Consider the following 57,671-nt stretch of genomic DNA (forward strand, 5'->3'; position numbering starts at 1 on the left):
CAGCCGTCGCCCGGCGGCTGGCCCGGGCCGGGCACGACGTCGCCGTTGGCTACGAGCGGTCTGCCGAGGCGGCCGGACGGACGGTGGAGGCGGTGCGGGCCGCGGGCGCCGAGGCGATCGCCGTACGGCTGGACACCAGCGTCGAGAGCGAGGTCGACGCCCTCTTCGAGGAGACGGCCGCCCGGCTGGGGCCCGTCACGGGCGCGGTCCTCAACGCCGGGGTCACCGGTCCGCTGGGCAGGTTCACCGAGACCGCCACGGAGGTGATGCGCCGGGTGGTGGACGTCAACGTCATGGGGACGCTGCTGTGCGCGCGGCGGGCCGCGCGCGAGTTGTCCACGCGGTACGGGGGGAGCGGCGGCGCGATCGTCACGGTCTCCTCGTGCGCGGCCACCCTCGGCAGCCCCGGTGAGTACGTCCACTACGCCGCGACGAAGGCGGCACTGGACGCCATGACGGTCGGGCTGGCCAAGGAGCTGGGCCCGGACGGGGTGCGGGTCAATTCCGTGCAGCCCGGCACGATCCTCACCGACATGCACGCCACGATGGGCGACCCGCAGCGCCCGTGGCGCAAGGCCGGGGTCATCCCGATGGGCCGCCCCGGGGAGGCGGAGGAGGTGGCCGGGGCGGTCGCCTGGCTGCTGTCGCCGGAGGCCTCGTACACCACGGGCGCGGTGCTGCGGGTGAGCGGCGGACTGTGAGCGGGCGGCGGCGCCGGCGCGGTCAGGGCACCGGACGGGCCGGGCCGGCCGGCGGAGCCAGGTGGGCCAGCTTGTCCGGGTTGCTGATGAGGTAGACGGAGCGCACGAGACCGCCGGCCGTCTCCAGCGCGAGGACGGCGTACGGACGGCCGCCGACGGTGGCGAGCAGGGCGGGACCGCCGTTGGCCTCCAGCGGGACGATCTCCAGGTCCGGAACCGGGGTCCGGGCGACCGCGGCCGTGAAGCGGGCCACCTTGTCGGCACCGAGGATGGTCCGCAGCGGTGCCTTCGCCCGGCCGCCGCCGTCACCCACCAGCCGCGCGTCCGGGGCCAGAACGGCCAGCAGCCCCTCCAGGTCGCCCTCCAGGGCGGCGGCCAGGAACCGCTCGGTCAGTTCCCTCCGCTGTACGGGGTCGACGTCGAAGCGGGGGGCGCGCCCGGCGACATGCCGCCGGGCGCGCACGGCGAGCTGCCGCACGGCCGCCTCGCTCCGGTCCAGGGTCCCGGCGATCTCACCGTAGGGGAGGCCGAACGCCTCGCGCAGCACGAACACCGCCCGCTCCAGCGGGGAGAGCGACTCCAGGACGACCAGCACCGCCAGGGAGACCGACTCGGCGAGCAGCACCCGCTCGGTCCCGTCCGGGACGGTGCGGGCGTAGTCGGTGACCAGCGGTTCCGGCAGCCAGGGCCCCACGTACGCCTCGCGCCGGGCACGGATCCGGCGCAGCCGGTCGACGGCCAGGCGGGTGGCGGCACGCACCAGATAGGCGCGGGGTTCGCGCACGGCCGAGCGGTCGGCCGCCGACCAGCGCAGCCAGGTCTCCTGCACGACGTCCTCGGCGTCGGCCACCCGGCCGAGCATGCGGTAGGCCACCGAGAGCAGGACCGGACGGCACTCCTCGAAGACCTCCGCCGCGTCCTCGTCCCCGCTTTCGCCGGTGCCCGCACCGGTGCCGTCCCGGACCACGGGGTCATCGTAGGGCGGACGGCGGCGGTCCCGCGCCCGTACCGGTGAACGGCGGGCCGGATCACCCCGGGCGCCGCGCCGCGGCACCGTCCGGTACGGGCGGTGCCGGCCGGCGGCGGGCCGCCGCTCCCGCCCCCGCCGCGCCCCCCAGGCCGACCAGCAGGCTGCCGCCCGCCTAGGCCCAGCCGTACCGAGCCGGTGCCCACGACCGGGGCCGTCAGCGCGGCGCTGACGGGGACCAGCCCGGAGAAGAGCGTGGCCCGCTCCGCACCGATGCGCCCGATCCCGGCGTACCAGCACACGAAGCCGACCACCGTGACGACGACCGCCTGCCACAGCAGCGCCACCGCCTCGCCCTGCTCCGGGACCCGCAGCCAGCCCCCGCCGTCCAGCACCAGACCGAGCAGCGCGGCCTCCACCGCCGCCAGCCCGCAGGCCGCCGCGGACGGCAGCCGGGCGCCCAGCGGACGCAGCAGGGGAACGGCGATCACCGCGAACCCCACCTCCCCCGCCAGTGCCCCGGCGGACCACAGCAGACCGGCGTCGTCGGTGCGCCCCCAGCCCTGTACGGCGAGCGCCCCGGCCGCCACCAGCAGCGCCCCGTACACCACCGGCCGGGCGGGGCGGCGGCCGTTCAGCACGGGAACGATCACGGCGACGACGACCGGGGCGCAGCCGACCAGGACGCCGGGGACCGCCGGCTCGGCGGTGCGTTCGGCCGCCAGCACCGCGAGGTTGAAGCCGACCATGCCGACGGCGGCCAGCAGGGCGAGCCGGAGCCACTGGCGGGCCGTCAGAGCGCGCAGCGGGCCGAGGACGCCGTGGCGGGCGCCGCGGCCGGCCCCGTTCGGCGGTCTCCGCCAGCCGCAGGGCCGCGGCGAGCGCGGCCGCGGTGCGCGCCGCCGGGTGTCCGGCGTCCGCGGCGGGGGCGTCCTCGGCCAGCAGGGCGCCGTCGGCACCGACCACGACGGCTCCGGTGACCTGGGACACACGGGTGCGCAGCAGGCGCAGTTCACGGAGCACCCCGGGATCGGCCGCCTGCCGCCCTTCCCGGCGAACTGCTTCAGGTTCAGGGTGCGCTTCACGACGGCGCGAAGGGGACGGGGCGGGTGCGGGCGGGCGGGGACGTCACAGGCGTGCCTCCAGGGCGTCGCGGATCCGGCGCAGCAGGGCGGTGTCCGGATCTGCGGACACCTCCGGGATCCGGCCGGAGACGGGGGGCGGGGCCGGCGGGCGGCGGGCGGCGTCTCGACGTGCCCCGCGGCGGCCAGCCGCCGTACGTCGACCAGCACGTGGAAGGCCGGACGGCCGAGGTGCCGGGCGATGTCGGCGGGGGTGCGCGCGCCGCCGGCGAGTTCCAGCACGGCCCGCTGCCCCCGGGTCGGGGCCGGGGCTCCGGCGGACCAGCCGGCGGACCAGGGGCACGGTGTCGACCTCCGGGTGCGGCCACAGGTCCGCCAGCAGCTTCCTGCGGCGCATTCCTGCGGCGCAGGATCTCCCGCTGCAGGGCCCCGGCGCCCACCGGGCGGACGGGTCCCAGCCAGTGGGCGGCGCCGCCGCGGAAGCGGGCCGGTCCGCTGCCGGGGGCCAGGGCGAAGAAGGCGGCGTCGTGCAGCGCGCTCAGGTGGTAGACCTCCAGCTCGCCGTGGGACAGCCGGCCGTTGTCCACCAGGAAGCGGCCGACCTGCCGGCGGGCCCCGGCCCGGTCCAGCGCCTCCCGCCATCCCCAGGCGGGGAGCCGGCCGCCCCGGGCGAGCAGGACCTCGAGGCCGGGAGCGGCGGGGCTCTCGGCGTACACGACCTCGCCGCCGCACAGGTAGAGCGTTCCGGCTCCCCGCGGCAGCGCTCCGATGGCCCGCTCGGCCGCCAGGTGCCCCAGCATCGGGGAGAGGGCGGCGCTCACGCGAGCACCAGTCGCTCGGCGAGGTGCCGCAGCCGGATGCGGGCGAGGGCGATGTTGCCGCCGCCCCGGTCGAGCCACAGATGGACGAAGAGCCCGTCGTCGAGGACGCGGCCGACGAAACGCAGCAGGTGGTAGCCAGTGCGCGTGGTGACGATGAGGTCCTCCACGGAAGCCGTGCCGCCGGCTCCCCCGCCGTCCTCCAAGCCGCCGGTCCCGGGTGCCGCGAAGGCGGGGTGCTCGGCGGCCACCCGGGCCAGCTCCGCCGTCTCGGCGGCCGTCGTCTCGTGGTCCTCGCCCGCGGGCTCGCCGATCGTTCCGAGTGCGAGCCCGCTGGTCCGGTCGACCACGGCGGCACCACGGGCTCCGGGCAGCGTCATGGCCTCGAGCAGGCACTCGTCGATTCGGGGCACGCGTCCCCTCTCCCGCGCAACGTGCGGCCGCATCCACCTGTGGGGCGGAAGTGACGACGAGGTTACGCAACGTGTCACCCGTTCCGGGCATATCTGAACGATTCTGCTCACGGAAGCGGTGTAATGCTCAGACGGCAAATGGAGTTGTCATTTTCACGGCGCTCTTTGCCCGCTCCGCGGCTCCGGGGCGGGCGTTCACCCGGCGCAGGTCATCCCGCGGCGGCCCGGTTCCCCGGTGTTCTCCTTGCGCGGCCACCATGAGCGCTCTCCGCGACCGGCTCCCTCCGGTCTCCGGTCCGTTCTCCAGGAGGTTCTCGTCCATGACACGAGGGGACACGTCCCACCGCCCGCTGCCCGGGCGGCGGGCGGTGCTGCGCGGTTCACTGGCCGCCTCGGCGGCCCTGGCGCTGCCGGGAGCGGCGGCGAGCCCGGTGTTCGCCGCGCCCGCGCAGTCGCTGTCGGGCCGGCCGCGGGCGGACTGGGGTGTGCAGACCGGCGCGGTGACGGCCGGCTCCGCCCTGGTGTGGGTGCGCTCGGACCGCCCGGCCCGGATGGTGGTGGAGACCTCCGCCACGGAGTCCTTCCGCAACGTCCGGCGCCGGCAGGGCCCGCTGCTGGGTCCGGGCACCGACTTCACCGGGACGACGGCGCTGCACGGGCTGCCGCCGGGCCGGCAGGTGCACTACCGGGTGGTGCTGGCCGACCCGGACGACCCGCGCCGTACGGGCGAACCGGTGTACGGCACCTTCCGCACCGCCCCGGCACGGCGCCGGGACGGGGTGCGGTTCGTCTGGTCGGGGGACCTGGCCGGGCAGGGCTGGGGCATCAACCCCGACCGGGGCGGCTATCCGATCTTCGACGAGATGGCCCGGCTGGACCCGGACTTCTTCCTGTTCAGCGGGGACACCGTCTACGCCGACGGGCCGCTGGCGGAGACCGTGGCACTGCCCGGCGGCGGGACCTGGCGCAACATCGTCACCGAGGAGAAGGCGAAGGTCGCCGAGACCCTGGCCGAGTACCGGGGCAACTTCCGCTACAACCTGCTGGCCCCCTCGCTGCGCCGCTTCAACGCCCAGGTGCCCTCGATCGTGCAGTGGGACGACCACGAGGTGACCAACAACTGGTACCCGGGCGAGGTCCTGGCCGACGAGCGCTACACCGAGCGGCGCGTGGACGTGCTGGCGGCCCGGGCCCGGCGGGCCTTCGGCGAGTACTTCCCGCTGGACTCCGTGCGGCGCGACGGCGAGGGGCGGATCCACCGGGTGGTGCGCCACGGCCCGCTGCTGGACGTGTTCGTGCTGGACATGCGCACCTACCGGAACGCCAACTCCCCCGGCACGCAGACCTCCGACCCGCAGGGCGTGCTGGGCGCCGAGCAACTGGCCTGGCTGAAGCGGGAGCTGGCGCGCTCACGCGCGGTGTGGAAGGTGATCGCCTCGGACATGCCGCTGGGCCTGATCGTCTCCGACGGCGCGGACGTCGAGGCGGTGGCGCAGGGCGATCCGGGCGCCCCGCTGGGCCGGGAGCTGCAGATCGCCGAACTGCTGCGGTTCGTCAGGCACCGGCGGATCACCGGCACGGTGTGGCTGACCGCCGACGTGCACCACACCTCGGCCCAGCACTACGCCCCGGAGCGGGCGGCGTTCGGCGACTTCGCGCCGTTCTGGGAGTTCGTCACCGGACCGCTGAACGCGGGCGCCTTCCCGGCCTCGGCACTGGACGGCACCTTCGGCCCCGAGCGCGTCTTCGTCAAGGCACCCGAGCGGGGGAACGTCCCGCCGAGCGAGGGCTACCAGTTCTACGGCCAGGTGGACATCGACGGCGACAGCGGCGAACTGACGGTGCGACTGCGCGAGGAGGGCGGCGCGGTGCTGTTCACGAAAGTGCTGCGGCCGGGCCTGGTCGGCCAGTAGCGTCCCGGGCGCCTACGCTGGCGCCATGAGCGAGCACGACGACGGCGGCGGGACCGGCGGCCGGGACGGCAGCGGTCCCGCCCTGACGTACACCGGCGCGGGGGCGACCCGGGAGGGGCGCTTCCCGCCCGGCTTCGGGCGGCTGCGGGTGCGCACCCGGATCGGCTCCGGCCCGGCGGTCTTCGAGGCCGCCGCCGAGGCGATGCTGTCCTGGCGGATGCACCGGGCCATGGGGGTGGAGATCACCGCGGACGGCACGCGTGCCGAACCCGGGGTACGCGTGGTGGTGGGCCTGGGCGTGGGGCGGCTGCGGCTGCGCGCCCCGTGCCGGGTGGTGTGGTCGGAGCACGGCGGACGACGGGCCGGCTTCGGGTACGGGACGCTGGCGGGACACCCGCAGAGCGGCGAGGAGGCGTTCGTCGTGGAGCGGGCGGACGACGGGACGGTGTGGCTGGAGGTACGGGCGTTCAGCCGTCCCGGGGTGTGGTGGACGCGCGCCGCCGGTCCGCTGGTCCCGCCGCTCCAGCGGCTGTACGCCCGGTGGTGCGGGGTGACACTGCGGCGGCTCACCCAAAAGAGGCGGTAGTTCCCCTTTCTTTGCGGAATGCCCTTAACCCGCAGGTAACAGACCGTTCGTGACCGCGCAACACCGGTCGGCGAGAGTGACGGCATGACTGCATCGTCCACGCATCTGCCGGACCGCTCCCCCGAGCGCCGCGCCCTCCGTCGCGCCCTCGCCCTCGGCGCCCGCTCCCACCACTGGCGGCGGGACCTGGTGGAGCTGGCGGCCCTGTTCACGGCCGTGGCCGTGGCGGACAGCGCCGCGAAGACGGTGGCGCACGGACCGGACGGTCCCGTCCTGCTGGTCCTGTCGGCCGCCGCGCTGCTGGGCGCCGCGGGCCTGCACCTGTGGTGGGCGCGGCGCCATCCGCACCATCCGCCGCCCGAACCCGGTGAACGCGCGGACGGCGCGGAACGTGGAAGGGGTGTGAAGAAGATCGGCCCCCTCGAACCCGGGCCGGCCGCCGCCGGTCCCGGAGCACCCGCGTCCACCGTGGCGGAGGCCCCGGTGCTGTGGCGGCTGCGCACCACCGTGCGGGAGAAGCCCGGCTCGCTCGCCGCGCTGTGCGCCTCGCTGGCCGGGCACCGGGTGGACGTCATCAGCCTGCAGACCCATCCGCTGGGCGAGGTGACGGTGGACGAGTTCCTGCTGCGCGCGCCCCGGGAGCTGGGCCCGGAGGAACTGCGCCGGGCGGCCGCCGCGGCGGGCGGCCGGGACACCTGGCTGGAGCGGGCCGACGCCCACGAACTGGTGGACATCGCCACCCATGTGCTGGGCCTGGCCGCCCGTACCGCGCTGGACACCGCGGAGCTCCCACTCGCCCTGCGGCAGCTGCTCGGCCGCTGCACGATCCGCTCGGTGCCCGCGCGGTCCGGCGCCGGGCGGCCGTCCGGGGAGCCGGCCCCGGCCGGGGGCGTACTGGAGGAGACGGTGATGAAGCTGCCCGACCCGCACGGCGGGACGATCGTCGTGGAGCGCCCCTGCCTGCCCTTCACCCCCACCGAGTTCGCCCGGGCACGCGCCCTGGTCGAGCTGGACGCCCGGCTGGACACGGTCCCCGCCACCGAGGGCGCGGGGACGAGGACACCGCGCCGCCGTGAGCGGCTCACCCTCCCGGAGGGGAACGAGATCACCGTGCGGCGGGCGGACAGCCGCGATCTGGAGGCCGCCCGCGCGCTGCACCGGCGGTGCTCCGAGCGGACGCTGTCCTCCCGCTACCACGGTCCGGTGCGGGACGCCGACCGCTATCTGGACCATCTGCTCAGCCCGCGCTTCGGCCGCACCCTGGCCGCCGAGACGGCCTCGGGCAAGCTGGTGGCGCTCGGCCATCTGCTGTGGGACGGCGACGAGACCGAGGTGGCCCTCCTCGTCGAGGACGTCTGGCAGCGCCGCGGCATCGGCACCGAACTGCTGCACCGCCTGGTGGCGATGGCCGCCGAGACGCGCGGCGAGAGCGTCTACGCCGTGACGAAGGCGGCCAACACCGGGATGGTCTCGGCGATGCGCGGGCTGGGGCTGCCGCTGGACTACCAGGTCGAGGAGGGCACCTTGGTGATCACCGCCCGGCTCGCTCCGGTTCCCGCCGCGGAGCCGACGGGCGGGCACTGAGTTCCCCGCCTCCGGCCCCTTCGCCGGCCCCCTCACCGGCGCCCGCCGAGGCGCGTTCCGCCGTGCCGCGGCGGGCGCCGAGGGCCGTGTCGAGGTCGTGCCACAGGTCCTCGACGTCCTCCAGGCCGACCGACATGCGCAGCAGCTTCTCGCCGATGCCGCCGGCCCGGCGGTCGGCCGGGCCGACGACCCGGTGGCTGATGGATGCGGGGTGCTGGATGAGGGTGTCCACACTGCCGAGGCTGACCGCCGGGGTGATCAGCCGCACCCCGGCGATCACCTCGTGCGGATCCCCGTGCACCTCGAAGGAGACCATCGCACCGCCGATCCGGGGGTAGTGGACGCGGGCGACCCGCGGGTCGTCCGCCAGCCGCCGGGCCAGTTCGGCGGCCGTGGCGGACTGCGCCCGCATCCGCACCGGCAGGGTGGCCAGGCCGCGCAGGAGCAGGTAACCCGCCAGCGGATGCAGTACACCGCCGGTGGCGAAGCGCACCTTCCGCAGTTCCCGGGCCGTCTCCTCGTCACAGGCGACGACACCGCCGAGGACGTCGCCGTGGCCGCCGAGGTACTTGGTGGCGCTGTGCAGCACGAACCGCGCGCCGTGTCCGGCGGGGCGCTGCAGCACCGGGGTGGCGAAGGTGTTGTCGGCCAGCAGCGGCACCGGGCCGCAGGATTCCGCCACGGCCGTCAGATCGATTTCGGCCAGGGTGGGGTTGGCCGGGGTCTCCACCACCACCAGGCCGGTGTCGGGACGGCGGGCGGCGGCGATCCCGGCCGGGTCCGTCCAGGTCACCTCGGTGCCCAGCAGCCCGCCGCCGAGCAGGTGGTCGCTGCATCCGTACAGCGGGCGCACCGCCACGACATGCCGCAGCCCCCGGGCGGCCCGGGCCAGCACCACGGCGGTCAGGGCCGCCATGCCGCTGGCGAAGGCGACGGCCGCCCCGGTGCCCTCCAGCCGGGCCAGGGCCCGCTCGAAGCGCGCCACGGTGGGGTTGTCCAGCCGGGCGTACACCGGCGGGCCCGGCGGCAGGGCGCCGGTGGCGGCGAACTCGTCCAGCCGGGCGGCCTCCGCGCGGCTGTCGTGGGACGGATAGGTGGTGGACAGGTCCAGGGGCGCGGCGTGCAGGCCCAGGGCGGCGAGGTCCTCGCGCCCGGCGTGCACGGCCTCGGTGTCCGGCGAACGGTGCGGGCTCGCGGACGAGACGTCCATGCCTTCCAGCTGAGTCATACGGGAATCCTGGGCATCGCCCGGGAGTCGATGACGGAATGCCGTGTTATGTTCGGCGAATGCCGGAATCCGTCGTACTCGATCCGGTGGACCTGGAGATCCTGCGGCTGCTGCAGAACGACGCCCGGACCACGTACCGCGATCTCGCCGCCGCCGTCGGCGTGGCCCCGTCGACCTGCCTGGACCGGGTGGCGCGGCTGCGCCGCGGCGGAGTGATCCTCGGCCACGCGCTGCGACTGGATCCGGCCAAACTCGGAAGGCCCCTGGAGGCCCTGCTGTCGGTCCAGGTACGGCCCCATCGCAGGGAACTGGTCGGTCCGTTCGTGGAGCGGATCAGGGCCCTGCCGGAGGCCCGGGCGCTGTTCCATCTGACCGGCCCCGACGACTACCTGGTCCATGTGGCGGTGGCCGGGACCGCCGATCTCCAGCGGCTGGTGCTGGACGAGTTCACCTCGCGCCGGGAGGTGGCCCGGGTCGAGACGCGTCTGATCTTCCAGCAGTGGACGTGCGGTCCGCTGCTGCCCCCGGCCCCGCCGCGGTGAGCCGCCGCACCCCCGGTGCCGGGCCGCGGCGGTCCGCGGTGACCGGTGCGCGTCGCCGCGGACCGGTCACCGGTGACGCGGCGGGCGGTGCCGTACGAGGATGTGGCCCATGTCCGATGCCACGAAGAACGCGCCCCTGCCCCGCCAGGTCGCCGACGCGTACGTCGACGCCCTCGTCGAACTCGACCCCGTCCTCGGCACCCACCTCGGTCTTCCCGGGAGCGCGGAACGGCTGCCCGACCTCTCCCCGGCCGGTCTGCGGGCCCGGGCCGAACTGGCCCGCACCGCCCTGGAGCGGCTCGCGGAGGCCGAGCGGCGCCCCGGTGGCGACAGCACGGTCGAGCGGCGCTGCGCCCGCCTGCTGCGGGAGCGGCTGACCGCCGAACTCGACGTGCACGACGCGGGCGAGGAACTGCGCGCGGTCGGCAACCTCATCTCCCCGCTGCACTCCGTGCGCAACGTCTTCACCATGATGCCCCTCGGGAGTGACGGGGACTGGGCGGCACTCGCCCGGCGGCTGAGCGCCGTCCCGGCGGCGCTGGAGGGCTATCGCGCCTCACTGGCGGAGGGCCTGCGCAGCGGGCTCCCGGCCGGCCCCCGGCAGGTCGCCACGGTGATCGGGCAGCTGGGCGAGTGGACCGGCGCGGACGGCGGGGAGAGCTGGTTCGCCGGCCTGGTCTCCGGCGGGCCCGACGCCCTGCGCGCCGAGCTGGACAAGGGGGCCGCCGAGGCCGCCGGCGCCATGGCGGCGCTGCGCGACTGGCTGCGCGGCACGTACGCCCCCGCCACCGCCGGCGCTCCGGACACCGTGGGCCGCGAGCGGTACCGGCTCTGGTCGCGCTACTGGAACGGCACCGCCCTGGACCTGGAGGAGGCGTACGCGTACGGCTGGGAGGAGTACCACAGCGTCCACGCCGAGATGCGGGCCGAGGCCGGCAAGGTCCTGCCCGGTGCCGCGACCCCCTGGGAGGCGCTGCGGTATCTCGACGACCACGGCAGGGCGGTCGAAGGGGTGGCGGAGGTCCGGGCGTGGCTCCAGGACCTGATGGACGAGGCGGTCGGGAGACTGGACGGCACGCACTTCGAGCTGGCCGGACCGATCCGGCGCGTCGAGGCCATGATCGCCCCGCCCGGCAGCGCCGCCGCGCCCTACTACACCACCCCGTCACTGGACTTCTCCCGGCCGGGCCGCACCTGGCTGCCGACGGCGGGCCGGACCCGCTTCCCCGTCTACGACCTGGTCACCACCTGGTACCACGAGGGGGTGCCCGGCCACCATCTCCAGCTCGCCCAGTGGGTGTACGTCGCCGACCGGCTCTCGCGCTACCAGACGACGGTCGGCATGGTCAGCGCCAACGCCGAGGGCTGGGCGCTGTACGCGGAACGGCTCATGGACGAGCTGGGCTTCCTGGACAGCCCCGAGCTGCGGCTGGGCTATCTGGACGCGCAGATGATGCGCTCCCTGCGGGTCGTCGTGGACATCGGCGTGCATCTGGGACTGGAGATCCCGGGCCACTCCCCCTTCCGCCCCGGGGAGCGGTGGACCCCGGAACTGGCCCTGGAGTTCTTCGGCGCGCACTCCGGACGCCCGGCCGACTTCGTGGCGAGCGAACTGGTGCGGTATCTGGGCCTGCCCGGCCAGGCCATCGGCTACAAGCTGGGCGAACGCGCCTGGCTGGCGGGCCGCGCGGCGGCCCGTGCCGCGCACGGTGACGCCTTCGACGCCAAGCGGTGGCACATGGCGGCGCTGTCGCTGGGGTCGCTGGGCCTGGACGATCTGGTGGCGGAGCTCTCCGCGCTCTGAACGGGCCGGGACTGCCCGGCTCCGCACGTGGTCCTCGTGGGGGCGCGCAGTCTGGTTCGCGCGCCCCCACGAGACGGGCTTCCTTCCGGTCATCGCTCCCAGAACACCGGCCGCGCACTCCGCACGATCCCCATCACACGTTCGCGGAAAGCCCTCGGGACCCATCACACCGCCTCCGTGTTCACCCGGCGTTGCCGCCGTGTTTCCCGCGCGTTGCGGTCGTACAGAATGAATTTCCCACAACCAGGACACCGGCATAACCCGCAGGCACACGCCGAACCGTGCCCGCCTCATACCAGACGGTCACCGATGTGGCGGCAACCTGGCCATTTCCGCTCCCCCGCCGTTCCCGGCCCCCTACGCTGTCGTGGCACGCGAACCGTGATTCTCAAGTCGCCCTCCCTGTACCGGCTTGACCGTTTCTTCCCGCAACGACGCGTCCGCGAGGAAAGTCGATGACCGATATAACAACCGTGGCGAGTCTGCTCGGCTCGGGCCTGGGTGTGGCCCTCACACCGGTGGCGGTGCGTCAGGCCCGTCGCATCCGTGAGCTGCGGACGCAGTTGTCCGGTGCCCGCTCGGGCATCCGTGCCCGGGACGCCGAGCTGGCCCGGCTGGCCGGGGTGAGCCTGCCGGCGGCCGTCCAGTCCGTCGGCGACCGGCAGCCCGTCCCGGCCTCCCCGCCGGTGGACGCCGAACTGGCCGGGACGCCGTTCGCCCACCACCTCCACGAGCTGCGGACCCTGGTCATACGCGCCCTGACGGACGCCGAGGGGCGCACCGCCCAGATGACCCAGACGACGCTGCTGTCCGTGGCCCGCACGCTCCAGGCACTGGCCAACAAGCAGCAGGTGGCCGTCACCGACATGCTGGCCAGGCACGACTCCCCCCAGGTGCTGGGGGATCTGCAGGTGGTCGACCACGCCACCGCCCAGATCCTGCGGCGTGCCCAGGCGATCACCGTGGTCTGCGGCTCCTACCCGGGGCGGCAGCACAACGCCACTCCGCTGAGCGACGTGGTGCGGGGCGCGGTCAGCCGCATCCTGGACTTCCGGCGCGTCAAGGTCTTCCACGACGAGGGCGAGCGCGCCGTCGTCGGGCGGGCCGTGGAGGGGCTGGTGCTCGCCCTCGCCGAGCTGCTGGAGAACGCCACCCGCTACTCGCACCCGGACACCCAGGTGCTGGTGCAGTTCGAGCGCGCCCACAACGGCCTGTCCGTCATCGTGGACGACAAGGGCGTGGGCCTGCAGCCGGGTGAGCGGGAGCGGGCCACCCGGCTGCTGTCCGGTGAGGGGCCCGTCACCATCACCCGGCTGGGCGACCCGCCGAAGTTCGGCTTCGCGGTGATCGGGCTGCTGAGCGCCCGGTACGGGTTCGAGGTGTCGGTGACCAAGTCCCCCTACAGCGGGGTACGGGCCGTGACCTTCCTGCCCAGCACGCTGCTCACCGACACCGTGCCCACCCAGCCGGTGGCCCTGTTGGGCGCGGCCGGCCCGTCATCCGGCGGGTCCGGTGCCGCCGGTCCCGCCCCGGACCGCGTGTCCGGTGCCGCCGGTCCGGCGCCGGCGGCGGGGACGAGGACCGCGGGCGGGCTGCCCAAGCGGCGGCGGTACACGGCGGAGACGTCCGCCGCGGCACCGGGCTCCATACCGGCCGGTCCGTCAGACCCGTCAGACCCGTCGGATCCGTCCGACGGCGCGCCGGCCACCGGCCACTCACCGCGGCAGTCCGCGGCCACGCTGGGCGGCTTCGCCCGCGCCGCACGGGCCGTCCAGCGCACCACGCCGACGTCCGGAGAACCCGAGGGGGAGAGCAAGTCATGATCTTCGACAACGAGAAACTCGCCTGGATGCTGGCACAGCTCATGGACCAGCCCGACGTCTACGACGCCCTGCTGGTGTCGGGAGACGGCCTGGTCCGGGCGTGCACTCCGGGGCTGGACCGGGACACCGCGGAGCAGATGGCCGCGGCACTGGCCGGAGTGCAGGCCACCTCCAGCGCCAGCGCGCGGCTGTGCCGCTCCGACCCCGGCTCCTGGGAGCAGAGCCTGACGCAGTTCCGCGACGGATACGTCCTCACCATCCGGGCGGGCGACGGCAGTTTCCTCACCGCGGCCACCTCCGGCACGGCGGACGTGGAGGCGATCAGCTTCCGGATGCACCAGCTGGTGGCCCAGCTCGGCGGGCAGATGACCAGCGAGCCCCGCCACGACGCCGGCGGACCGACATGACGCCCCGCCGCGTACGCACGGACCTGGTCCGCCCCTACGTCATCACCGGCGGCCGCCACGAGCCCAGCCGCAACACCCACACCCTGGACCTGGTCACCCTGGTCACCGCCACCGGCGACCGCCCCGTGGCGGAACTGGAGCCGGAGCAGCAGCGGATGGTCCGGGTGTGCCAGGGCGGCTACCTGTCGGTCGCGGAGGTCGCCGGCCATGTACGGCTGCCCGTGGCGGTCACCACGATCCTGCTGGCGGACCTGATCGACAGCGGCCATGTGGTCGCGCGCAGGCCACCGCCGGCGGCCCAGCCCACCGATCTCGACGTCCTGGAGAAGGTCCTGGATGGCCTCAACAACATCCTCTGACAGGTCCGCCGACAGCGGAATCTATGTGCGCGACACTGTCGAGACCACCGCGAAACTGCTGATCGTCGGGCCGTTCGGGGTCGGCAAGACCACCCTGATAGGCACCGTCAGCGAGATCGAGCCACTGCGGACCGAGGAGGTCATGACGCAGGCCGGCGCGCTGGTGGACGACCTGAGGGGCGTCGAGGACAAACGGACCACCACCGTCGCGATGGACTTCGGTCGGCTCACCCTCTCCCCGGATCTGGTGCTGTACCTGTTCGGCGCCCCCGGCCAGCGGCGCTTCAACCAGGTGGCACCGGTGTGGCAGCAGCTGGCCCACGGCGCCTACGGCGCCCTGGTGCTGGCCGACACCCGGCGGCTGGACGCCTCCTTCGACGCGATGGAGATGGTCGAGCGGCACGGTCTGCCGTACGCGGTCGCCCTCAACTCCTTCCCCGACGCCCCGCACTTCCCGGACGACGAGCTCCGCGAGGCACTCGACCTGAAACCCGGGACCCCCTTGGTCAGCTGTGACGCGCGGGACCGCGCCTCGGCCGCCCGGGCGCTGATCGCCCTGGTCAGGCACGTCCACACCTACCACCAGGAGCACCTTCCGTGACAACCCCGTCCCCCGGCCCGGGCACCGCTCCCCCGCCGGGCTGCCCGGCCCACTCGCTCCCGGGCGGCGCCCCCGGTTCCGGCAGCGGTCTGCCCGCCCTGTACGGGCCCGGTTTCGCCGCCGACCCGGACGCCCTCTACGCCAGGCTCCGCCCCCAGGGCCCGGCCCACTGGGTGGAGCTCGCCCCCGGTGTCCCCGCCGTCGTGGTCACCGACTACGCCGCGGCCCTGGAGGTGCTGCGCAGCTCGCAGTTCAGCAAGGACGCCCGCCGCTGGACCGCCCTGATGGAGGGGCGGATCCCCATGGACAACGAGGTCGTCCCCATGATGGGTTTCCGGCCCAGCCTGCTGTTCGCCGACGGCGACCGGCATCTGCGGCTGCGCAAGACCGTCGACGACGCACTGGCCCGGGTCGACTCCTACCGGGTGCGCTCCTACGTGCGGCGCGGGGCGGGCCGGCTGATCGGCGAGTTCGGCCCGACGGGCGAGGCGGACCTGGTGAGCCAGTACTCGCACCGCATCCCGCCGCTGGTGTTCACCCAGCTGTTCGGTTGTTCCGACGAGCAGACGGAGCGCATGGCCCGGGCCTGCGCGCAGATGATCGGCGCCGAACCCGCCACCGCCCAGCAGGGCAGCGAGGACCTGGCCCGCTGTCTGGCCGAGCTGATCGCCGGCAAGCGCCGCTCCCCCGGCGCCGATCTGACCTCCTGGCTGCTGCACCACCCACTGGGACTGTCGGACGAGGAGATGCTCCACCAGCTGGTGGTCCTCATCGGTGCGGGCACCGTGCCGCAGTCCGCCTGGATATCCAGCGCGATCATGCTGCTGCTGACCGACGACCGGTTCGCCGGTGACCTCTCCGGCGGCAGCCTCACCGTCTCCGACGCGCTCAACGAGGTCCTGTGGAAGCGCTCGCCGATGGCGAACTTCTGCTTCCACTACGCGACGAACGAGTACGACCTGCGTGACGACTCCGGCGCGGGGCTGCTGATCCCCCCGGGGGTCCCGGTGCTCATCAGCCACGAGGCGGTCAACTCCCACGCCGTCCGGGGCGCGGCCGGCGACCGCCGCTCCAACCACGCCCATCTGGCCTTCGGCGGGGGGCCGCACGTGTGTCCCGCCCAGGGACTGTCGGAGATCATCGCCGACGTGGCGATCGAGACGCTGCTCGACGTGCTCCCCGACATGGAACTGGCCGTACCGGCAGGGGATCTGATCTGGCGGCCGGGCCCCTTTCACCGTAGCCTTGCCGCGCTGCCCGTGACCTTCCCGGCACTCTCCGCGTCCGAACCCGTATCCGCGTCCGCACACGAACCCGCGCCCGCGAGCACGTCCGTCCAGACATCCGCAGTGTCCGAACAGACCTCCGGAGGCCAGTCATGGAACCCCTCGACGTCCCCGTCCTCGACCCCACCGGCCGCGACCGTCCCGGAGAGGCGGCCAGACTCCGTTCCCGGGGGCCGGCGACGCCGGTGGAGCTCCCCGGTGGCGTGGTTGCGTGGTCGGTGACCGCTCACGAGTACATCAAGCGGCTGGCCGGGGACCGCCGGGTCTCCCGGGACGCCCGGCGCCACTGGCCGGAGCTGGAGCGAATACCCCAGGACTGGGCCCTCAACGTGTGGGTGCGGGTGGAGAGCGCCTTCACCAGCTACGGCGCCGAGCACCGCCGCCTGCGCAACCTGATCGCCCCGTCCTTCACCCCCCGCCGCACCGAGGCGCTGCGCCCCCGCGTCCAGGAGATCGTCGACGATCTGATCACCGGGCTGGAAAGCGCTGATCCGGGCGAACCGGTGGATCTGCGTGCCCGGTTCGCCTACGTCATCCCCAACGAGGTGATATGCGAGCTGTTCGGCGTCCCGGCCGACATGCGCCCCTGGACCCGCCGGGTCATGGACGCCGTGCTGAACACCGAGGCCTCCCCCGAGCAGGCCCGCGCCGACTACGCCGAGATGTGGGCCTGCATGCGGGCGCTGGCCGAGATCAAGCGCGCCCGGCCGGGCGAGGACATGACCAGTGAGCTCATCGCCGCCCGCGACGGCGACTTCCGGCTCGACGAGCACCAGCTGATCAGCACGCTCGTCCTGATGATCGGGGCCGGCAGCGAGACCGCCGTCAACCTCATCGCCGAGGCCGTACGCTCCCTGCTCGCCCTTCCCGAGCAGCTCGCCCTGGTCCGGTCCGGTCAGGCCGGCTGGGACGACGTGATCGAGGAGACCCTGCGCGCCCATGCTCCGATCATGCACATGCCATTGCGGTACGCGGTGGAGGACATCGACCTGGACGGCGTGACGATCCGCAAGGGCGACGCCATCATCCTCGGTTTCGGTGCCGCCGGCCGTGACCCGGCGCTGTACGGGGAGAGCGCCGACACCTTCGACCTCACCCGGGCCGAGCGGGAGCACCTGGCCTTCGGCCACGGCGTGCACTACTGCCTGGGCGCGCCGCTGGCCCGGCTGGAGGCCGCCACAGCGCTCCCGGCCCTGTTCGACCGCTTCCCCGAGATGCGGCTGGCCGTCGCCCCGGAGGAACTGGTCCCCCAGCCGTCGTTCATCGCCAACGGGCACCGGGAGCTGCCGGTGCACCTCAAGCCGGTCTCCTGAGCCGGCGGGCGACAGCAGGCACGACGGGAACGACGGGAACGACGAAGAACCGCGAACACGCCCGTCCGCCCGCCGGGACCGGACGCGCCCCGGCGGGCGGACGGGCCGTCAGCGGGTGAACCCGCCGTCGGAGTCGATGACCTGTCCGGTGATCCAGGCCGCCTCGTCGGTGGCGAGCCAGGCCACCAGCCGCGCGGGGTCGTCCGGCTGCCCCCACCGTCCGCCGGGGAACATGGCCGCGACGGCCGCGTACTCCTCACCGGTGAGGTAGCCGGTGTCCACCGGGCCGGGGTTGACCGTGTTCACCGTGACACCGCGGCGGGCGAGGGCGGTGGCCAGGGAGCGGGTGACGGAGGCCAGTGCCCCCTTGCTCAGGGCGTAGGCCAGTTCCCCCGGCATGCCGGCGCCCTGGTCCTGCCCCGAGGTCATCATGACCACCCGGCCACCTTCCCGCGACTCCTGCCGGCGCCGGGCGTACGCCTGGACCAGCAGCACCGTGGAGCGGGTGTTGACCGCCCAGTGGGCGTCCAGCATGTCCGCGTCGATCTCGTCCAGCGGGCCGTCCTCACCGCTGAGGGCGTGGTTGGCGACCAGGATGTCGAGCCGTCCGCCGAGGGCCTCGGCGGCCGTGTCGACCAGCCGTGCCGGGGCGCCGGGGGCGGTGAGGTCGGCGGGGCCGTGGGCGACGACCGCGCCGTCGGCCGCGAGCGGCCTCAGCCCGGCGACGAGCGCCCCGGGGCCGTCCGGGTCGGCGCCCCAGGGCTTGGCGGCGTCGTGGGGGACGTGGTGGTGGAGGTAGACACCGGCGCCGTACGCGACGAGCCGGCGGGCGATCGCCCAGCCGATTCCGGCCCGGCGGCTCGCCCCGGTCACCAGGGCGGTACGGCCGCGCAGCGGCAGTGGGTCCCGGTGCGGGGCGCCGGGGGTGTGCGGCGGGACATCGGGGGTGTGCGGGGTGTCGGGACTCATGGCATCCGATGATCGCGGCGGGCCGCCCCGGCCGTCACCCGGTTTTCCCGGGCCTCCCCGTTTCCCCCGCGTTCCTCACCCGGCCGCCGGTCCCCGGTGCCGGACGGCCGACCCGGTACGGGTCTTGACCACCTCCAGCTGGACGGGAACGCGCTGCCGCAGGTCGGGCACATGGCTGACGATGCCGACGCTGCGGTCGCGCTCACGCAGGGAGTCCAGTACGTCCAGCACCTCGTCGAGGGTCTGGTCGTCCAGGCTGCCGAACCCCTCGTCGATGAAGAGGGTGTCCAGCCGGAGCCCGCCGGCCTCCTCGGTGACGACGTCGGCCAGGCCGAGGGCGAGGGCGAGGGAGGTGAAGAAGGTCTCGCCGCCGGAGAGGGTGGCGGTGTCGCGCTCCCGGCCCGTCCAGGCGTCGATGACGTGCAGTCCCAGACCGGAGCGGCCCCGCCCCGGTCCGCGCGCGTCGGAGTGGACCAGGGTGTAGCGGCCGCCGGACATGTGCGCCAGCCGGGCACCGGCCGCGGCGGCCACCTGCTCCAGCCGGGCGGCCAGGACATAGGACTCCAGACGCATCCGGTGCTCGTTCTCCGTGGACGTCCCGGCCGCCAGGCCCGCCAGGCGGGCCACCCGGTCGTACTCCTCGCGCAGCGGGGCCAGCCGGCGGGCGTCGGCCAGGGCGTCGGCGGACAGGCCGTCGAGCTCGGCGCACCGCCGGCGTGCCTCGGCGTGGGCGGCGGAGGCGTCGTTCAGCCGGGCCACGGCCTCCTCCAGCACGGCCTCGGCCTCGGTGAGGCGGGCGGGCGGCAGCTCGGCGGCGCCGGCCAGTTCGGGATCGGCCAGCTCGGCCGCCACGGCCGCCTCCTCGGCCCGCCACGCGTCGAGGCGGCGCTGCAGCGCGCGCTGCTCCGGCTCGGCGAGCCGGGCGCCGGCGGCGGCCCGCGGGGTGTCGAACCCGGCGCGCCAGACCGCGTCCGCCAGCCGCGCGTCGGCCTCCTTGAGCCGCCGCGCGGCGGCCTCGGCGGCGCCGGCGGCCTCGGCGGCGGCGGCCAGCAGTGCGGCGCGCCGCTCCAGCTCACCGGCGCGGTGCGCCACGGAGGGTGCCGCGCCCCGGGCCCGGGCCACCTGCTGCGCCAGTTCCGCGCGCTCCCGCAGCAGTGCCTCGCGGGTGGAGGTGCGGGCGGCCACCCGGCGCCCGGCGTCCTGCCGGGCGGCCCGGCGGCTGTCGTGCTCGCGCAGCAGCCGGTCGAAGGCCGCGCGGGCGTCGGCCGCGCCGGCGGCGGTACGGCGGGCGGCGGTGTGCTCCGTCTCCAGTGCGGCCGTCTCGCCGGCGAGTTCGGCGGTGGAGGTCTCCCCCGCCTCCGCCGCGGCCGCCGTCAGCCGCTCGCGCAGGGAGTCCAGCCGCCGCTCGGCCCGCCGGTGCGCCTCCTCGGCCTCCCGGTGGCGCTCCAGGGCCGCCTCCTCCGCCCGCCGGTCCACGTGCCGCGCGCCGGGCCGGGCCGGATCGGGGTGGTCGGGGGAACCGCAGACCATGCACGGCGCGCCGTCGCTCAACTCGGCGGCGAGTTCGGCGGCGATGCCGTCCAGCCGCCGTGCCCGGACGTCCAGCCACTCCTGTTTGGCGGCCAGTGCCCGCTCGTGCGCCTCGGTCAGCTCGGCCCGGACCCCGCTCTCCTCGGCGGCGAGGGCGTCACGGTGCCGGGCGGCCGTCAGCTTCCGCCGGACGGTGTCGAGCCGCCGGGCGAGCCGTTCGGCGTGCGACGCGGCCTCCGCGGCGGTCTCGACGCGCCGCTGGTGGGCGTCGCGGGTGGTTTCCCAGTCCGCCAGCCACTCGTCCGCCTCCCGCAGCAGTTCCTCGTCCGCGCCCGACTCGCGCTCCAGCCGGGCGAGTTCGGCGGTGAGGCGGGTGGCGCGCTCCTCGGCGTGCCGGGCGGCCTCCAGGGTGCCGAGCTCCCGGCGGACGGCGCGCTCGAGTCCGGCGAGCCGCTCCGCGGGGGCCTGGGCGTCCTCGGCGGGCAGCAGGCCGCGGGCGGCCTCCTCGGCGAGTGCCGTGCGACGGCACTCCTCCTCGGCCCGCTCCCGGGCGTCGAGGACGGGGGCCACGGCCTCGGCGGCGCGGGCCCGCTCCAGCCTGGCGCGGTCGCGTCGGTGCTCCTCCTCCCCCGCGGCCAGGGCGGCGGCGCGCTGCCGGGCGGCGGCGTACCGGTGGCGGCGGCGGTCCAGTTCCCGGGCCTCCTCCAGCCGCCGCCGGGCGGCGGCATGGGCCTCCTCGGCACCCCGCAGCGCCGCCTCGGCGGCGTCCCGCCGCTCCCGGGCCGTGGAGCGGGCCAGGGCGGCCCACTCCAGCACGGCACCGGCCAGGCCCGGATCGCCCGGTGAGAGACCGTCCGGCGGCGTCTCGTCCAGTTCGCGGCCGTCCCCGGCGGCCTGCCGCATGCGCTGGCCCAGCGCGAGCAGCCGCTCGTCCCCGTCGCGCACCCGGAGCTGCGCGGCGCCGCGCAGCTCCGCCAGGTGCTGCTCGACGGCGGCGAAGCGGCGGGTGTCGAAGAGGCGGCCCAGCAGTCTGGCCCGGTCCTCCGCGCCGGCCCGCAGGAAACGGGCGAACTCGCCCTGGGGCAGCAGGACCACCTGGCAGAACTGCTCACGGCTCATGCCCAGCAGCTGGGCGAGTTCCTCGCCGATCTCCTGGTGGGAGCGGCTGAGCGCCTTCCAGGTGCCGGTGGCGGCGTCGTACTCGCGCAGCCAGGACTGCGCCTTGTCGGTGGTCAGGCCGGTGCCGCGCTTCTTGGGACGCCGCTGCTCGGGCTGCCGGGTGACCTCCAGCCGCCGACCGCCGACGGTGAGGTCGAGGACCACCTCGGTACGGGTGCCGGGGTCGGCGTGGTCGCTGCGCAGCCGGGCCGGTCCGGAGGTCTGGCGGGCGCCGGGCACCCCGCCGTACAGGGCGTAGCAGACGGCGTCCAGCACCGAGCTCTTGCCCGCGCCGGTGGGGCCGTGCAGCAGGAACAGGCCGGCCGCGGACAGTTCGTCGAAGTCGATCGTCTGGGTGCCGCCGAACGGGCCGAAGGCGGTGACGGTGAGGCGGTGCAGTCTCATCGGGGGGCCTCCGTGCGGGCCGCTTCGGCGCGTACGGCGTCCAGGGCCCCGCCCAGCAGGGTGCGTTCACGCTCGTCGGGCCCGGCACCGCCCCGCACATGGGCGACGAAACCCTCCAGGATCTCCCGGTCGGTGCGGTCGCGCAGCCGCCGCCCGTAGGAGACGGAAGCGTCCCCGGGCGACCGCTCGGGGTCCAGGACGAGGGCGAGGACATGGGGGAAGCGGGCGGTCAGGGCGGCCATCGGTTCGCGCGGGCGGACCGGGTCGGTGAGGGTGGCCTCCACCCACGCCTGCTCGTGGCGCTCCAGGGCGGGGTCGGCGAGCAGGTCCGCCAGCCGGCCGCGGAGGCGGGCCAGCGGGCGGGGCACCGGGCAGTCGATCCGCTCGGCGCTCACCTCGCCGCCGGGTCCGAGGTCGACCAGCCACATCGACTTGCGGTGGTGGGCCTCGGAGAAGGAGTAGGCCAGCGGCGAGCCGGAGTAGCGGATCCGTTCGGTGAGCGTCTGGCAGCCGTGCAGATGGCCCAGCGCCACGTAGTCCACCCCGTCGAAGACGGCGGCCGGGACGGAGGCGACCCCGCCGACGGTGATGTCCCGTTCGCTGTCGGACGCCTCGCCCCCGGTGACGAAGGCGTGGGCCAGGACGACCGAGCGGGTGCCCGTCGGGCGGGCGGCCAGGTCGGCGCGCACCCGGTCCATGGCGGCGCCCAGCACCGCGGCGTGTCCGGCCCGCTCCACCCCGAGGACGTCCTTGACCAGGGCCGGTTCCAGGTAGGGCAGGCCGTAGAAGGCGACCTCGCCGTGGTCGTCGGCCAGGACCACGGGGGTGCCGCAGCCGGCCGGGTCGGTGCGCAGGTGGATGCCCGCCCGGCCCATGAGCCCGGCGCCCACGCCCAGGCGGCGGGCCGAGTCGTGGTTGCCGGAGATCATGACGGTCGGCACGCCGAGATCCGCGAGACGGTGCAGGGCCTCGTCGAAGAGTTCGACGGCGGCGAGCGGCGGCACCGCCCGGTCGTAGACGTCGCCCGCGACGAGCACCGCGTCGACGTCCTCGGCGCGCGCCGTCTCCACCAGACGGTCGACGAAGGCCGCCTGGGCGGACAGCAGGTTCACCCGGTGGAAGCTCCGTCCCAGGTGCCAGTCCGAGGTGTGCAGCAGTCTCAACGGCCCGCTCCGCCCCGCACGTGTCCCCTCTCCCCGCCCTTGTCGGTCACGGTCTGGATTGTGGCACGGTCCGTCCGGTGGCATGCCCCTCGCGGGGGAATCCGCGGGAGTTCCCGGGCGGTGGCGGTTCCCGGTGGCCCCGGCGGGCCGCCGGTCAGCGCCCCCGGCAGTCGACGTACCGGACCCGCTCCACGGCGCCCTCGGCGAAGTCCACCTGGCCGTGGTTGGCCAGCAGGCACATGTCGTAGCGGGCCACCGGTCCCGCGCCGTCCCCGGCGGGCCGGTAGGTGTGCTTCCCCGACAGCTGGCAGGAGTCGTAGCGCACCAGCGGGCCGGGCCCGGTGGGGCGGTAGCGGTGCGGACGGGAGCCGGGCGCGAAGTCCTTGAAGGCGTTGGCGGTGTCGTCGCAGTCGTTGAAGTGCACCGTGCCGCTCTCCCAGGCGCAGTCGATCACCACGGTGTCCGGGCCGCGCACCTCGAAGCGGATGTCCTCGGCGTGGAAGCGCTGCACGGAACCGTGGTGGTCGGCGCGCGGGAAGCGGAAGAAGGTGCTGGTGCGGCCGTACTCCCCGGACTCCCCGGACCCTCCCGTCCGTTCCGGACGGCGGCCGGTGACGATGTAGGAGCCGCCCCGGCAGGTGACGGATCCGCCGTAGGGGAACTCCAGGAAGTTCCCCCACTCGTACTCCACCTTCATGTCGTTGAACCAGTAGTTGAGGAACTGGTCCTGCTGCCCGGGGTTCCGCGACCGCTCCGACAGTCCGGAGTACAGGAACGCCCGGCGCCAGGCACCGCCCACCCGGCAGGCCTCCCAGCGCATCTCGGAGTTGGTGTTGCTGCCGTCGAGCGCGAGCCCGTAGGTCCACTCCCCCAGCCACTCGCAGTCGGTGAACCGGTAGTCCTGGGCCTGCCCGGTGGAGTACGAGTAGCAGAACGAGGCCCCGGGGGTGCCGGAGCGGAAACCGAGGTGCTCGAACACGATGTTCGCCCAGGCGTCCTCGTTGCGGCACAGATAGGAGTCCGCGGCCCGGCGCGGGGCGAACAGGAGCTGTGTCATGCGCTTGCCCGCTCCCCGGAACCGCAGGCCGTTGGCCTTCGGCCGGCCGCCGGACGCGCCGATCAGCGCGTCCGGCTCGCGGATGAGGTAGACGCCCGCCGGTATGTCGACGACGGTGCGGCCGGTGCCGTTCCACACCCGGCCGGCGGCGTACCGGTAGGCGCGGACGAAGGCCCGGCTGTCGTCGGTCCGGCCGTCGCCCCGGGCGCCGAAGTCGGTGACGACGTCGACGGTGTCCTTCCCGCCGGGTCTGCGGCCGCCGACGGAGGGGGCGCGGACCTCGCCCTGCGCCGCGTCCGCCGTACCCGCCGTCTCGCAGCCCGCGAGGCCGGCCGTCAGCGCGGCGGCCGTCCCCGCCGTCAGCACCGCGCGGCGGCCGGCGGCGCCGGTCCGCCGTAAGGGGTCGCCTGCCATGATGATGCTCCTTCGAAGAGTCCGTGGTGCGGACGTGCCCAGTGGGGGGAAAGTGAGCCGGTTCGGTTACGCGGTGGAGCGGTTGTCGGCGGCGCAGAAGTCGGCCAGGGGGGTGTCGCTGTACTCGCGGTACGTCAACCGGCCGGCGGGCCGATTACTGGCCGCGGCCGCCTATGCGGCACGTCTGGCGCCCAACCAGGTCACGCTGGTGAGCGCGGCGTTCACGTTCACCGGGATCGGGCTGATCGCCGTTCTGCCGCCGTCGCACGCCCTGGCGGCGGGGGTGTTCGCCGCGCTGGCGGTGGGTTTCGCCCTGGACTCGGCCGACGGGCAGCTCGCCCGGCTGACGGGGACGGGCAGCGCGGCCGGCGAGTGGCTGGACCATGTGGTGGACTGCGCGAAGATGCTGGCGCTCCACATGGCGGTGCTGGTCTCGTTCCACCGGCACTTCGGCTTCTCCGACCCGGTGTACCTGCTCATCCCCATCGCCTTCCAGTTCGCCGCCGTGCTGGTCTTCTTCGGCGGCATCCTCACCGAGCAGCTGAAACGGAGGGCGGAGCGGCCCGCCCCCGCGGCACCGCCCTCCACCCTCCGCTCGGTCGCCCTGCTGCCCGTGGACTACGGGGTGTTCTGCGCGGTGTTCCTCTCCCTCGGCGTCCGCGGGCTGTTCGTGGCGCTGTACTGCGTGCTGCTCGCCGCCCATGTGCTGTTCATGGCGGCGTTCCTGGTGAAGTGGTACCGCGAGCTGTCCGCCGTGGCCCGCTGACCCGCCCGCCGGCATGCCCCCGGAGCGGCCCCGGCTGCCGCCGCCTGTGCGGCGGCGGCAGCCGGGGCCGCTCCGGGCGGTCAGGCCGACTCCGTCGACTCCGCCGCCGGCCCGGCGGGGCCCGCGATCCCGTCCAGGGCCCTGCGCAGCAGGGTGCTGGAGGTGTGCACGGTGTAGGGGAAGTACACGACGTCGACCCCGACTCCCGCGAAGTCCCGCTCCAGCCGGTGCCCCTTCTCCGTGCCCCGCCAGTCGTCGCCCTTGAAGATGACGTCGAAGCGGACCTGCCGCCAGGTCTCCAGCTTGTCGGGCACCGTCTCCACGAACGCCGCGTCCACGAAGCGGATGCTGCGGACGATTTCCAGCCGTTCGGTGAGCGGGACGACCGGGGAGCGGCCCTTGGCCGCCCGGGCCATCTCGTCCGACACCACGCCGGCCACCAGGTAGTCGCACCGGCTCCTGGCGTGCCGCAGGATGTTGAGGTGCCCGATGTGGAATAAGTCGTAGACCCCGGGCGCGTAGCCCACTCGATGTGTCATCCGCTGTTCTCCTCGGCGTGCGGTCAGTTGCCGGCTGTCACGTACACGGGGCCGTTGCGGCCCGAGAGGTTGGTGCCGTCGGTGACCTCCAGCGAGTACCGGTGGGTCGCGCCGGGCTCCACGGTGTCGGTGAAGGTGATCGTGGGCCGGTCCCAGTGGCGCGACTCCGCCTCGACGGAGGCCAGATAGGTGCCGTCCCGGTGGATCCGGTAGGTCAGCGTGCCGTCGTCCCGGTCCCACGAGGCCCGCCAGCTGAGGGTGATCTCCCCCGGGGAGGCGCTGGTGCCGCTCAGGATCGGCACCTGCGGGGCCTCCGTGTCGGGGTGCTCCGCGAAGCGGGTCAGTCCCTGCTGCGGCCGGTCGTTGACGGTGGTGAACTCGCCGCCGGTCCACAGGATGCCCTCGGCCTCGGCCATGACCATGGCGCGCGGGCCGATCTGTTCGCCGATGCCGTCGTTGGTGTCCGGGAACCACGGCAGGATCGTCTCGTCGGCGATCGACTGGGCCAGCAGGTGCTGGCGGTTGTTGTGCTCCGGGAAGCCGCCCGGCGTCGACGAGCAGTTGTGCGCGTGTGAGCCGCTGTAGAGCACGCCCTTCCAGGGCACGACGGCCTGGGTGGCGCCCAGGCAGGTGTCCTTCCACAGCAGCTCGCCGTCGGAGAGCCGGCCCGTCGCGCGGCCGTCGAAGACCCCGCCGCCGGTGCCCTCGGCGCCGAGGTAGAAGTTCGTGCCGTCGTTGACGAGCGCCTTGACCGCGGAGCGGCGGGGGATCCAGCCGGTGAAGCGGTGGACGATCTCGCCGGTGGTCGCGTCCAGGCCGACCAGTCCGTGCACGCTGTTCAGGAGGCTGCCGTTCACCGAGGTGAACCGGCCGCCGATGATGACCTTGTTCAGCTGCGGGGCGACGGTGATGGCGTTGATGCCCGGGGTGGTGTCGTTGGGAATGGACGAGCCTTCGATCACGGCCCGGAAGGGCAGCAGGGTGCTGTCGCGGCGCAGGGCCGCGACGCGTTCCCGGGGCTGGCCCTGCACGGTGGAGAACTGGCCGCCGAGGTAGACCGTGGTGTCGGTGACGTCGATGGCCCGGACCGTCGAGGAGACGGTGGGCCGCCAGTCGTCGTCGATGGTGCAGTCGTCGGTGTCGAGGCCGGCGGTGTTGGAGCGCCCGACTCCCCCGGCGCTCCCGAAGGAGCCGCCGATGTAGAGGACCTCGCCGTCGGGCGAGGCCTTCAGGGCCCGGACCGTTCCGCTTCCCCCGGTGAAGGCCGGCGCACACGGCAGCGGCTGCCCGGTGTCGGCGTCGAACGCCGCGAAGTTCCTGCGGGGCAGCTCGCGTGAGTTGCCGGGGGAGGTACCGGGCGGCCGGATGTTGCCGAACGTGCCTCCCACGTAGACGACGCCCTTGACGTAGGCCAGCGCCCATACGATGCCGTCGGTCTGCCAGGTGCTCAGCGGATCGGCGGTGAGTGTGGTCTCGCCCGCCGCCTGGGCCGGTCCCGCGCCCAGGACCGTCGAGGCCAGGCCGAGTAAGGCGGCGGCGAGCAGGGTTCTGACGGGTCTTCTTCTGCGCATGGTTTCCCCCCTGGAAGCACATGGCGAGCACGGACGGGACGGGCTGGAGCCGTGTCCGCGGCGACCGGTGGACACGGGCGCCACACCGTGTTCACCGCGAGTTCCCCTTCCCGCCCTTGCGCAGCGCCCGGAAGAACTCCCCCGTCCCCAGCGGCACACGATAGCGCCAGACGGTGACGGTGAAAGCACAAACCGTCAAAGCCATGCCCAGGGACGCGGCCGGCACGGTGTCGCCACCGGCCAGCCGGACACCGAGCACGGCCGGGGCGACGGCCGCGAAGGCGACGGCGGCGGCGCACAGATAGCCGCGGTCGACCGTGCGGAAGCCCAGCCGGTGACGCACCAGCAGCGCCGACGCCACGTTGTCCACCACGATCGCCAGCCCCCAGGCGACGGCCGCGCCCGCCACCCCGTACCGCGGTACCAGCCAGATCCCGAGGCCGAGCTGGACGGCGAACCCGGCACCGGCGACCGCGAGGTTCCACACGCTGCGGCCGGCCATCAGGATGACGGTCTGCGCGTTGCCGACCCCGACGTTGACCGCGCAGGCCGCCGCCAGCACCACCAGTCCCGCGGCACCCTCGTCGAACCCCTCCCCGAACAGCGACAGCACGGTGCGGGGGAAGGCCGCCAGGTACACGAACAGCGGCCAGGAGAACAGCACGATCCAGCGGGTCGACAGCTGGTGCAGCCGCTCCGCCTCCGGCCGGCGGCCGCCCGCGAGCAGCCGGCTGAGCTGGGCGGCGACCGCCAGCCGGACGGCGAGCTGGAGCAGGGTGCCGGCGGTCACCAGCCGGCCGATCGCGGTGTAGACGCCGGCCTCGGCGCTGGTGCCCAGCGCCGACAGCAGGACCACCCCGATCCACACGGCGGCGATGTCGAAGACCGAGGACAGGGCGCGCGGTCCGGCGAAGGACCAGAACTCGCCCGGGGTGACCGGCGGCGTCCGCGGTGTACCCGGGTGCGCGGCACGCGCTCTGCGCAGCGCCAGCCAGGCCACCGCCGCGGCCGGCAGCGCGGGCGCCAGCCAGGCGGCGGACAGCGCCACCACACCCGGCGCCAGCAGCGCCACGGGCAGGGCGATCGCGACCCGCAGCACGGGCCTGCCGATCTGCTCCACCCCTACGAAGGGCACCACCGAGCCGTAGCCCCGGGTGGCCCCGAGCAGGACCAGCGACACGGTCGTCACCGGCAGGAAGACCGCGAACAGCCGCAGCACCAGTGCCGCCTGGCCGTCGGGCAGTCCGGGCAGCAGCCAGGCCGCCCACCCCGGTGCCAGCAGTACCGCCGCCGTGGCCGCCGCGGACGCGGCCAGGGCGGGCGGCACGGCGGTGCGCAGCAGGGCGGGCACCCCGGCTCCGCCGGTGAGTTCCAGGTCCCGGGAGACGAAGCGCACCAGCGCGGTGTCGGCGCCCAGCTTGCAGGCGTTGCTCACGATGGTGAACGCCGCGACACCGGCGAAGACCGCCCCGGCCCCGTGCGCGCCGAGCCCGCGGGTGACGACGGCGACCAGGGCGAACCCGAACAGCGCGTTCACCGCCGAGCCCGCGAAGCCGAACCAGCCCCCGCGCACCGTGGCGGCGCCCCCCCGGCCGGAGGGCGCGGTACCTTCCGCGGCACCGCTCCCGGCACCGTCCCCGGTACCGCCCGCGCCGTCGGCGGGGGCGGGGCGGACGCCGGTCATGCGCGCAGGGCGGTGTCGTCACCGGCCCGCGGCCGGGGCCCGTCCGGACCGGGCGCACCGGGCCCGGTGTCCGCCGGGACGGTGGCGGGCCCCCCGGGCTCCCCGGACTCCCCGGGCGCGCTGTACGGGGACGGCCCGGTGGCGGCGGGTCCGGGACTCCGGCGCGTCCGGCCCGGCAGCCGCTCCGCCAGGCGTACCGGCCACCGGCCCGGACGCCCGCCCACGGGCCGGGGACCGCCGCCCGGGTGCAGCACCGCGCCCACGACATGCCCTCCCACGGAGCCGATCAGCTCCCTTACCCGCTCCAGGTCCTCCCGGCGGGTGCGGTCCGGGACGCAGACCACCAGCACGCCGCGCACGGCACCGGCGACGGCCAGACCGTCCGCGTGGGACAGCAGCGGCCTGGTGAGGGCGACGGTGTACCGCTCTGCGGCCCGCCTCTCCCCGGCCCCTCCCCTCCTCTCGTCACCGCTCTCCCCACCGGCCCCGCCACCACGGCCGCCGTCGCCGCCGTCCGGGCCGGTCAGCAGCCGGGCGAGCTCCGGGGAGTTCAGCGCCCGGGTGGCGTCGGGGACCGCGCGTCCCGGGAGGAGTTCGAGGGTGCCGGCGGTGTCCGCGTCCACCGTCAGCCGCGTCCCGCCGGGCCAGTCCGCTCCGGACCGCTCACCGCCGCCGCGCACGGGCACCTTCCCGGCCACCTCCGGCGCGCGCGGATCGGCCTCGACCAGCAGGACGCCGCTGCCGGTCTCCGCCAGGGCGGCGGCGAGGTTGACCGCGGTGGAGACGGCCTCGGCGTGCTCCCGCGCGGAGACGACCAGCAGGCTGCCGGGCCGCGCCAGCCGCGGATGGCGCAGCACCCGGAAGGCGATCGCCCGGTACGCCTCGGCGCGGTCGCCGCCGCGCGCCGGGCCGACCTCCAGGGTCCCCGTGCTGCCCCGCCGCCGCGGCAGGGTGCCCAGCACCGGCGCGCCCAGCGCGTCGCGCGCCTCGGCGGCGGAGCGCACCCGGGGATCGAGCAGGGAGCGGAGCCAGGCGGCCACCAGCCCGCCGGCCAGCCCGACGACCGCCCCCACGGCGATCAGCGCCGCCGCCCCGGGGCCGGACGGCGCCCGGGGCACCTCCCCCTCGCGCACCACGTCCCCGGGCGAGGTGTCCAGGGACCGCAGGGCGCTGACGCGGCCCTGGAGATCGGCGATCCGGGCGCCCAGGGTCTCGCGCTCGGCCCGGGCGCTCTCCCGGGCCGCCGCCCCGTCCGCGTCCGCGATCCGCCGGTCCAGTTCGGTACGCCGGTCCAGCAGGGGCCCGAGTTCCTCGGAGAGCCCGGCGACGGTGCTCTCGACACGGCGTTCGACGGTCTCCTCCCGGTGGTCGAGGTAGGCCCGCACGAAGGCGTCGGCCCGTCGGGCGGCCGTGCGCGGCGAGTCCGCGGTGTAGGCGAACTCCAGCAGGTGCGTCTCGGGCGGGTTGCTCACCCGCAGACCGCGCCGGAGTTCCGCCGGGTCGGTCCGGCCGCCCAGGGCCTTCGCGGCCCGCGCGGCGACCGCCGCGCTGCCCGCGACCTGCCGCTCGGTGGCCATGCTGAGCTGCCGGTCCGCGGGTATCCCGCCGGTCTCCGGAAGGCCGGCGCCGACGGGCTGGACGACGACCTCGCCGGTGGCGGTGTACTCCGCCCCGCCGGCGGCGGAGAAGGCACCGCCGGCGAGGGCGCCCAGCAGCAGGCCGAGCACGATGGCGGCGCGGTGGCGGAAGAGCCGGCGCAACTGGTCGCGGAGCTGGTCGGGCTCGCGCGGGACGGGGTCGGTGTGGCTCACGTGCGTGCTTCTCCCGTGGACGGAGGTGAGGGGGCGGTGTGCCATGCGGCGGACACCGGCACCCGTGGGGGCGCGGGCGGCTCGTGCGCCGCCGGTGGTGCGGAGCCGGCCGAGGCCCCGGCGCGGCCCCCGGCGAACTCGCCGCCGGGCGGCGGGGCGGGCCGGCGGCGGCGCGCTCCGGCGGTGACGAGCAGGGGCACGGCGATCAGCAGGGACAGCGGGCCCATGACGAACATGAGGCTGCCGCGCAGCAGGATGAGCTGGTAGAAGCCGAACGCGGGCACGGCCAGTGCCGCCAGGGTGCCGCCGTGCTCCCGCAGCCGGTCGCGGATGCCGTCGATCCGCCGGCTCACCGCCCCGAGGAGGGCGAAGAAGGCGACGACGCCGGGGAATCCGGCCCACATGTAGGTCTCGATCCACAGCGGCGCGGAGAGGTTCTCGAAGGAGTAGCCCGCGTGCCGGGCCAGCAGGACCCCGCTGTCCTCGGGTTTGTCGGGCCACACCGCGCGCGGCACGAAGAACAGCGGCGGCCCCGGCGCGTCACCGGGCGAGTGGCCGTTCTCCCGTACGTGGTCCAGTCCGGTGGCGATCTGCTGGAAGGCGTCGTAGTCGCCGTTGGAGGTGAACTGCTCGGCCAGCGAGACGACCTCGACCGGCCTGCGCTTGTCGTGGCGGAAGTAGTCGCCGTACGGGAAGACGGTGAGCACCGCGACGGTGACGGCCACCGCGCCGATCCGGAAGGCGCGCGGCCGGCGCAGCAGGGAGGTGCCGAACAGGATGGTCAGCAGTACCGTGCCGGCCCAGAAGCGCGGCTGGCTGACGGGGTTGTTCACCACCGCGTTCAGCGCGAGGAGGACCGGCAGGAGGATCCACCGCAGCCCGCGCAGGGTCCGGTCGCCGCCCCTGGCGCGGGGCACGTACAGCAGCGCGACCAGCGCCCAGAACGCCGGGACCGACAGGCTCCACGCCGCCAGTGCCTGGTCGGCGGCGGCACCCGGCACGCTCTGCGCCGCCGCCTCGTTGACGGCCTGGCGGCTCTGGAAGAACACCGCCAGGCCTCCCTGGGCGGGCACCAGGACGGCGGCCAGCAGCAGCGCGAGCCCGCACAGCAGCAGGACCCGTAAGGGCGTCACCCGGCGGGCGAGCAGCGGCTCCAGGACACCGGGGGCGCCGGGGGTGGCGTCCGGCCGCCGGCCGGCCAGGGCCGCGCCGGCGCTGTAGGCGAGCAGCCCCGCCTCCACCACGGCCGCCGCGCCGAAGGCGGTGCCGGGGTCGACGGCGAAACCCCACGGGTAGGTCTCGGTGGCGACCATGGCCAGCGCCGCCAGGCCCAGCCAGACATAGCAGAAGAGCCAGAAGCCGAAGGCCACCACCCGTACCCGGGGGTCGGTCAGCACCCGGGCCAGCGCCGTCCCTGTGTGGGCGACGACCACGCACTGCAGGGCGAGCGCGGCGCCGGGGCGCACCTCCTGCCCGTACAGCACCAGCGCGGGCAGCAGCAGGACGAGCACCACGGTCCACAGGCACAGCACGGGCAGGCTGCGCCGTTCCGCGCGCCGCGGGGGTCCGCCGCCGCGGGCCGGTTCCCTGTCGGGCATGGCCGGTTCTCCTCCCCCCGTCCGCCGGCCGGTCCCACAATCCGTGGGGCCGCGGCGGGCGGGGCCGTGTTCTGACGCCGTCTCCCGTCCGGCATCCCGCCCGATCCGGCACCGCGCCGGGCCGCGGACGCCTAGGATGACCGCTATTTCGGAGGGGGAACGGCAGTGCTGGACTCTTTCACGGGCCGCCGGGTGCTCGTGGTCTCGACCAACTACGCGCCGGAGCACGCCGGGATCGGCCCGTACTCGACGCAGATCGCCGAACAGCTGGCCGCCTCGGGCGCCGACACGCATGTGCTCGCCGGGATGCCCCACTACCCGGCGTGGCGTGTGCACGAGGACTACCGGGGCAGATGGCGGCTGCGCGAGACCCGGCAGGGGGTCACCGTCCACCGCCGCCGCCATACGGTACCGGCCCGTCAGACCGCCGTGCGACGGGGGCTGTTCGAGGCGAGCATCCTGGCGCACGGGCTGCTGGCACCGCCGCGCGTCCGCCCGGACGTGGTGCTCAGCCAGCTGCCCTCGCTGGCCGGGGGCGTGCTCGGCGCCCGGCTCGCGCGGCGCGCGGGTGTGCCGCACGTGGTGGTCGTCCAGGACCTGATGGGCGCGGCGGCCGGGCAGAGCGGGATGAGCGGCGCCGGCCGGTTCGCCGCCCCGGCCGGGGGCGTGGAGGCCCGGGTGCTGCGCTCGGCCGCGCTGGTCGGGGTGGTGCACGAGTCGTTCACGGACCGGGTGGCGGCGATGGGCGTGCCGCGCGAGCGGGTGCGGGTGGTGCCCAACTGGACGCATGTGCGCGCCCCGAGCGGCGACCGCGCCAAGACCCGGGCCCGGATGGGCTGGACCGACGACACCACGGTGGTGCTGCACTCCGGGAACATGGGGCTCAAGCAGGGGCTGGAGGTCCTGGTGGAGACCGCCCGGCTCGCCGACGCCGAGAACCGCGGCGGGAACGGGAGCGAGGTGCGGATCGTGCTGATGGGCGACGGCCACCAGCGCGAACGGCTGCTGGGGCTGGCCGAGGGGGTGCGGTCGCTGACCTTCCTGCCGCCCGCCGGCGACGGGGAGTTCCCCGAGATCCTGGCCGCCGCGGACGTGCTGGCCGTCACCCAGAAGGCGTCGGTGCTGGACATGAGCCTGCCCTCCAAGCTGACCTCGTACTTCACCGCGGGCAGGCCGGTTCTCGCCTCGGTGGCCGCCGCCAGCGGCACCGCCCGGGAGGTGGAGCGCTCGGGAGGCGGGGTGCTGGTGCCCCCGGAGGACCCGCGGGCACTGCTGGCCGCGGTCCGCTCGCTGGCCGGCGACCCGGAGCGCTGCGCGGAGCTGGGCGAGCGGGGCCGGGCGTACGCCGAGCGGCGGCTGGGCCGGCGGGCCGGGCTGGACCGCGTCACGGGGCTGCTGCGGGAGGCGCTGGCCGGCGGCTGACGGGCCGCGGCGCGGCGGGCCGGGAGGCGGCGCGGGCCGCCGCCGGCCCGCCGCGTCCGCCGTCCCGTCCACCGCCGCGGCCACGTGCCTCATCCCGCTCCGGGCCGGACCGCGGACCGGTACAGCCCCTCCAGCCGGTCGGCCACGGAGACGATCGAGAACTCCTCCGCCACCGCGGTCCGCCCCGCCTCCGCGGTGCGCTCCCACAGCGGGCGGTCCTCCAGCAGCCGCAGCACCGCGTCGGCCAGTTGCTCCGGGGACCCGTCGGTGACCTGGGCGGCCCCGCGCCGTTCCAGCCCGGCGGCGACACCGCAGCTGCGCGTGCAGACCACGGGAGTGCCCGCGGCCAGTGCCTCCAGCACGCTCATCGGGAACGGCTCGTCGACGCTGGGCAGGACGTACACGGTGGCGCGGGCCAGGCGCCGCACCGCGTCGGCGTGACCGAGCGGCCCGCCGTACTCCACCACCCCCGCCAGCCCCTCGCTCCCGATCAGCGCGCGCACCCGCTCCAGGCAGCCCTCGTCCGCGCCGTGCAGGACGAAGGAGACCTCGGGGTGCTTGCGGTGCACCAGCGCCGCCATGCGCACGAAGGCCTCGGGCCGCTTGCGCGGGTGCAGCCGGGCGAGGTAGAGCACCTCGGCCGCCGCCCGCCCGTTTCCCCGCCCGTCCCGCCCGCCGCCGTCCGCCCGCCCGGGGGCCACCCCGTTGGGCAGCCGGACCAGGGCCGGACCGGACGGCCCCAGCACCCGCCGCAGTCCGGTCTCCTCCTCCTCGGTCAGCACCAGCGCGGCGCGCGCCCGGCGCAGCAGCGGCACGTAGCAGCTGTCGAAGAGCCGGGCCACGGCCGAGCGGCGGGGCTGGACCATCCCGTGCGTCTGCACCACGAAGGGCCGGCGGCGCAGTACGGCGACGGCGAGCGCGGCCAGCGAGACCAGATCGCGCCCGGCATGGACGTGCAGCACGTCGGCCCGGCCCGCCCGGCACCACAAGGTGAGTGCCAGCAGGGGGTGGAACAGCCCCAGGAACCCCTGACCGGGCACCAGGGCGCGGGCCCGGTGGGCGCGCAGCGGGACGCCGTCCGCGGTGCGCGGCACCGGACCGGTGCCGCGCCACAGCGACAGCAGCTCGGCACCGTGCCCGCGGGCGGCCAGCTCGGCCAGCTGGCCGGTGGCCACGCTCACCGGGCCGCCGTAGGCGCCGTCGTCGCCGACCAGGGTCACCACGTGGACGACTCTCACCGGCTGCCTCCGGCGGTGTGCACGGCCCCCGGGGGCAGATCGCGGTGGGCGACCGCCCCGGCCCCGACCACGGCGCCCGCGCCGACGGTGACCCCGCGCAGGACGAGGGCGCGGGCGGCCACCCAGGAGCCGCGCTCCAGACGGATCGGGGCGTTGTCGTACTCGAAGGTGGGCGAGGTGCGCAGATGGCTGCCGGTGCACAGCACCGCCTCCTGGGAGACGCACACGTCGTGCTCGATCGTGACCGGTTCCAGGTTGATCAGCCAGGCGCCCTCGCCGATCCACACGTCGTCGCCCACCGTCAGCTTCCAGGGCCAGTGCACCCGCACCCGGTGCCTGATGAGGACCCGCTCCCCCACCCGCGCGCCGAAGGCCCGCAGCAGCGCGGGCCGCCAGCGCGCGGGGAACCACCACTTGACGAACAGCACGTTGAGCGCGGCGAACCAGGCGGCCTGCGTCAGCAGGCCGCGCTGCTTGTCGTAGCCGGCGCCGGTGAAGCCGCGCAGCCGGCGCTCCGCGGGCGGGGCGGTCACCGGTCCACCCTCACCCGGCGGCCGGACAGCTCGGCCTCCAGGAGCCGGACGTCGGCCTCGACCATGATCCGGGCCAGCTCGTCGTAGTGCGTACTCGGGGCCCAGCCCAGGAGCCTGCGGGCCTTGGAGGCGTCCCCTATCAGGGCGTCCACCTCGGTGGGGCGCTCGTACTTGGGGTCGTAGCGGACATGCCGCTCCCAGTCCAGGCCGGCGGTGCCGAAGGCGGTCCGCAGGAAGTCGCGGACGGTCGCGGCCCGGCCGGTGGCGACCACGTAGTCGTCCGGCTCGTCACGCTGGAGCATCCGCCACATGACCTCGACGTACTCGGGCGCGTAGCCCCAGTCGCGGACGGCGTCGAGGTTGCCCATGTACAGGTGCTCCTGCAGGCCGGCCTGGATGCGGGCGACGGCGCGGGTGATCTTGCGGGTGACGAAGGTCTCGCCGCGGCGCGGGCTCTCGTGGTTGAACAGGACGCCGTTCACCGCGTACAGGCCGTAGGCCTCGCGGTAGTTGACGGTGCACCAGTACGCCATGACCTTGGCGCAGCCGTACGGGCTGCGCGGGTGGAAGGGCGTGGACTCGTTCTGCGGCGGCGGGGTGGCGCCGAACATCTCGGAGGACGACGCCTGGTACACCCGGGTGCGCACCCCGCTGGCGCGGATGGCCTCCAGCAGCCGTAAGGCGCCCAGGCCGGTCACGTCGCCGGTGTACAGCGGGGTGTCGAAGGAGACTCGCACATGGGACTGCGCCCCGAGGTTGTAGACCTCGTCCGGCCGCACGTCGCGCAGCAGGTTGACCAGCGCCACCCCGTCGGACAGGTCGACGTGGTGCAGGACCAGCCGCCGCCGCGGGGTCTGCGGGTCCTCGTAGATGTGGTCGATGCGCTCGGTGTTGAAGCTGGACGAGCGTCTCATCAGGCCGTGCACGGTGTAGCCCTTGCTCAGCAGCAGTTCGGCCAGATAGGAGCCGTCCTGTCCGGTGATGCCCGTGATCACAGCGGTGCGCGACATGTGCTTCCTCTGCTGGGGGTTTCGGGTGGAGGGCCACCCGGCGGGACGTCCGGCCGGGCGGTCGCCGGGCGGTTTCCGGCGGCAGCAACTACTCATATTTCATGGCTTGTACGACAGGTGCGGTCCGTCCCTGGCAGAATCCGCGCCATGGATGATCTGCTGCCTCCGCCCGCCCGTGTCTTCGTCGCGGGGCACCGCGGCCTGGTCGGCTCCGCCGTGGCCCGGCACCTGTCCCGCGGCGGCTACGAGGTGCTCACCCGCACCCGCACCGAGCTCGACCTGCGCGACGGCGCCGCCACCGCCGCGTACCTGCGCGAGGCCCGGCCCGACGCCGTGGTGCTGGCCGCCGCGAAGGTGGGCGGGATCATGGCGAACAGCACGTATCCCGTCCCGTTCCTGGAGGACAACCTCCGCATCCAGCTCTCGGTGGTCTCCGGTGCCCACGCCGCCGGGGTGCGGCGGCTGCTGTTCCTCGGCTCCAGTTGCATCTACCCCCGGCACGCCGCGCAGCCGATCACCGAGGACGCCCTGCTGACCGGCCCGCTGGAGCCGACGAACCGGGCCTACGCGCTCGCCAAGATCGCCGGAATCGTCCAGATCCAGTCCTACCGGCAGCAGTTCGGCGCCTCCTTCGTCTCGGCGATGCCGACCAACCTCTACGGTCCGGGCGACAACTTCGACCCCGAGACCTCGCATGTCCTGCCCGCCCTGATCCGCCGCTTCCACGAGGCACGGGAGCAGGGGCTGGCGGAGGTCGTGCTGTGGGGCACCGGCACCCCGCGCCGCGAGTTCCTGCACGTGGCCGACCTGGCCGCGGCCTGCGAGGTGCTGCTGCGCCGCTACGACGGCGACGAGCCCGTCAACGTCGGCTGCGGCGAGGACCTCACCATCCGCGAACTGGCCGAACTGGTGGCCTCGGTGGTGGGGTACGGCGGCCGGATCGCCTTCGACCCGGCCCGGCCCGACGGCACCCCGCGCAAACTGCTGGACACCGGCCGTATACGAGCGCTGGGCTGGTCCCCCTCGATCGGCCTCGCCGAGGGCGTCGCCGCGACCTACCGGGCCTGGCGGGGCGCCCCGGAACCGGTGTGAGGTCCGCCCCGGGCTCCGGACCGGTCCGGAGCCCGGGGCGTCAGTAGGCTCCACGGCCGCTCACCACGGCCCGGAACGTACGGGCCAGGACGTCGATGTCCCGGGCGTAGGACCAGTTGTCCACATAGCTCAGATCGAGCGCGACGGTCTCGTCCCACGACAGGTCCGACCGCCCGCTGACCTGCCATAATCCGGTGATACCGGGCTTGACGGCGAGCCGGCGCAGCGCGGTGTCGTCGTACTGCTCCACCTCGTCCGGGAGCGGCGGGCGCGGCCCCACCAGCGACATGTGGCCGGCCAGCACGTTGTACAGCTGCGGCAGCTCGTCCAGGGAGTAACGGCGCAGGAACCGGCCCAGCGGCGTGACCCGGGGGTCCCGCTCCAGCTTGAACATCGCGCCGTCGTGCTCGTTCGGCACCTCCTTCTCCCGGCGCATCCGGTCGGCGTCGTTCACCATCGTGCGGAACTTCCACATCCGGAACGGCACCCGGCCGCGGCCGACGCGGACGTGCCGGTAGAGCACCGGCCCCGGGGAGGACAGCCGTACCGCCACCGCCACCGTCAGCAGGAGGGGCGCCAGCAGCACGGACAGCAGCAGCGCCCCCACCACGTCGGTGGCCCGCTTCAGCAGTGCCGGCAGCCCGTGGCGCGCCGCCGGGGCGACGTGCAGCACGGTCAGCCCCGCGGCCCCGGCCAGCCGCACCCGGTGCCGCGAGACGTCGAACAGGCCCGGGAGGACCGCCAGCTCCAGGCCGTTGCCGTGGAGCGCCCAGGCCAGCCGCCGCAACCAGTCCCCGGAGATCCGCCCGCCCGGGGCGACGAAGACCAGCTCGGCGTCGAGCTCCGTCGCGCACCGCAGGACGGTGTCGGCGTCCTTTCCGCCTCCCGGATCGCCGGGGAGCCGGACGGACGCGGGCAGCCCGGTGTCGGCGGCCCCGTCCCCGGTCACGCAACTGCCCACCACCAGGTACTGGTTGTCGGTGCGGGCGGCCAGCCGTGCCAGGATGCCGTCGACGGCCGTCGCCTCGCCCACCACCAGCACCCGCCGCAGCCCCCGGGCGTTGCGCCGCCGGGCCAGGGTGCGCCGGAACACCAGTCTGCGGTGGGCGGCGGTCAGCACCAGGCACGGCAGGAGCGCGAGCAGCCATCTCGCGACCGGGACCTCGATCCGCGCCGCGACACACACCGCGGCGAGCACACCCAGCATCACCAGCCAGTCCCGGACGACCGGCAGTACCGCGCCGCTCTCGCCCAGCGAACCGGCGGCGTAGCGTTTCCGCAGCGCCGCGGTCAGCGGCCAGGCCGCGCCGATCAGCGTCCCCGTCCACAGCGGATGCGGCAGATTCGCCATCGCGCACAGCGCACCGGCCGGCACGGCGGCGCCCAGCAGGTCCACCGCCAGCATCACCGGCAGGCGCCGGTCCGCCCCCGGTCTCCTCTTTCTCCCCCGCTCGCGCACCCGGACGCGGAACGGCTCGGCTAAGTCCGCGGGTGACTCGATGACCCGCGATCCGGCAGCTTCGGACAATCCCCTGCCCCCCTACTGTTCGGCGGTGCGCCCCTTCCTCCCCACTCGGCCGACGACACTGTCGGCTTTGCAGTCGTCTCCGTACCGAGAGTGAAGACTAGAACACGTTTGCCGATTTTGGCTGCCGTTCACCCAAGCTGCGGCCACTTGCGACGCGCGGTTCACACAAGACACGTGAAGCGCCAGTGAACATTTGGTCAGGTTTCCGTCCGCAACCGTTGAAGACCCGGTGGCGGCACTCCCGCTCCACAGACGCCCACCGCGGCGCGCCGAAGCCGGCCGCCCACCTCCGCCACCGGCCGTCACACCGTCGACCTGCGGGTTCGGCGGGGCTTCACGCCGCCGAAACTGTCTCAAACACATACGCCGCCCCCGTGGCAGTCGGCGGGGGGCGCCTAGGCGGTTCCGTACACCTCGCCGCCCGGCTGAAGCCGGGCGGTTCCCGCGGTGGTGTCCGCGAGCCAGGCGCGGAAGGCATCGAGCCCGCTCTCGGGCAGCGCCAGCTCGATGGTGACCTCGGCGCCGTAGCGCACCTCCCGTACCTCCCGGCCACCGGTGCGCAGTTCGTTCTCCACACGCCCCGCCCGCTGGTGGTCCACCGTGACGGTGACCAGCCGCATCCGCCGCCGGGTGACGGTGCCCAGCGCGTCGAGGGCCGCGCCGACCGCGCCGCCGTAGGCACGGATCAGCCCGCCCGCGCCCAGTTTCACCCCGCCGAAGTAGCGGGTGACGACCGCGGCCGCGTAGCGCACCTCGCGGCGCAGCAGCATCTGGAGCATGGGGGCGCCCGCCGTGCCGCCGGGCTCACCGTCGTCGCTCGCCCGCTGCACCCCCGCGTCGGCGCCGATGACGTAGGCCCAGCAGTTGTGGGTGGCGTCCGCGTGCCCGGCGCGCACCCGCGCGACGAACGCCTGCGCCTCCTCCTCGGTGGCGGCCGGGGCGAGCGTGCAGATGAAACGCGACCGGTTGACCTCGGTCTCGTGCACACCCTCGCCGGCGACCGTCACATACTGCTCCCGCATCCGGCCCAGCCTAGGCCGTGCGCCCGGGAATGGCCCGGCAGGGCCGCCGGTTGAGCCGGACATGTACGGAGACGCAGAGACAGTCCGCAGGATCCTGACCGCCACCGGCGACACCTGGGCGGTGGTCGGCCTGTCCTCCAACCGGAACCGGGCGGCCTACGGCGTGGCCCAGGTCCTCCAGCGCTTCGGCAAACGGATCGTGCCCGTCCACCCGAAGGCGGAGACGGTCCACGGCGAGCAGGGTTACGCCTCGCTGTCGGAGATCCCCTTCCCGGTGGACGTGGTGGACGTGTTCGTCAACTCCGAGGCGGCGGGCGGCATCGCGGACGAGGCGGTGGAGATCGGGGCCAAGGCGGTCTGGTTCCAGCTCGGCGTGGTCGACGAGACGGCCTGGGAGCGCGTCCGCGCGGCCGGTCTGGACATGGTGATGGACCGCTGCCCGGCAATCGAACTTAAGTCACTACGTTAGCGGACCGCCGGACCGAGGGGCACCGCCGGCGCGGTGCCCCTGACTTGGCACCTGGCACCTGGCCGGTCAGGGTGACGCAAGGGGCTGTACGGCCTCCTGCAGCCGACCGGGACCCCAGCCCAGCAGCGCGAAGGCGAACGTGGACCGGAGGGACATGCCAGGGCAACGTCGGCAGGCGGCGGGGGTGCCGTGGTTGCGGAACCATATTGTGTTCAATAATATCTGAACATTCGATACGATCAGTTCATGCAGATCGGACCGGTCGACCTCGCTTTCGATCCCGGACTCGTCGCCGCCATCGCCGTGCTGGCGGTCGCGTGCGACGTATTCCTGCCGTTCCTGCCCAGCGGCAGCCTGGTGATCGCCGCTTCGCTGCTCTTTCTGGGACAGGGAACCGTCCCCCTGGTGCTCCTGCTGCTCACCGTGGCAGCGGCTTCCTTCCTCGGCGACTTCCTGCTTGTCGCCCTCGCCCGCCGCGGCTCCTCCCGGACGGAGGACCTTCTCGCCCGGCACGCCTCGGTGGACTCTGCCGCGCGGTGGTTCCGGCGCGCGGTGGGCGAGCGGCTCGGGAGCGCCGCCCTGGCCGCGCGTTTCGTCCCGGCCGGTCGCACCGTGCTCGGTATGGCACTCGGCACGGACCCGGACCTTCGGGTGCGCTACCTGCGCTGGTCGGCGGTGGGTGGCCTGGTGTGGGCCGGATATCTCGTCGGGCTCGCCACCGTCAACGGCCTCTGGTTCGAGACCCGGTGGGCCGGCTTCGCCGTGTCGTCGGCTGCCGCGATCGCCATCAGCACGTGCCTGGCGCGTGCCGTGCGCCGGTGGACCGACGCCCCAGCCGACGCCTCGGGAGGTCATCGCCTGCCGTCCCCGGCGGACCCCGGATGGGCCGACCGGTCGGCTGCGGCACCGGGCGCACACGGAAAGCGGCCCTGGAGCCACGGCAGGTCCGTCCCGTGCGCCGCTCCACGGAACAGCGTGCCGAGGGGCCGTCCCGCTGTTCCGTGGAGCGGCGCACGGCGGGTCGCCTCCCCGGCCGTTGCCGCCGCCGAGTACCTCGCCGCACCCACCGGGTCACCGGGCAGGGCACCATCGGAGGCGATCCGCCCCGCACCGGGGCCACCGGTCACCGCGCGGCGCGTACCGGCCGGGATCGCATCACTCAGCCGAGGCAGACTCCCCCGTGCCGGGGCCGCTCCGCGGGGAGTTCGGCGGCGGGTTCCCGCACTCTCGCGGCGGCTGAGCGGTCCGGGCGGTGACCCGGCTTGGTGGTGCCGGGCTCCGCGACCGCCAAGACGCGATCGGCCGGGTGCGCGACTCCGTCGGCCTCTGCCGTGCCCGACGTCGCCACCTCCTTCACCGGACACCGCACCCTCCCGGACGACATGACGACGTCTGGTACACCTTCGGCGCGGATGCACCGGACCGGAGGCTGATCATGCGGCGTGTCGGAGCCGACCCCCGGCCGCTTCCGGGGTCGTGCACAGCCGCGGCACGCCGCGGCGCCAGGCGGCGTACGTGCCTGCCGCCGGAGAGGACCGAGCCGGCCGTGCCCACTCCCGTGCGTGTCTGGTCCGACGTGATACGTCGCTCCGGCTCGGGACGGTGCGGGGCGACGGCAGCCGGGAGTCCCGCCCCGGAGCGCGGTGCGGAACGGGAACCGTCACGACAGGACGGGAGCCGCTCGCGCTCCGGCCACGGGCGCCCGGACCGAGCCGGTGTCGCTCTCGTTTCCCTCCGTCCCCGGCTCCAGGATCTCGGGCAGCTCGTCCCCGGGCTTCCCGGACCGGGGCGGGAGGCGTTCTCCCTGTCCCTCGTTCCCCTCACCGGCTGTGGAGGGACGGAGCACCGGCGTCCTGCCCTCCGTACGCCCCGGACCAGTCCCTCAGCCGTCTTCGTCCTCCCCTCGAAACATGAGCCTGACCTGCGTGGACGACAGTTCACCGTCCTTCCTCCGCACTACGCCTGCCGATTCCTTCACAAAATCCTCCGGGCCTGCTTGCAAGGCTTTGCCGAATCGCTTCCCCTGCCTTCCCATAGCCTGCCCACTGCTTTTCGCGGCGCAGTCGATGCTGAAGTACAGGTCCATGGACGGGAGGAGGGACGCGTGGGGAAGGTTTATTTCGACGGCACGCACCGCGTGCGGCATCCGGAGGAGACCTGGGCCATCATCGACGTGACCAGAGAACGGCTCATCCGTCAGGCGCCGCGGTCCGTGCTCTGGGCCCCCTGCTCCTCCTCCCACCGCTTCCACAGCAGCGGCATCTCCCTGGCCAGCCACGCGTAGAAGTCGTGCATCGTCAGCAACCTCTCCTTGCGCCGCTCCGGAGCGCCTTCGAGGATCCGCAGACCCTGCTCCGTGATGTCGACGAATGACTGGTAGTGCTCGGCCTGGCTCTTGGCCAGGGCCGGCCACACACCTTCCTTGATCCGGTAGTAGTCGCGGCGCTCGCCGGGGCGGGAGATCTTCTCGACCATTCCGCTGGGTACCAGGAATCGGGTCGCGGCGCTGACCGAGCCCTTGCTGGCCTGCAGCACCTCGACCAGATCCCCGGCCGTCTGCTCCGCCGGATCACAGATGAGCAGCCAGGCGAGAACCCGCCCCGCCATACGGAACAGCCCCTGCCGCTCAAGGCTGATCGCGGCCTCCTCGACAAAAGCGAGTTCCTCCTCGGTGGCAGCTGCTCTGCCTCGTGCAACCTGTTCCATTAGTTCAGCATACCTCGAACATGGGAAACTCCCCGGTCCAGCGCCCGCAGGCACTCCCACCCCGACCCTGCGCCTCGCCTTGCGCAGCCCTTAGGGATTGTCCGTATTTTTCTGATATTTGTCTGATATCAGGCTTTCATTGCAATTCGTACGGTTATGGCGAGTGCGGCAGTCCGTCAACTCCGCTCCAAAGGGCCTCGCGTGTCTCGCCTACCCGCCCTGTTCACCGTCCCGCCGCCGAGTGCCCTGGCGAAGCGGCTCGGCACCTACCTGGCCGGCCGCGTCGTCTTCACCGCCGGAGCGACGCTGTTCATCCACTTGGACCTCGGCACCGATCCACTGGACGTCCTCGCACTGGGCATCAAGGAACACGTCGCGGTCACCATCGGCGTCGCGCAGGCAGCCATCGCCGCGGTGTGCATCGCGGTGTGGTCCCTGTGGAACCGGCACCGGCCGGTCGCGGCTCCGTTCGCGGCCTTCTCCCTGTGCGCCTACGACTCGGCCCTGGTCATCATGAGCGGCATCGGCATGCGCGCCACGGACCTCATCGCCACCTCCATGACCCGTCACTGGAAGTGGCCGTTCCGGGTGTCCAAGCCGGCATCGAAACCGTGCTGCTCGGTCCCGGCTTCCTCCTCGGGCGCTCCGCCGGCGTCGGCACGCCGTGCCTCCTCGTCTTCGTCGACGGGCTGATCCAGCCCTTCACGGCTCTCAACCGGCGGGTTCTGCGCCTGACCAACCACGGCCCGCCCGAACCGGCGGAGCCCAGTACGGCGAGCGCGTCCACCTGACCTTCCGATGGCGGGAACGGGAAACACCGGCCCGCACCCGCCCCGGACAGTTCGGCGCTCCCGGGGGCTTGCCGCACATCCGGGGTCGCGGCATCGCGACGGACTGCGGCAAATCTCGGAGAACTCTTCGCGAGAACTCTCCCATCACCACCACAGAGAACAGAAAAGCGGAATGTAAGAAAAACTGCAGATCATTGCCAACCCACCGAATCCGCGCTGGTCAAGCCATCAGAAAACTTCAAAAAAGAAACCAGAAGCCTTACCGGAGCACCTGTGGAGCCGCTCCCGGAAGCCTTGACCCGCACATCTTCACTTCAATACTTGAGGGCATGACCGAAAAGATTGCGGGCGCCATACCGGAGCGCTCCACCCTCACCGAGGCCGAGAAGTCCTTCGTTCACAGGATCGCCGAGCACTACCACATCACCGACGGGATGGAGTGGGAGCGCGGCTATGTCATCGGCTGGATGATCATCAACTACCCGGCGAAGCAGAGTGCCAACGAGATCGCCAAGACGCTGGGCATCCCCCGCGAGCCGGTGGACTGGATCGCCGACCTGCTCATCCCGCCGGGCGTGTACACCCGTGAGGAGATCCCCGGTACCGACGACTACTACATCACGCTCAACGACAGCGCATGGCCGAACGCCGTGGAGCACTCCTTCCGCCGGATCCCCGAGTTCCACGCGGCCGTCCAGCACGGCCTCGAGGTGCTCAAGGACCAGCCGGAGGAGCGCCTGGAGCGTCTGAAGCGCATGGAGACGCTGTACGGCGTCATCTCGCACAAGCTCGAAGGCGTCTTCGACGTCTTCGACGCACACCGCAACTCAGCGCCCGCCTGATCCGGCCCCCATCCGTCCGGCGTCCCCGGGCCCGCCCCCGGGGACGCCCGTCCACCGCCGGCCACGTCTTCAGGGCCACGGCCGCACCCGCGCCGGGCCCGGAGAGCACCGAGGGACCATGACCAGGGAATCCCACGTCACGTTGAGCAGGACCGACGTGCACCTGTGGCTCGCGTCCTCCGCAGGGCCGGATGGCGAGCCCCGCCGACTGCGCGAGCACGAGTCGCTCCTCTCCCCCGAGGAACGGAACCGGGCCGACCAGTTCTACTTCGCCCAGGACCGCGCTCAGTTCGTCGTGGCACGGTCGCTGCTGCGGCGCTGCCTGTCCGAGTACGCCGACATCACACCGGACGAATGGGAATTCGAGTTCAACGAGTTCGGCAAGCCGGCCGTCCACCACCGGCTGGGCGTCGATCTCGACTTCAATCTGTCGCACTCGCAGGGAATGTGCCTCCTCGGCATCACCCGGGAGCGTCCCATCGGGGTGGACGTCGAGAAGCGCGACGCACGCATCTCTCTGCCCGACCTGATCCACCGGGTGATGTCCGAGCCGGAGATGGAGGAACTGCGCCGCCTGCCCGCACGTGCCTGGAGGAGCCGGTTCCTGGACGTATGGGTCTTCAAGGAGGCCTACGCCAAGGCACGCGGGCAGGGAATCTCGCTGCCGCTGCACGACATCTCCTTCCTCTTCCCCGACGGCCGCAGTCCGCAGCTCGTCCTCAAGCCCTCCCTGGCGGACCGGCCCGACCACTGGGTCTATGACTTCGTCAAGGTTCCGGCCGACTTCCACGCCGCTGTGTGCATCGGCCGCCGACGCGGCGAGGAACCGCGGTTCGTGCTGCACGAACCCGGCCACCCCTGACACCGCGTGCTCCACCGTTCACACGCCTTCCCCCTGCGAGCGCGGGAGGGCCGTCACCCACCCATGCCTTGGAGGACTTCCGTGCTCTCGCGCGACGGTACGTCAGGTACACGGATCACAGCCCTGCCACTCGGCTCGGGCCTGCGGCCAGAGGATCTCGGCAGTGCCGGTTTCCGCGCCGACCACGGCGTCGCCTACGCCTACGCCTCGGGCTCGATGTACAAGGCCATCGCGTCCGTGGAGCTGGTCGTCCGGATGGGACGCGCCGGGCTCCTGGGCTACTTCGGCGCCGGCGGTCTCGGCGAGAACGAACTCGACGCGTCGCTGCGCCGCATCCGTGCCGAACTCGGCGACCACCGCGCCTTCGGCGTCAACCTGCTGTCCTCCCGCCCGGAGCGCGAGGAGCGCACGGTCGACGCACTTCTCGCGCACGGCGTACGGCGCGTCGAGGCCGCGTCGTTCGTGCAGATCACCCCAGCCCTCGTCCGCTACCGCCTGTCAGGAGCGCACCGCGCGCCCGACGGCACCGTGCGCACCCCGAACCGGGTCATGGCCAAGGTTTCGCGTCAGGAGGTGGCGGAGGCGTTCCTGGCCCCGCCTCCGGCCGGGATCGTCCATGCCCTCGCCGACGCCGGCCGCATCACTCCGCAGGAGGCCGGACTCGCCCCGTCCATCACCATGTGCGACGACCTGTGCGCCGAGGCCGACTCGGGCGGGCACACCGATCAGCGGCCGATGACCGCCCTGCTGCCGGCCATGCTGACCCTGCGCGACCGGGCGGCCATGACACACGCACCGGCCGGGCGGGTACGGATCGGGGCGGCGGGCGGGATCGGCACTCCCGAGGCGGCGGCCGCCGCGTTCGTCATGGGCGCCGGCTTCGTGCTGACCGGCAGCATCAACCAGTGCACCGCGGAGGCGGGCACCTCGGACACCGCGAAGGACCTTCTGCAACGCGCCCAGGTGCAGGACACCGCACTGGTCCCGGCCGGTGACATGTTCGAGATGGGCACCAAGGCCCAGGTCCTGCGGCGGGGGCTGTTCTTCCCGGCACGCGCCAACAAGCTGTACGAACTGTGGCTCCGGCACGGTTCGCTGGACGAGCTCGACCCCGACACCGCCGACAACGTACAGCGCCGGATCCTCGGCCGCACCTTCGAGGAGGTGTGGCAGGAGGTCAGGGCCCGCTACGCGGCCACCCGCCCGGCGATCGTCGAGCGTGCCGAGCAGGACCCCAAGCGCCGGATGGCCCTGGTCTTCACCTGGTACTTCGCGAAAGCCACCCGGGTCGCGCTGGAGGGCGACACGGACCATCGGGTCGACTTCCAGATCCCGTGCGGCCCGGCGCTCGGTGCCCTCAACGAGCGGCTGCGCGGAACGCCCCGGGAGCACTGGCGCAACCGCCACCCCGACGATCTCGCCCGACTGATCATGACCGGCGCCGCGGAGCTGCTCTCCCGCGTCGCCCGCCTCACCTCCTCGTCCCAGCCCTTCGCCGCGGCCTAGTGCCCCTACGCCCCTTGGAGACCCGGACATGACGCTCATCCATGTGTTCCCCGGCCAGGGCTCGCATCGCCCGGGAATCGGCCGGGAGCTGTTCCTGAAGTTCCCCCACCTGGTCCGCCAGGCCGACTCGGTGCTCGACCGGTCGATCACGGACCTGTGCCTGAACGCCTCCGCCCGGGAGCTGACCGACACCCGGAACACGCAGACCGCCATGTACGTCGTGAACGCCCTCTCCTATCTGGAGGCCGTCCGGGAGACGGGCCGTGTGCCGGACGCCGTCGCCGGGCACAGCCTCGGCGAGTACGTGGCGCTGTTCGCGGCCGGTACCTTCGACTTCCTCACCGGCCTGGAGATCGTCGTACGGCGCGGCGAACTGATGGCGCAGGCACCCGAGGGCGGCATGGCCGCGATCATGGGGGTCGACGCGGACCGGATCCGCGAAATCCTCACCGAGCGGGCGCCCACGGTGGACGTCGCCAATCTCAACGCCCCGGGCCAGACCGTCGTCTCCGGGCCCCGGGACGACATCGCCGGGCTCCGGGACGTCTTCGGCGAGGAGGCGAAGGCCGTCGTGCCGCTGAACGTGGGCGGAGCCTTCCACTCCCGCTACATGGCCGACGCCGCCGCCGAGTTCGGCACCTTCCTGGCGCAGTACCGGCTGGCGTCACCGCGCATCGACGTCATCTCGAACGTGACGGCACGGCCGTACGCCACGGACGACCCCGCCGACCTGCTGATCCGCCAGATCGCGTCGCCGGTGCGCTGGGCCGAGAGCGTCGAGCACCTGCTGGACCGCCCGGAGCCGGAGTTCCGCGAGATCGGCCCCGGCCAGGTGCTGACCGGTCTCGTCGCGCAGATCAGGACCCACCGGCGGGCGCTGTCCTCCACCGCATGAACCCCACGAGCGAGTGAGTCGAGAGGCAGTCATGGAAGACCACACGACGCCGACCCGGGTGCGGGCCTCCGCCGCCGTGGTCGAAACGTTCCGGCATGCCAGTGCCGATGACAACCCGCTGCACGTCGACAGCAACTACGCACGGCGCACGGCCTTCGGCGAGCCCGTCGTCTACGGGGTGCTCGGCACGCTCCTCGCCCTGTCCGGTCTGGCGCCGCGGCCCGGTCGCAGCCCCGCCCGGATCTCCGCGCGGTTCCAGGCGCCCGTGTACGTGGAGCAGGACTACACGTGCGAGGTCGTCGACGATACGGCCGAGCGGGCGGTGGTCCGGCTCCGCGACGGCAGCCGCACACTGCTGGAGGTCACCGCGGAGTTCCGTGACGGCCCCGGGCCCGATGCGGGCGCGGCGCCCGAAGGCGCCGGCACGTCGGCCAGCCGGCAGCCGCGCAGGGCCGGACTCGGTGAGTTCACCCCCGGGCTCTCCTTGGGCGAGGGGTACGTACCCCGCTGGGACGGCATCGGGCGGTTGGTCGGGGAACTCGGCCTCCGAGAGCGCGGTCTGGGCCCCGTACCGGTGGGTGTCCTGGCCTGGATCAGCTACCTGGTGGGGATGGAGGCACCCGGCCAGGCCGCGCTGCTGTCCGACTTCGACGTGGTGTTCGAGGCGGCCGACGACCACGGGGAGTTCACCGCGCACGCCGAAGTGGCCGAAGTGCAGGAACGGTTCCGGATGCTGCGGCTCACAGGCGGGGCGAAGGCACTCGGGGTACGTGCCGAGGCTGCCGTACGCGCCTTCCACCGCGCGGATGTCCCCACGGGTGACGTGTCGGTACTCACCGGACTGCTGCCGGACGACACCCCCCTGGCCGGGCGCACGGCCCTGGTCGTCGGGGCGAGCCGTGGGCTGGGAGCGGCGATCACCCAGGCACTGGCGCTGCAGGGTGCCGAGGTCTACGCCGGTTTCCATCGCAGTGCCGCGGACGCGGCGGCGGCCGCCGAACGCGTCGGCGATGCGGGCGGCCGCATCCGCCTGCTGCCCGGTGACGCCGCCGACGCCGCCTGGGTCGCCGCGGCCCGCGACCGGATCCGCGCCGAGCACGGCGGCCTGGACCTGCTGGTGCTCAACGCGTGCCCCACACCGGCCGAACTGCCGCTGGAGCCGGCCACGTCCCGGCGCGCCGCGGACCACGTCGGCCGGGCGCTCGCCCTGACCCGTGAACCGCTGGCCGGTCTTGCGGCCGAGGTCGCCCGGCGCGGCGGCCGCGTGGTGGCGGTGTCGAGCGCGTGGACGGCCTCTCCACCGCCCGGCTGGTCGGCGTATGTCACGGCGAAGTCCGCGGTCGAGGGCCTCGTCCACGCGGCGGCGGCCGAACACCCCCGGGCGTCCTGGCTGATCGCCCGCCCGCCCAGGCTGCGTACCGCCATGACGGCCACACCGCTCGGGGACGACCGGGGCGCCGCCGTCGAACCGGTCGCGGCGGCCGTGGCCCGCGCTCTGGCGGCGCCCATGGCGCCGGGCACCGTCGACGTGCTGTCCTTCGCCGAGGACGGTACGGCGCTCGCCGCACCCGGCCAGGACGCCGGTCCGGCCCGTGGCGGGGCCGTCCTCCCCGTCGGCACGGCCAAGGCCGCCCCCGCGCCCCCCGATGCCGCGGGCTCACCCGATGCCGCCGAGCCGCGCTCCCCCGATCTCGGCCTCGTCGCCACGTTCACCCTCGACCCGCTGCTGGAACCACTGCAGCACTGGTGCGACCGGCTGGGACTCGGGCTCGGCGTGCGGCCGGCCGACTACGCGCAGGTGTTCCAGGAACTGCTCTCTCCCGAGGGCGTGTTCACCTCCGTTGAGCGGGGGGTCAAGGCGGTGCTGGTCCGGACGCAGGACTGGCCCGAGGGCGAGTGCGAGCGAACGGCACAGGAGTTCTCCGACGCGGTGCGCGCCCACGCCACGCGGAGCTCGGTCCCCGTGCTGGTGCTGCTGTGCCCGGCGTCGCCCGACCACGCCGACGGCCGCGGCCGGGACGCCGAACTGACCTGCGCCGAGGAGCTGATCGCCCGGCAGCTCGCCGGTGTCCCCGGCGTGCACGTCATCCGCCGGGAGCGCTGGGCAGGCGGGACCGTCCCGGCCGGGGAGACCAACTACGACCGGGCCCGTGACGCGGCGGCACACATCCCGTTCACCCGTGAGGGATATGCCGCCCTGGCCGCCGGGGTGGCACGGGCCGCGCACAGCGTGCTGACCGCGCCGTCGAAGGTGATCGTGCTCGACTGCGACAACACACTGTGGGGAGGGGTCGTCGGCGAAGACGGCCCGCACGGGGTGCGGCTGGACGCACCCCACCGAGCGGTGCAGGAGTGGGCGGTGGCCCGGCAGCGCGAGGGTGTGCTGATCTGCCTGGCCAGTAAGAACGAGGCGGCAGACGTCGACGAGACGCTGTCCGTGCGCGAGGACATGCCGCTGCGCCCCGAGCACATCACCGCGCGCCGGGTGAACTGGGACCCGAAGGCGCTCAGCATCGTCTCGCTGGCCGCGGAACTCGACCTGGGCCTGGACAGTTTCGTCTTCCTCGACGACAACCCGGTGGAGGTCGCGGCGGTCCGCGCCGCCCACCCGGAGGTCCTGGCACTGCAACTGCCCGAGGACGGCGACGCGGTGCCCGCCTTCCTGGACCGCATCTGGTCCCTGGACCGACTCACCGTCACCGACGAGGACCGCCGGCGCACCGACTTCTACCGGGCCCGCGGCGAGCGGGACGCGCTGCGCCGCAACGCTTCCTCGTTCGCGGACTTCATCGCCGGCCTGGAGCTGTCGGTGGACGTCGCGCCGCCGGCGCCCGAGCAGTATCCGCGGATGTCCCAGCTGACCTACCGCACCAACCAGTTCAACCTGTCCACCGTCCGCCGCGGCGAGCCGGAGATGCAGGCCCTGCTCGCCGACCCGGTGGTGCGCGTCCGCACCGCCCACGCCAGGGACCGCTTCGGCGACTACGGTCTGGTGGGCCTCGCCATCACCCGGGAGGACGCCGACGGGACCCACGCTGTCCTGGACACCTTCCTGATGAGCTGCCGGGTGCTGGGGCGTGGCGTGGAGCACGCGTTCCTCTCCGCCGTGGCCCGTGAGCTGGCCGAGGCGGGGGTGGCCGAGCTGGTGGTCCCGTACGTGCCGAGCGAGCGCAACACTCCGGTACGGCACTTCTTCGATTCGGTGCTCGGCCCGTTCGCCGCCCCCGGCGAGGACGGCCGCATCGAGTACCGGGCACCGGTGTCCGCAGTGGCCGACGTGGCGTTCGAGCCGGAGGACGCGGAGCCGGCGCCGGAGTCCGGGGCCGCCGGGAAGCCGCGGACCAGGCCGTCCGACGCAGCCGTGCGCGACGGCGTGCGCCGCCGGGCGCTGGTCGACCTGGCCCAGGACAGCGAACCGCTCGCGACCGTGCTGCGCGCCACCCGGCCCTCCGCGCGGCTCACGGCCCCCGCCGCGAAGGACGCCGCCGTGGAACCTCCCGTGCCCGTCACCGGCAGCCTCACCGAGGCATGCGAAGCCGTCTGCTCGGTCGTCGCCGATGTCCTCGGCCTGCCCCTCGCGGACATCGGCCCGCGCACACCGCTCGAAGCCATCCGCATGACCTCGCTGGCCGTCGTGGACGCGATCATCCGTCTGGAGAAGCGGTACGGGCCCCTGCCCAAGACGCTGTTCTTCGAGCACCGGACGCTCGGCGACATCGCCGCGGTGCTGACCGGTCCGGAGACCGCCGAGGGGACCGCTGACGCGCCGGACGAGACGAGGCCCGCCCCCGCGCCGTCCCGGCCCTCCGCCGCGCGACGCACGGCACCGGCCCCCTCGGCGGCTCCGGTCGTGCCGGGCCCTCCTGCCGCCGCCGCGGCGGAGCCCGTCGCCGTCATCGGCCTGGCCGGCCGCTATCCGGGGGCGGACAGCCTCGACGAACTCTGGGAGAACCTGCTGCACGGCCGCAGTACGGCCCGGCCCGTGCCCTCCGACCGCTGGGACCACTCCGCGGTCCACCATCCCGAGGGCGGACAGGGCCGCACGTACAGCGGCGTCGGAAACTTCCTCGACGGGATCGCCGACTTCGACTCGCTGTACTTCGGCATCGCCCCGCGCGACGCCGAGCAGATGGACCCCCAGCAGCGGCTCTTCCTGCAGACGGCTGTCGAGGCCGTCCAGGATGCCGGTTACGACCGGCACACGCTGGAGCGGAACACGGGCGTGTACGTGGGTGCCATGGCCGACGACTACCGCACCCTCAGCGCCAACGGCGCGGCCACCGGCCGCTCCCCCTACCCGTACGCCGACACCTATGCCATCGCCAACCGTGTCTCCCACTTCCTGGACCTGACGGGCCCCAGCATGGTGGTGGACACCGCCTGCTCCGCCTCCGGTGTGGCGTTGCACCTGGCCTGCGAGGCCATCCGCCGCGGCGAGGTGGCGGTCGCGATCGCGGGCGGTGTGAACCTTGTCCTGCACCCCATGCGGCACATCCAGTACGCGCAGATGGGGATGCTGTCGAAGGCCGGGGTGTGCCGTCCGTTCGCCGAGGGCGCCGACGGCTTCGTCATGGGCGAGGGAACCGGGGCGGTCCTGCTGAAACCGCTGTCGAGGGCGCTCGCCGACGGCGACCACGTCCACGGCCTCATCCGCGGCACCGCCGTCAACTCCGGGGGCCGCACCAGTGGGTTCACCGTGCCCAGTCCGGAGGCACAAGCGGCACTGGTGTCGCAGGCACTGCGCAAGGCGGGCGTGGCCCCGACCACCGTCGGCTACGTGGAGGCGCACGGCAGCGGCACCTCGCTGGGCGACCCGATCGAGGTGCGGGCACTGACGCGGGCGTTCGGCGAGCGGGAGCAGGCCGGCAGCTGCGCCCTCGGCAGCGTGAAGGCGAACATCGGCCATCTGGAGCCCGCCGCCGGCATCGCCGGCCTGACGAAGGTGCTCCTGCAGCTCAAGCACCGCACGCTGCCGCCCACGCCGCACGCCGGGACGCCCAACCCGTTCATCAAGCTGGACGGCGGTCCGTTCCGGCTGCAGACCGCGGCCGCGCCGTGGGAGCCGGTGGGCGTGGAGGCGGACGGCAGTACCCCTCCGCTGCGCGCGGGCGTGAGTTCCTTCGGCGCGGGCGGCGTCAACGCGCATCTCGTCGTCGAGGCGTACGAGCAGCCGTCCAGGGACGAGGAGGAGGACGCCGTGCGTACCGAGCTGTACGTGCTGTCGGCCCGTACGGACCAGCAACTGCGCGCCACCGCGCGGAGACTGGCCGGCCATCTGCGCGGACCCGGACGGTCCGTCCGGCTCACCGACGTGGCCCACACCCTGCGGGTCGGCCGTGAGCCCCTGGACGTGCGCGCCGCGTTCACCGCACGGGGCCGCGAGGAACTGCTCAACCTGCTGGACCGGATCGCCGAGGGCACCGAGGACGGCTCCGGCCCGGTGCACACCGGGCGGCTGGTGCGGGGCGGTCCGCTCACCGGCCTGTTCGGGGACACGCCCGGCGGCCAGGACTTCCTGGCCTCGCTGGCCGCCCGGGGCGAGCTGAACACCCTGGCCCGGCTGTGGGTCCAGGGAGCGGACCTGGAGTGGCCGGTGCTGCTGCCCGCCGCGCGCCGCACTCCGCTGCCCCCCTACCCGTTCGAGCGCGTGCCGTACTGGCTGCCGTCGTCCGCCCTGGTCCTGCCGGGTGGCACGACGCCGGCCGACCCGGCACCGGAGGCGGAGCGGGACGAGACGGCTGCCGTGTGGACCGCGCGCTGGGAACTCTCCCCCCGGCGGTCCGTCGGCGCGCACCCTCCGGCGACGGTACTGGTGCTCGACGCGCCGGGCGCCCCGGCACCCGAGGAGGGCGCGGCACAGCAGCCGTGGCAGGTCGTGCGTGCGGTGGAGTACGCCCCGGACGAGGTACCGGGCAAGGCCACCGGCCCCGCCGTGCGCCGCGGCAACGCCGACGACCTGCGTTCCCTCCTGGAACGCGCGGGCGCCGAGGGGCCCGTGGTCCTGGTCGACCGGCGGGGGACGGCCCGCGGTGCCGGGAAGTCCGAGGACCAGGCCTTCGCGGTCGCCCGGCACCTGCCCACCGGCCTCGGCCGCGCTGTGTCGGCAGGCGCGCTTCCCCCGCTCACGTACATTCAGGTGACCTCCGCCGGGGACGACGACCCCGTGAACGACGCGGTCGCCGCATTCGGCCGCGCCCTGGCCCGTGAGACGAGCCGCTACCGGCACGTGCGTGTCCGCCTCACCGCCGGTGCTTCCCCGTCCCTGGCCGACCTCGTCGCGGAAGCGGACAGCGCGGATACCGAGGTGCGGCTGAAGGCGGACGGGCGTGCGGTGCTGCGCTTCGCCGAGCACGCCGACGAAGGTGACGGGCCGGGCTTCACCGAGGGCGGCCACTACCTGGTCACCGGCGGCTCCGGCGCCATCGGCCGGCTCGTCGCGGCCCACCTGGCTGAGCAGTACGGCGCACGGGTCACCCTCATCGGGCGTTCGGCGCCCGGACCCGGGCACGAGCGCTTCTGCGCACAGCTGCGCACGCTCGGGGGCGACGGCCTGTACCTGCGGGCGGATGTCACCGACCGGTCCGCGCTGGACGCCGCGCTGCGCACCGCCCGCTCGCGGTTCGGCGCGTTCCGCGGGGTGCTGCACGCGGCCGGACTGATCGACGACGCGTTGCTGCAGGACAAGGGTGACGAGCAGATCGTCCGGGTGCTGGAGCCCAAGACCACGGGTACAGCGCTGCTCGACGAGCTGACGGCCGGTGACGAGCCGGGTCTCTTCGTCCTCTTCTCCTCGGTCGTGGGCACCGTCGGCAATGCCGGCCAGTGCGACTACGCGGCTGCCAACGCCTACCTGGACGCCTTCGCCGTACGCCGTGCGGAGCAGGTGGCGCAGGGCCTGCGCAGCGGCCGTACCGTCTCGGTGGCCTGGCCGCTCTGGTCCGAGGGCGGGATGCGGCTGGACCCCGAGGCCGCCGCGATGGCCGTCACGGCGATCGGTCTGGTGCCCATCGGCACGGCTGAGGCCATGCAGGTGCTGGAGGACGCCGTGCGCTCGCGTACACCACAGCTGTACGTGTCCTGCGCGGGGGCCGACCGCACGCGATCGGTCCTCGGCCGGGCCGGTCTGGGACCGCTGCCCGGTGACCCGCCCGTGGCGCCGTCGGCCGGTGCGCCCGCCGCCGGACCCGACCGCGACGAGGTCCGCGCCCTGGTCCTCGCACGCATCGCGGAGGTGGCCGGCACCACCCCCGACCGGATCGACGCCGCGACCGAGCTGGGCGCCTACGGCTTCAACTCCGTTCTGCTGACCACGCTCGCCAACCGGCTCAACACCGCCCTCGGCCTGGACCTGACGCCGGTGGCCTTCTACGAGTACCCGACCGCCGACGCGATCACGACGCACCTGGTCGAGCGGCACGGTGCACGCCTGCGCATGGCTCCGTGGGAGGCAGCCCCCGAAGGCGCCCCGGCACCGGACGTCGTGCGCGATCACACGCCGGCCCCCGTGGCCGGCTCCCCCGCGCCTGCCACGACGCGGCAGGCGCCCGCACCGGCCGGGGAGGAGAGGGAACCCGTCGCCGTGGTCGGTCTCGCGGGCCGCTTCCCCGGCGCACCGGACGCGGAGACCTTCTGGCAGAACCTGCTCGCCGGACGCGACCTGGTCACCGAGGTGCCGGCCGAGCGCTGGGACTGGCGGGCGTACGACGGTGATCCGCGCCGTGAACCCGGCACCACCGACTGCCGGACCGGCGGCTTCCTCGACTCGGTGACGGCCTTCGACGCGGCGCACTTCTCCCTCTCCCCCCGTGAGGCCTCGCTCATGGACCCGCAGCAGCGACTGTTCCTGGAGACCTGCTGGCACGCCCTGGAGGACGCCGGATACGACCCGAGGTCGTTCGCCGGAAGCCGCACCGGTGTCTTCGCGGGCGCGACCCTGCACGACTACCTGGAGGTGCTGGACGCTCACGGTACGGACGTGGCCGGGCACACGGTGACGGGCAACGTGCACGCCATCGTGGCCAACCGCGTGTCGTACCTGCTGGACCTGCGCGGCCCCAGCGAGACACTGGACACCGCATGCTCCAGCTCGCTCGTCGCGCTGCACCGGGCGCTCGCCGCCCTGCGTGCCGGGGAGTGCGACGCGGCGCTGGTCGGCGGGGTGAACGTCGTGATGACGCCGACCTGGTACGTCTCGCTCAGCCGCGGCGGCATGCTGTCGGCGAGCGGCCGCTGCCACACCTTCGACAGCCGCGCGGACGGATACGTGCGCGCGGAGGGAGTCGGTGCCGTCCTGCTGAAGCCGCTGTCGAAGGCTCTCGCGGACGGCGACACCGTGCGCGCCGTGATCCGCGGCTCGGCCGTCGGCCACGGCGGGCGGGCCCACTCCCTCACCGCCCCCACCCCGCGCGGCCAGGCCGACACGGTCGTCGCGGCGCTGCGCGACGCCGGCGTCGCCCCGGCGTCCGTGGGCTACATCGAGACGCACGGCACCGGTACCAGGCTCGGCGACCCGATCGAGATCCAGGGCCTCAAGCAGGCGTTCGAGCGCGCGGGCGGCGGAGCGCCCGTCCCCGAAGGGGGCACGGTGCTGGGTGCTCTGAAGGCCTCCGTCGGTCACCTGGAGAGCGCGGCCGGTATCGCGGGGCTGATCTCCGCGGTGCATGCCCTGCGCGACCGCACGCTGCCGCCGGTGACCGGGCTCGGTGACCTCAACCCGTATCTGGGCCTGGAGAGTTCGCCGTTCCGCGTGCTGCGCGAGCCACAGCCATGGACGGCGGCGGGCGACGCCCCGCTGCGCGCCGGAGTCAGCTCGTTCGGCTTCGGCGGTGTCAACGCGCACGTCGTCGTGGAAGAACCGCCGGCCCTCGTGGGCGGTCCCGCGGACGAACCGGGGCCACAGGTGGTCGTGCTGTCCGCGCGGACCCGGGAGCGGCTGCGGGCCTACGCCACCCGGCTGCGCGACTTCGTCACCGGCAGCGAGGTGTGCCTGGCCGATCTGGCCTGGACGTCGCAGACCGGCCGTACCCCGCTCGCCGAGCGGCTGGCGGTCGTGACCTCGTCGCTGCCCGAGCTGTCCGCGCGACTCGACGCCTATCTCAACGACACAGGCGAGGCCGGAACTCCCGGTGTGCATCTGGGAGGCCCGCACCGGGACACCGCCGGCGGCCCGGCCGTGCGGCCGACGGACCCGGCGGACGCGGCCGCCCGATGGACGGCGGGCGAACCGATGGACTGGGCGGCGCTGCACACCACCTCGCGTCGCCGGGTCCCGTTCCCGGGCTACCCGTTCGACCACAGCACCGAGTTCGGGCCCTCCGGCACTCCCGCGCGGACCGTCCCGGCCGTCTCCGCGGCACCCTCCGAGGCGCCGGGCCCGGTTCCCGATGCCGCGGACGGCACCGGTGCGCGGACCGTTCCCGCGCTGCTGACGCGGGACTGGGTCCGCGCGCCGCTGCCCGCTCCCGCGGAACCCGGCCGCAGGCCGCTCGGCGTGCTGATCGTCGCCGCGCAGGACACGCTCGGTTTCGCCGAGGCCGCTGCCCACGCCGCTGGCGCGGACAAAAGCGGCTGGGTGGTGGTGCGCGAGCGCAGCCTGCTGCCGTACCTCGGCCCCGACGAGTTCGAGGTGGACTTCGCCGACCACACGGCGGGCCACACCCTGGC

General features: G+C 74.2%; 42 protein-coding genes and 2 pseudogenes (2 of these 44 cut by a window edge). 22 read left to right on the forward strand and 22 right to left on the reverse strand.

The features are described from left to right. Positions 1–701 carry the 3' portion of an SDR family oxidoreductase gene (locus V1L54_RS13090; RefSeq protein ID WP_330118143.1) on the forward strand. It extends 49 nt beyond the left edge of the window, so 701 of the gene's 750 nt are visible here — the last part of the coding sequence; its start codon lies beyond the left edge, outside the window; its stop codon occupies positions 699–701. Positions 702–723: 22 nt separating this feature from the next. On the opposite strand, the gene V1L54_RS13095 is transcribed toward V1L54_RS13090, so the two are convergent. The 4 genes and pseudogenes from V1L54_RS13095 to V1L54_RS13110 all read right to left on the reverse strand — a co-directional run bounded on the left by V1L54_RS13095 (position 724) and on the right by V1L54_RS13110 (position 3,981). Then, positions 724–1,668: an RNA polymerase sigma-70 factor gene (locus V1L54_RS13095; RefSeq protein WP_330118144.1), complete on the reverse strand. Its 945-nt coding sequence runs from the start codon at positions 1,666–1,668 to the stop codon at positions 724–726. 61 nt (positions 1,669–1,729) lie between these two features. Next, positions 1,730–2,498: pseudogene (locus tag V1L54_RS13100) on the reverse strand (DMT family transporter); the annotation flags it as partial. A 67-nt stretch (positions 2,499–2,565) separates the two neighbouring features. Then, positions 2,566–2,691 (reverse strand): annotated as a pseudogene (locus V1L54_RS29470) (roadblock/LC7 domain-containing protein); the annotation flags it as partial. An 876-nt stretch (positions 2,692–3,567) separates the two neighbouring features. Then, positions 3,568–3,981, reverse strand: coding sequence for a hypothetical protein (locus V1L54_RS13110; protein WP_330118145.1), 414 nt, complete (start codon positions 3,979–3,981; stop codon positions 3,568–3,570). 320 nt (positions 3,982–4,301) lie between these two features. On the opposite strand from V1L54_RS13110, the gene V1L54_RS13115 reads away from it, so the two are divergent. The 3 genes from V1L54_RS13115 (at position 4,302) to V1L54_RS13125 (ending at position 8,064) form a co-directional block, all read left to right on the forward strand. Beyond that, entirely contained in the window at positions 4,302–5,894 is a 1,593-nt protein-coding gene (locus V1L54_RS13115) for an alkaline phosphatase D family protein (protein WP_330118146.1), read from the forward strand. 25 nt (positions 5,895–5,919) lie between these two features. Further along, complete coding sequence (locus V1L54_RS13120; protein WP_330118147.1) at positions 5,920–6,480, forward strand: DUF1990 domain-containing protein; 561 nt, start codon at positions 5,920–5,922, stop codon at positions 6,478–6,480. Positions 6,481–6,564: 84 nt separating this feature from the next. Beyond that, complete coding sequence (locus tag V1L54_RS13125) at positions 6,565–8,064, forward strand: GNAT family N-acetyltransferase (protein WP_330118148.1); 1,500 nt, start codon at positions 6,565–6,567, stop codon at positions 8,062–8,064. Here V1L54_RS13125 and V1L54_RS13130 read toward each other — a convergent pair. Continuing rightward, entirely contained in the window at positions 8,012–9,292 is a 1,281-nt protein-coding gene (locus tag V1L54_RS13130; protein WP_330118149.1) for a trans-sulfuration enzyme family protein, read from the reverse strand. The genes V1L54_RS13125 and V1L54_RS13130 overlap by 53 nt on opposite strands. 59 nt (positions 9,293–9,351) lie before the next feature. Here V1L54_RS13130 and V1L54_RS13135 point away from each other — a divergent pair, with 59 nt between their 5' ends. From V1L54_RS13135 to V1L54_RS13170, 8 genes are all read left to right on the forward strand, one after another. Continuing rightward, complete coding sequence (locus tag V1L54_RS13135; RefSeq protein ID WP_330118150.1) at positions 9,352–9,834, forward strand: Lrp/AsnC family transcriptional regulator; 483 nt, start codon at positions 9,352–9,354, stop codon at positions 9,832–9,834. A 109-nt stretch (positions 9,835–9,943) separates the two neighbouring features. Beyond that, complete coding sequence (locus V1L54_RS13140) at positions 9,944–11,638, forward strand: DUF885 domain-containing protein (protein WP_330118151.1); 1,695 nt, start codon at positions 9,944–9,946, stop codon at positions 11,636–11,638. A gap of 455 nt (positions 11,639–12,093) precedes the next feature. Continuing rightward, positions 12,094–13,461, forward strand: a complete 1,368-nt coding sequence (locus tag V1L54_RS13145; RefSeq protein ID WP_330118152.1) for an ATP-binding protein — start codon at positions 12,094–12,096, stop codon at positions 13,459–13,461. Next, complete coding sequence (locus tag V1L54_RS13150) at positions 13,458–13,868, forward strand: roadblock/LC7 domain-containing protein (RefSeq protein ID WP_100200212.1); 411 nt, start codon at positions 13,458–13,460, stop codon at positions 13,866–13,868. Before V1L54_RS13145 ends, V1L54_RS13150 begins: the two co-directional genes overlap by 4 nt. Next, entirely contained in the window at positions 13,865–14,227 is a 363-nt protein-coding gene (locus tag V1L54_RS13155) for a DUF742 domain-containing protein (protein ID WP_330118153.1), read from the forward strand. Before V1L54_RS13150 ends, V1L54_RS13155 begins: the two co-directional genes overlap by 4 nt. Beyond that, positions 14,205–14,828: a GTP-binding protein gene (locus tag V1L54_RS13160; protein ID WP_330118154.1), complete on the forward strand. Its 624-nt coding sequence runs from the start codon at positions 14,205–14,207 to the stop codon at positions 14,826–14,828. Before V1L54_RS13155 ends, V1L54_RS13160 begins: the two co-directional genes overlap by 23 nt. After that, on the forward strand, positions 14,825–16,336 hold the full coding sequence (locus tag V1L54_RS13165; protein ID WP_330118155.1) for a cytochrome P450 family protein: 1,512 nt from the start codon (positions 14,825–14,827) through the stop codon (positions 16,334–16,336). The genes V1L54_RS13160 and V1L54_RS13165 overlap by 4 nt, the downstream gene beginning before the upstream one ends. After that, a complete protein-coding gene (locus V1L54_RS13170) occupies positions 16,333–17,427 on the forward strand; it encodes a cytochrome P450 family protein (protein WP_330118156.1) in 1,095 nt (364 codons plus the stop codon). Before V1L54_RS13165 ends, V1L54_RS13170 begins: the two co-directional genes overlap by 4 nt. Positions 17,428–17,535: 108 nt before the next feature. Here the strand turns inward: V1L54_RS13170 and V1L54_RS13175 are convergent, their stop codons facing one another. The 4 genes from V1L54_RS13175 to V1L54_RS13190 form a co-directional block, all read right to left on the reverse strand. After that, positions 17,536–18,396, reverse strand: coding sequence for an SDR family oxidoreductase (locus tag V1L54_RS13175; RefSeq protein WP_330118157.1), 861 nt, complete (start codon positions 18,394–18,396; stop codon positions 17,536–17,538). Positions 18,397–18,471: 75 nt separating this feature from the next. Continuing rightward, positions 18,472–21,489 carry an AAA family ATPase gene (locus V1L54_RS13180; protein WP_330118158.1) on the reverse strand — a complete coding sequence of 1,006 codons (3,018 nt, stop codon included), beginning with the start codon at positions 21,487–21,489 and terminating at the stop codon, positions 18,472–18,474. Continuing rightward, positions 21,486–22,652, reverse strand: a complete 1,167-nt coding sequence (locus V1L54_RS13185; RefSeq protein WP_330118159.1) for an exonuclease SbcCD subunit D — start codon at positions 22,650–22,652, stop codon at positions 21,486–21,488. Before V1L54_RS13185 ends, V1L54_RS13180 begins: the two co-directional genes overlap by 4 nt. 154 nt (positions 22,653–22,806) lie before the next feature. After that, the gene (locus V1L54_RS13190; protein ID WP_330118160.1) at positions 22,807–24,123 is read right to left on the reverse strand and encodes a glycosyl hydrolase family 28-related protein; all 1,317 of its coding nucleotides are present in this window, start codon (positions 24,121–24,123) and stop codon (positions 22,807–22,809) included. Between the two features lie 52 nt (positions 24,124–24,175). Here V1L54_RS13190 and V1L54_RS13195 point away from each other — a divergent pair, with 52 nt between their 5' ends. After that, positions 24,176–24,889 (forward strand): CDP-alcohol phosphatidyltransferase family protein, encoded by a 714-nt coding sequence (locus V1L54_RS13195; RefSeq protein ID WP_330118161.1) that lies wholly within the window; start codon positions 24,176–24,178, stop codon positions 24,887–24,889. An 80-nt stretch (positions 24,890–24,969) separates the two neighbouring features. Here the strand turns inward: V1L54_RS13195 and V1L54_RS13200 are convergent, their stop codons facing one another. The 5 genes from V1L54_RS13200 to V1L54_RS13220 form a co-directional block, all read right to left on the reverse strand. Next, entirely contained in the window at positions 24,970–25,428 is a 459-nt protein-coding gene (locus V1L54_RS13200) for an FAD synthase family protein (RefSeq protein WP_330118162.1), read from the reverse strand. Positions 25,429–25,451: 23 nt separating this feature from the next. Continuing rightward, entirely contained in the window at positions 25,452–26,999 is a 1,548-nt protein-coding gene (locus V1L54_RS13205) for a fibronectin type III domain-containing protein (RefSeq protein ID WP_330118163.1), read from the reverse strand. Positions 27,000–27,090: 91 nt separating this feature from the next. After that, complete coding sequence (locus tag V1L54_RS13210; RefSeq protein ID WP_330118164.1) at positions 27,091–28,683, reverse strand: lipopolysaccharide biosynthesis protein; 1,593 nt, start codon at positions 28,681–28,683, stop codon at positions 27,091–27,093. After that, positions 28,680–30,494 carry a lipopolysaccharide biosynthesis protein gene (locus V1L54_RS13215; RefSeq protein WP_330118165.1) on the reverse strand — a complete coding sequence of 605 codons (1,815 nt, stop codon included), beginning with the start codon at positions 30,492–30,494 and terminating at the stop codon, positions 28,680–28,682. The genes V1L54_RS13210 and V1L54_RS13215 overlap by 4 nt, the downstream gene beginning before the upstream one ends. Beyond that, positions 30,491–32,092 (reverse strand): hypothetical protein, encoded by a 1,602-nt coding sequence (locus V1L54_RS13220; protein ID WP_330118166.1) that lies wholly within the window; start codon positions 32,090–32,092, stop codon positions 30,491–30,493. Before V1L54_RS13220 ends, V1L54_RS13215 begins: the two co-directional genes overlap by 4 nt. Before the next feature lie 168 nt (positions 32,093–32,260). On the opposite strand from V1L54_RS13220, the gene V1L54_RS13225 reads away from it, so the two are divergent. Next, positions 32,261–33,514 (forward strand): glycosyltransferase, encoded by a 1,254-nt coding sequence (locus V1L54_RS13225; RefSeq protein ID WP_330118208.1) that lies wholly within the window; start codon positions 32,261–32,263, stop codon positions 33,512–33,514. Positions 33,515–33,603: 89 nt separating this feature from the next. Here the strand turns inward: V1L54_RS13225 and V1L54_RS13230 are convergent, their stop codons facing one another. From V1L54_RS13230 to gmd, 3 genes are read right to left on the reverse strand one after another with little or no spacing between them, the layout of a single operon-like run. Next, positions 33,604–34,752 carry a glycosyltransferase gene (locus V1L54_RS13230; protein ID WP_330118167.1) on the reverse strand — a complete coding sequence of 383 codons (1,149 nt, stop codon included), beginning with the start codon at positions 34,750–34,752 and terminating at the stop codon, positions 33,604–33,606. Continuing rightward, positions 34,749–35,285 carry an LbetaH domain-containing protein gene (locus tag V1L54_RS13235; protein WP_330118168.1) on the reverse strand — a complete coding sequence of 179 codons (537 nt, stop codon included), beginning with the start codon at positions 35,283–35,285 and terminating at the stop codon, positions 34,749–34,751. The genes V1L54_RS13230 and V1L54_RS13235 overlap by 4 nt, the downstream gene beginning before the upstream one ends. Further along, positions 35,282–36,295, reverse strand: a complete 1,014-nt coding sequence (gene gmd / locus V1L54_RS13240; RefSeq protein WP_330118169.1) for a GDP-mannose 4,6-dehydratase — start codon at positions 36,293–36,295, stop codon at positions 35,282–35,284. Before gmd ends, V1L54_RS13235 begins: the two co-directional genes overlap by 4 nt. Before the next feature lie 147 nt (positions 36,296–36,442). On the opposite strand from gmd, the gene V1L54_RS13245 reads away from it, so the two are divergent. Beyond that, positions 36,443–37,387: a GDP-L-fucose synthase family protein gene (locus tag V1L54_RS13245; RefSeq protein WP_330118170.1), complete on the forward strand. Its 945-nt coding sequence runs from the start codon at positions 36,443–36,445 to the stop codon at positions 37,385–37,387. Positions 37,388–37,427: 40 nt separating this feature from the next. Here V1L54_RS13245 and V1L54_RS13250 read toward each other — a convergent pair whose 3' ends face one another. Together V1L54_RS13250 and V1L54_RS13255 are read right to left on the reverse strand one after the other, a co-directional pair. After that, on the reverse strand, positions 37,428–38,792 hold the full coding sequence (locus V1L54_RS13250; protein WP_330118171.1) for a sugar transferase: 1,365 nt from the start codon (positions 38,790–38,792) through the stop codon (positions 37,428–37,430). A gap of 518 nt (positions 38,793–39,310) precedes the next feature. Continuing rightward, the gene (locus V1L54_RS13255; protein ID WP_330118172.1) at positions 39,311–39,937 is read right to left on the reverse strand and encodes a YigZ family protein; all 627 of its coding nucleotides are present in this window, start codon (positions 39,935–39,937) and stop codon (positions 39,311–39,313) included. Between the two features lie 61 nt (positions 39,938–39,998). Between V1L54_RS13255 and V1L54_RS13260 the strand changes: the two genes are divergently transcribed. Continuing rightward, positions 39,999–40,406: a CoA-binding protein gene (locus V1L54_RS13260; RefSeq protein WP_330118173.1), complete on the forward strand. Its 408-nt coding sequence runs from the start codon at positions 39,999–40,001 to the stop codon at positions 40,404–40,406. A 66-nt stretch (positions 40,407–40,472) separates the two neighbouring features. Here V1L54_RS13260 and V1L54_RS13265 read toward each other — a convergent pair whose 3' ends face one another. The 3 genes from V1L54_RS13265 to V1L54_RS13275 form a co-directional block, all read right to left on the reverse strand. Next, positions 40,473–40,919, reverse strand: a complete 447-nt coding sequence (locus V1L54_RS13265) for a hypothetical protein (protein WP_330118174.1) — start codon at positions 40,917–40,919, stop codon at positions 40,473–40,475. 1,369 nt (positions 40,920–42,288) lie between these two features. Next, positions 42,289–42,492 carry a hypothetical protein gene (locus V1L54_RS13270; protein ID WP_330118175.1) on the reverse strand — a complete coding sequence of 68 codons (204 nt, stop codon included), beginning with the start codon at positions 42,490–42,492 and terminating at the stop codon, positions 42,289–42,291. Positions 42,493–42,602: 110 nt separating this feature from the next. Next, positions 42,603–43,112: a GbsR/MarR family transcriptional regulator gene (locus V1L54_RS13275; RefSeq protein ID WP_330118176.1), complete on the reverse strand. Its 510-nt coding sequence runs from the start codon at positions 43,110–43,112 to the stop codon at positions 42,603–42,605. A 201-nt stretch (positions 43,113–43,313) separates the two neighbouring features. Between V1L54_RS13275 and V1L54_RS13280 the strand changes: the two genes are divergently transcribed. The 6 genes from V1L54_RS13280 to V1L54_RS13305 all read left to right on the forward strand — a co-directional run. Further along, complete coding sequence (locus V1L54_RS13280; protein WP_330118177.1) at positions 43,314–43,805, forward strand: DUF6198 family protein; 492 nt, start codon at positions 43,314–43,316, stop codon at positions 43,803–43,805. Positions 43,806–44,232: 427 nt separating this feature from the next. Then, positions 44,233–44,745 carry a hypothetical protein gene (locus V1L54_RS13285; protein WP_330118178.1) on the forward strand — a complete coding sequence of 171 codons (513 nt, stop codon included), beginning with the start codon at positions 44,233–44,235 and terminating at the stop codon, positions 44,743–44,745. A 118-nt stretch (positions 44,746–44,863) separates the two neighbouring features. Then, on the forward strand, positions 44,864–45,607 hold the full coding sequence (locus V1L54_RS13290) for a 4'-phosphopantetheinyl transferase family protein (RefSeq protein WP_330118179.1): 744 nt from the start codon (positions 44,864–44,866) through the stop codon (positions 45,605–45,607). Positions 45,608–45,688: 81 nt separating this feature from the next. Next, the gene (locus tag V1L54_RS13295) at positions 45,689–47,113 is read left to right on the forward strand and encodes a PfaD family polyunsaturated fatty acid/polyketide biosynthesis protein (protein ID WP_330118180.1); all 1,425 of its coding nucleotides are present in this window, start codon (positions 45,689–45,691) and stop codon (positions 47,111–47,113) included. 28 nt (positions 47,114–47,141) lie between these two features. After that, complete coding sequence (gene fabD / locus V1L54_RS13300) at positions 47,142–48,008, forward strand: ACP S-malonyltransferase (RefSeq protein ID WP_330118181.1); 867 nt, start codon at positions 47,142–47,144, stop codon at positions 48,006–48,008. 31 nt (positions 48,009–48,039) lie between these two features. Then, positions 48,040–57,671, forward strand: partial view of an SDR family NAD(P)-dependent oxidoreductase gene (locus V1L54_RS13305; RefSeq protein WP_330118182.1) — the 5' portion only. It continues 3,151 nt past the right edge of the window; 9,632 of the gene's 12,783 nt are visible here — the first part of the coding sequence; it begins with the start codon at positions 48,040–48,042; its stop codon lies off the right edge, out of view.

The sequence above is a fragment of the Streptomyces rubellus genome (assembly GCF_036323805.1).
In the GTDB taxonomy this organism is placed as follows: domain Bacteria; phylum Actinomycetota; class Actinomycetes; order Streptomycetales; family Streptomycetaceae; genus Streptomyces.

What these genes read in the sequence shown, in the direction of transcription:
- V1L54_RS13115 (WP_330118146.1), top strand. Translation starts at nt 4,302, where the DNA reads ATGACACGAGGGGACACGTCCCACCGCCCGCTGCCCGGGCGGCGGGCG.
- V1L54_RS13120 (WP_330118147.1), top strand. Translation starts at nt 5,920, where the DNA reads ATGAGCGAGCACGACGACGGCGGCGGGACCGGCGGCCGGGACGGCAGC.
- V1L54_RS13125 (WP_330118148.1), top strand. Translation starts at nt 6,565, where the DNA reads ATGACTGCATCGTCCACGCATCTGCCGGACCGCTCCCCCGAGCGCCGC.
- V1L54_RS13130 (WP_330118149.1), bottom strand. Translation starts at nt 9,292, where the DNA reads ATGACTCAGCTGGAAGGCATGGACGTCTCGTCCGCGAGCCCGCACCGT.
- V1L54_RS13135 (WP_330118150.1), top strand. Translation starts at nt 9,352, where the DNA reads ATGCCGGAATCCGTCGTACTCGATCCGGTGGACCTGGAGATCCTGCGG.
- V1L54_RS13140 (WP_330118151.1), top strand. Translation starts at nt 9,944, where the DNA reads ATGTCCGATGCCACGAAGAACGCGCCCCTGCCCCGCCAGGTCGCCGAC.
- V1L54_RS13145 (WP_330118152.1), top strand. Translation starts at nt 12,094, where the DNA reads ATGACCGATATAACAACCGTGGCGAGTCTGCTCGGCTCGGGCCTGGGT.
- V1L54_RS13150 (WP_100200212.1), top strand. Translation starts at nt 13,458, where the DNA reads ATGATCTTCGACAACGAGAAACTCGCCTGGATGCTGGCACAGCTCATG.
- V1L54_RS13155 (WP_330118153.1), top strand. Translation starts at nt 13,865, where the DNA reads ATGACGCCCCGCCGCGTACGCACGGACCTGGTCCGCCCCTACGTCATC.
- V1L54_RS13160 (WP_330118154.1), top strand. Translation starts at nt 14,205, where the DNA reads ATGGCCTCAACAACATCCTCTGACAGGTCCGCCGACAGCGGAATCTAT.
- V1L54_RS13175 (WP_330118157.1), bottom strand. Translation starts at nt 18,396, where the DNA reads ATGAGTCCCGACACCCCGCACACCCCCGATGTCCCGCCGCACACCCCC.
- V1L54_RS13180 (WP_330118158.1), bottom strand. Translation starts at nt 21,489, where the DNA reads ATGAGACTGCACCGCCTCACCGTCACCGCCTTCGGCCCGTTCGGCGGC.
- V1L54_RS13190 (WP_330118160.1), bottom strand. Translation starts at nt 24,123, where the DNA reads ATGGCAGGCGACCCCTTACGGCGGACCGGCGCCGCCGGCCGCCGCGCG.
- V1L54_RS13200 (WP_330118162.1), bottom strand. Translation starts at nt 25,428, where the DNA reads ATGACACATCGAGTGGGCTACGCGCCCGGGGTCTACGACTTATTCCAC.
- V1L54_RS13205 (WP_330118163.1), bottom strand. Translation starts at nt 26,999, where the DNA reads ATGCGCAGAAGAAGACCCGTCAGAACCCTGCTCGCCGCCGCCTTACTC.
- V1L54_RS13210 (WP_330118164.1), bottom strand. Translation starts at nt 28,683, where the DNA reads ATGACCGGCGTCCGCCCCGCCCCCGCCGACGGCGCGGGCGGTACCGGG.
- V1L54_RS13220 (WP_330118166.1), bottom strand. Translation starts at nt 32,092, where the DNA reads ATGCCCGACAGGGAACCGGCCCGCGGCGGCGGACCCCCGCGGCGCGCG.
- gmd (WP_330118169.1), bottom strand. Translation starts at nt 36,295, where the DNA reads ATGTCGCGCACCGCTGTGATCACGGGCATCACCGGACAGGACGGCTCC.
- V1L54_RS13245 (WP_330118170.1), top strand. Translation starts at nt 36,443, where the DNA reads ATGGATGATCTGCTGCCTCCGCCCGCCCGTGTCTTCGTCGCGGGGCAC.
- V1L54_RS13250 (WP_330118171.1), bottom strand. Translation starts at nt 38,792, where the DNA reads ATGCTGGCGGTGGACCTGCTGGGCGCCGCCGTGCCGGCCGGTGCGCTG.
- V1L54_RS13255 (WP_330118172.1), bottom strand. Translation starts at nt 39,937, where the DNA reads ATGCGGGAGCAGTATGTGACGGTCGCCGGCGAGGGTGTGCACGAGACC.
- V1L54_RS13260 (WP_330118173.1), top strand. Translation starts at nt 39,999, where the DNA reads ATGTACGGAGACGCAGAGACAGTCCGCAGGATCCTGACCGCCACCGGC.
- V1L54_RS13270 (WP_330118175.1), bottom strand. Translation starts at nt 42,492, where the DNA reads ATGGACCTGTACTTCAGCATCGACTGCGCCGCGAAAAGCAGTGGGCAG.
- V1L54_RS13275 (WP_330118176.1), bottom strand. Translation starts at nt 43,112, where the DNA reads ATGGAACAGGTTGCACGAGGCAGAGCAGCTGCCACCGAGGAGGAACTC.
- V1L54_RS13285 (WP_330118178.1), top strand. Translation starts at nt 44,233, where the DNA reads ATGACCGAAAAGATTGCGGGCGCCATACCGGAGCGCTCCACCCTCACC.
- V1L54_RS13290 (WP_330118179.1), top strand. Translation starts at nt 44,864, where the DNA reads ATGACCAGGGAATCCCACGTCACGTTGAGCAGGACCGACGTGCACCTG.
- fabD (WP_330118181.1), top strand. Translation starts at nt 47,142, where the DNA reads ATGACGCTCATCCATGTGTTCCCCGGCCAGGGCTCGCATCGCCCGGGA.